The organism is Bacteroidota bacterium, assembly GCA_038746285.1.
Classification (GTDB): domain Bacteria; phylum Bacteroidota; class Rhodothermia; order Rhodothermales; family JANQRZ01; genus JANQRZ01.
Map to the genome: position 1 here is coordinate 1 of JBCDKT010000035.1, position 41,166 is coordinate 41,166.

36 protein-coding genes and 1 pseudogene are annotated in these 41,166 nt (G+C 68.1%); 21 read left to right on the plus strand and 16 right to left on the minus strand.

Annotated elements, in window-relative coordinates; all coding sequences use genetic code 11:
• Positions 1 to 172 precede the first annotated feature (172 nt).
• Complete coding sequence (locus tag AAGI91_11790) at positions 173 to 1,453, minus strand: beta-propeller fold lactonase family protein (GenBank protein ID MEM1043297.1); 1,281 nt, start codon at positions 1,451 to 1,453, stop codon at positions 173 to 175.
• Positions 1,454 to 1,659: 206 nt separating this feature from the next.
• Between AAGI91_11790 and AAGI91_11795 the strand changes: the two genes are divergently transcribed.
• The 7 genes from AAGI91_11795 to AAGI91_11825 all read left to right on the plus strand — a co-directional run bounded on the left by AAGI91_11795 (position 1,660) and on the right by AAGI91_11825 (position 10,392).
• A complete protein-coding gene (locus tag AAGI91_11795; protein MEM1043298.1) occupies positions 1,660 to 5,133 on the plus strand; it encodes a methylmalonyl-CoA mutase family protein in 3,474 nt (1,157 codons plus the stop codon).
• Positions 5,133 to 5,456, plus strand: a complete 324-nt coding sequence (locus AAGI91_11800; GenBank protein MEM1043299.1) for a DUF4258 domain-containing protein — start codon at positions 5,133 to 5,135, stop codon at positions 5,454 to 5,456. Before AAGI91_11795 ends, AAGI91_11800 begins: the two co-directional genes overlap by 1 nt.
• Positions 5,457 to 5,715: 259 nt before the next feature.
• Entirely contained in the window at positions 5,716 to 6,276 is a 561-nt protein-coding gene (locus AAGI91_11805; GenBank protein ID MEM1043300.1) for a Uma2 family endonuclease, read from the plus strand.
• A gap of 175 nt (positions 6,277 to 6,451) precedes the next feature.
• Complete coding sequence (locus AAGI91_11810; GenBank protein ID MEM1043301.1) at positions 6,452 to 6,928, plus strand: hypothetical protein; 477 nt, start codon at positions 6,452 to 6,454, stop codon at positions 6,926 to 6,928.
• Positions 6,929 to 6,988: 60 nt separating this feature from the next.
• Positions 6,989 to 8,761 carry an aminodeoxychorismate synthase component I gene (pabB, locus tag AAGI91_11815; protein ID MEM1043302.1) on the plus strand — a complete coding sequence of 591 codons (1,773 nt, stop codon included), beginning with the start codon at positions 6,989 to 6,991 and terminating at the stop codon, positions 8,759 to 8,761.
• An 82-nt stretch (positions 8,762 to 8,843) separates the two neighbouring features.
• Complete coding sequence (locus tag AAGI91_11820) at positions 8,844 to 9,467, plus strand: DUF937 domain-containing protein (protein ID MEM1043303.1); 624 nt, start codon at positions 8,844 to 8,846, stop codon at positions 9,465 to 9,467.
• Between the two features lie 94 nt (positions 9,468 to 9,561).
• Positions 9,562 to 10,392 (plus strand): polyphosphate kinase 2 family protein, encoded by an 831-nt coding sequence (locus AAGI91_11825; protein MEM1043304.1) that lies wholly within the window; start codon positions 9,562 to 9,564, stop codon positions 10,390 to 10,392.
• A 51-nt stretch (positions 10,393 to 10,443) separates the two neighbouring features.
• Here the strand turns inward: AAGI91_11825 and AAGI91_11830 are convergent, their stop codons facing one another.
• A complete protein-coding gene (locus AAGI91_11830; GenBank protein ID MEM1043305.1) occupies positions 10,444 to 12,180 on the minus strand; it encodes a sulfatase-like hydrolase/transferase in 1,737 nt (578 codons plus the stop codon).
• A gap of 686 nt (positions 12,181 to 12,866) precedes the next feature.
• On the opposite strand from AAGI91_11830, the gene AAGI91_11835 reads away from it, so the two are divergent.
• The 4 genes from AAGI91_11835 (at position 12,867) to AAGI91_11850 (ending at position 15,154) form a co-directional block, all read left to right on the plus strand.
• Positions 12,867 to 13,703 carry a glycosyl hydrolase family 17 protein gene (locus AAGI91_11835; GenBank protein ID MEM1043306.1) on the plus strand — a complete coding sequence of 279 codons (837 nt, stop codon included), beginning with the start codon at positions 12,867 to 12,869 and terminating at the stop codon, positions 13,701 to 13,703.
• Between the two features lie 43 nt (positions 13,704 to 13,746).
• Positions 13,747 to 14,658 carry a glycosyl hydrolase family 17 protein gene (locus AAGI91_11840; GenBank protein ID MEM1043307.1) on the plus strand — a complete coding sequence of 304 codons (912 nt, stop codon included), beginning with the start codon at positions 13,747 to 13,749 and terminating at the stop codon, positions 14,656 to 14,658.
• Positions 14,659 to 14,741: 83 nt separating this feature from the next.
• On the plus strand, positions 14,742 to 14,942 hold the full coding sequence (locus tag AAGI91_11845; GenBank protein ID MEM1043308.1) for a type II toxin-antitoxin system HicB family antitoxin: 201 nt from the start codon (positions 14,742 to 14,744) through the stop codon (positions 14,940 to 14,942).
• Positions 14,939 to 15,154: a type II toxin-antitoxin system HicA family toxin gene (locus AAGI91_11850; GenBank protein ID MEM1043309.1), complete on the plus strand. Its 216-nt coding sequence runs from the start codon at positions 14,939 to 14,941 to the stop codon at positions 15,152 to 15,154. The genes AAGI91_11845 and AAGI91_11850 overlap by 4 nt, the downstream gene beginning before the upstream one ends.
• Positions 15,155 to 15,321: 167 nt before the next feature.
• Here AAGI91_11850 and AAGI91_11855 read toward each other — a convergent pair.
• From AAGI91_11855 to AAGI91_11900, 10 genes and pseudogenes are all read right to left on the minus strand, one after another.
• Positions 15,322 to 15,695: pseudogene (locus AAGI91_11855) on the minus strand (PH domain-containing protein).
• Between the two features lie 135 nt (positions 15,696 to 15,830).
• Positions 15,831 to 16,073, minus strand: coding sequence for a hypothetical protein (locus AAGI91_11860; protein ID MEM1043310.1), 243 nt, complete (start codon positions 16,071 to 16,073; stop codon positions 15,831 to 15,833).
• Between the two features lie 88 nt (positions 16,074 to 16,161).
• Positions 16,162 to 16,974, minus strand: coding sequence for a hypothetical protein (locus tag AAGI91_11865; GenBank protein MEM1043311.1), 813 nt, complete (start codon positions 16,972 to 16,974; stop codon positions 16,162 to 16,164).
• A gap of 81 nt (positions 16,975 to 17,055) precedes the next feature.
• Complete coding sequence (locus AAGI91_11870; GenBank protein MEM1043312.1) at positions 17,056 to 18,180, minus strand: serine hydrolase domain-containing protein; 1,125 nt, start codon at positions 18,178 to 18,180, stop codon at positions 17,056 to 17,058.
• Between the two features lie 50 nt (positions 18,181 to 18,230).
• Positions 18,231 to 18,587, minus strand: coding sequence for a hypothetical protein (locus tag AAGI91_11875; GenBank protein MEM1043313.1), 357 nt, complete (start codon positions 18,585 to 18,587; stop codon positions 18,231 to 18,233).
• A 549-nt stretch (positions 18,588 to 19,136) separates the two neighbouring features.
• Positions 19,137 to 19,751 (minus strand): hypothetical protein, encoded by a 615-nt coding sequence (locus tag AAGI91_11880; GenBank protein MEM1043314.1) that lies wholly within the window; start codon positions 19,749 to 19,751, stop codon positions 19,137 to 19,139.
• Complete coding sequence (locus AAGI91_11885; protein ID MEM1043315.1) at positions 19,748 to 20,599, minus strand: hypothetical protein; 852 nt, start codon at positions 20,597 to 20,599, stop codon at positions 19,748 to 19,750. The genes AAGI91_11880 and AAGI91_11885 overlap by 4 nt, the downstream gene beginning before the upstream one ends.
• A 210-nt stretch (positions 20,600 to 20,809) precedes the next feature.
• Positions 20,810 to 21,709 carry a BadF/BadG/BcrA/BcrD ATPase family protein gene (locus tag AAGI91_11890; GenBank protein MEM1043316.1) on the minus strand — a complete coding sequence of 300 codons (900 nt, stop codon included), beginning with the start codon at positions 21,707 to 21,709 and terminating at the stop codon, positions 20,810 to 20,812.
• Between the two features lie 188 nt (positions 21,710 to 21,897).
• The gene (locus tag AAGI91_11895; GenBank protein MEM1043317.1) at positions 21,898 to 23,967 is read right to left on the minus strand and encodes a penicillin acylase family protein; all 2,070 of its coding nucleotides are present in this window, start codon (positions 23,965 to 23,967) and stop codon (positions 21,898 to 21,900) included.
• Between the two features lie 182 nt (positions 23,968 to 24,149).
• Positions 24,150 to 25,820, minus strand: a complete 1,671-nt coding sequence (locus AAGI91_11900; protein MEM1043318.1) for a PHP domain-containing protein — start codon at positions 25,818 to 25,820, stop codon at positions 24,150 to 24,152.
• Positions 25,821 to 25,881: 61 nt separating this feature from the next.
• Between AAGI91_11900 and AAGI91_11905 the strand changes: the two genes are divergently transcribed.
• Positions 25,882 to 26,682, plus strand: coding sequence for a glycosyltransferase (locus AAGI91_11905; protein MEM1043319.1), 801 nt, complete (start codon positions 25,882 to 25,884; stop codon positions 26,680 to 26,682).
• Between the two features lie 15 nt (positions 26,683 to 26,697).
• On the opposite strand, the gene AAGI91_11910 is transcribed toward AAGI91_11905, so the two are convergent.
• A complete protein-coding gene (locus tag AAGI91_11910; GenBank protein MEM1043320.1) occupies positions 26,698 to 27,150 on the minus strand; it encodes a hypothetical protein in 453 nt (150 codons plus the stop codon).
• A 416-nt stretch (positions 27,151 to 27,566) separates the two neighbouring features.
• On the opposite strand from AAGI91_11910, the gene AAGI91_11915 reads away from it, so the two are divergent.
• The 8 genes from AAGI91_11915 to AAGI91_11950 all read left to right on the plus strand — a co-directional run bounded on the left by AAGI91_11915 (position 27,567) and on the right by AAGI91_11950 (position 34,414).
• Positions 27,567 to 29,264 (plus strand): S41 family peptidase, encoded by a 1,698-nt coding sequence (locus AAGI91_11915; protein ID MEM1043321.1) that lies wholly within the window; start codon positions 27,567 to 27,569, stop codon positions 29,262 to 29,264.
• A 315-nt stretch (positions 29,265 to 29,579) separates the two neighbouring features.
• On the plus strand, positions 29,580 to 30,341 hold the full coding sequence (locus tag AAGI91_11920; protein MEM1043322.1) for a MotA/TolQ/ExbB proton channel family protein: 762 nt from the start codon (positions 29,580 to 29,582) through the stop codon (positions 30,339 to 30,341).
• A 70-nt stretch (positions 30,342 to 30,411) separates the two neighbouring features.
• Positions 30,412 to 30,696 carry a hypothetical protein gene (locus AAGI91_11925; GenBank protein ID MEM1043323.1) on the plus strand — a complete coding sequence of 95 codons (285 nt, stop codon included), beginning with the start codon at positions 30,412 to 30,414 and terminating at the stop codon, positions 30,694 to 30,696.
• A 37-nt stretch (positions 30,697 to 30,733) separates the two neighbouring features.
• Complete coding sequence (locus tag AAGI91_11930; protein ID MEM1043324.1) at positions 30,734 to 31,315, plus strand: biopolymer transporter ExbD; 582 nt, start codon at positions 30,734 to 30,736, stop codon at positions 31,313 to 31,315.
• A gap of 34 nt (positions 31,316 to 31,349) precedes the next feature.
• Positions 31,350 to 31,805 (plus strand): biopolymer transporter ExbD, encoded by a 456-nt coding sequence (locus AAGI91_11935; GenBank protein ID MEM1043325.1) that lies wholly within the window; start codon positions 31,350 to 31,352, stop codon positions 31,803 to 31,805.
• A gap of 118 nt (positions 31,806 to 31,923) precedes the next feature.
• A complete protein-coding gene (locus AAGI91_11940; protein ID MEM1043326.1) occupies positions 31,924 to 32,946 on the plus strand; it encodes an isocitrate/isopropylmalate dehydrogenase family protein in 1,023 nt (340 codons plus the stop codon).
• Between the two features lie 73 nt (positions 32,947 to 33,019).
• Positions 33,020 to 33,442: a DUF4293 family protein gene (locus AAGI91_11945; GenBank protein ID MEM1043327.1), complete on the plus strand. Its 423-nt coding sequence runs from the start codon at positions 33,020 to 33,022 to the stop codon at positions 33,440 to 33,442.
• 120 nt (positions 33,443 to 33,562) lie between these two features.
• Positions 33,563 to 34,414 (plus strand): DMT family transporter, encoded by an 852-nt coding sequence (locus AAGI91_11950; protein MEM1043328.1) that lies wholly within the window; start codon positions 33,563 to 33,565, stop codon positions 34,412 to 34,414.
• Here AAGI91_11950 and AAGI91_11955 read toward each other — a convergent pair.
• Positions 34,400 to 35,434: a glycosyltransferase family 2 protein gene (locus AAGI91_11955; protein ID MEM1043329.1), complete on the minus strand. Its 1,035-nt coding sequence runs from the start codon at positions 35,432 to 35,434 to the stop codon at positions 34,400 to 34,402. The two genes, AAGI91_11950 and AAGI91_11955, sit on opposite strands and share 15 nt — an antisense overlap.
• Positions 35,435 to 35,790: 356 nt before the next feature.
• Here AAGI91_11955 and AAGI91_11960 point away from each other — a divergent pair, with 356 nt between their 5' ends.
• Complete coding sequence (locus AAGI91_11960; GenBank protein ID MEM1043330.1) at positions 35,791 to 37,773, plus strand: ATP-dependent DNA helicase RecQ; 1,983 nt, start codon at positions 35,791 to 35,793, stop codon at positions 37,771 to 37,773.
• Here AAGI91_11960 and AAGI91_11965 read toward each other — a convergent pair.
• Positions 37,757 to 39,199 (minus strand): choice-of-anchor B family protein, encoded by a 1,443-nt coding sequence (locus AAGI91_11965; protein ID MEM1043331.1) that lies wholly within the window; start codon positions 39,197 to 39,199, stop codon positions 37,757 to 37,759. The genes AAGI91_11960 and AAGI91_11965 overlap by 17 nt on opposite strands.
• Positions 39,200 to 39,369: 170 nt before the next feature.
• Complete coding sequence (locus tag AAGI91_11970; GenBank protein MEM1043332.1) at positions 39,370 to 40,869, minus strand: choice-of-anchor B family protein; 1,500 nt, start codon at positions 40,867 to 40,869, stop codon at positions 39,370 to 39,372.
• Positions 40,870 to 41,166: the final 297 nt, after the last annotated feature.

Sequence of the window (41,166 nt, forward strand, 5' to 3'; positions counted from 1 at the left end):
AAACGCTGCTCTGCTACTGTTACCTCCTCACATCGAGTCATTCCCGACCCTGATCGGGAATCCAGAAGGCGTACTACAAGCTCTGGATTCCCGCCTGCGCGGGAATGACGGCTGTTTTTGAGGAGAACGCTGAGACCTAAACGCTGAGACCTAACCGAGTCCATAACACGCTCTAGAAAACGGCCACGCCGACAGCCGTGCCCGGAAGCCCACCCACAGTGCCGATGCCGCTGAGCGAGCCGTTGGTGCGTATGCGGTAGGCCGAGACCGTCCCGTCGTTGCGGTTGTGGACGTAGAGGTAGCGCAGCGCGACGCCCATGTCGTGCGGGGCCGCGCCGGTCGCGGCGGTGATGCCGTCCTCGTCGAGCCGCGTCAGCGAGCCGTCGAGCCCGATGCGGAAGCCGGTGACGGTGTTGCTCGCGGTGTTGGTCACGTAGGCGTAGCGGCCGATCACCCGGGTCCAGCAGGCGGCGGTCTCGTTCGTTGGCACGACGCCGTCGAGCACGGCGAGACCGTTGCCGGCGCGCTCGTACGACGAGAGCGAGCTGCCGTCCGGCACCGGGCCGTCCGGCGCGTTAGCCTCGCTGACGAACAGCCGCCCGTACTGGTCGAAGTCGAACCCGAACGGCGTGACGCCTGCCGAGGGGGTGACGCGGGCACCGCTGAGCGTTCCATTGGCCCGGACGTTGTAGGCGACGAGCACGTTGCTCGGGCGGTCGGTCACGAGGAGGGCCCGGCCGCCTGGGGCGAAGCCGAGCTGCGGCGGGGCCATGACGCCTTCGGGGAGCGTGCGGATGCCGCCGGTGACCGGCGTGAGGGTGCCGGCCGGGCTGAGCCGGAAGCCGCTGACGTTGCCCGGCTCGCCCTCGCGCCCTCCGTTGAGCACGTAGAGCAGGTCACCGCTGAGCGTGAGGCTGAGCGGGAGCGGCCCGCCCGAGGGCACAGAGCCGACCAGTTCCAGCGAGCGGGCTTCCTTCAGGATGCGGAAGACCGAGACCTCGTCGCTCCCCGCGTTGACGGCGAGCAGGAACGAGCGGCTCGGCGTGACCAGGACGGGGTTGGTCGATCCGGCGATGGCACCGCCGGAGCCGGTACCGCCGGTGGCGTAGGTGCCGGCGGGCGAGAGCTGGCCGCCCTCGTCCCGGAGGAAGGCGACGACCGCGTTGCCGTTGGCGTCGTCGGTGATCGAGAACGCAGCCCCGACGATCCGGTCAGCGAAGCGGGCAGCGTCGAGTTCGGAGGAAGCGAGAGCGTCGGCGAGCGGCGCGTCGCTGAGGAGCGTGCGCTCGAGCACGTCCGGCGCGAGCATCTCCTCGTCGTTCAGGGTCTGGGCGAGGGTGGGCGGAGCGCCATCGGCGTCGGCCGGGTCGGTCGCGGAGTCGCATCCGTTGAGCACGAGCGCGACGGCGAAGAGCACCGCCATCAGGCGGAAGGGGATGAGGGAGCGGATCATGGTGCGGTTGGGTTGGATGAGTAGAGCAGACGCGTGGGATGGCTCAACCTAGCCCGCCGCTCGGTTGCCGAGATCACAGGCCTGTTCTCTTCCATTCACGGGCATGTAACGTTTCGGTCACGGCACGCCCCGAGGCCGCGAATCTCCGGCCCCGGACAGGCGTTTGCTATCTTGCTCCACCCTCCGCAACTCGCTGCCTTGCACCCATGGAAACAACGCCCTACACGCCGACGCACCCCGTCCGCTTCGTCACCGCCGCCAGCCTCTTCGACGGGCACGACGCCTCGATCAACATCATGCGGCGCATCCTCCAGGCCTCCGGTGCCGAGGTGATCCACCTCGGGCACGACCGCTCCGTCCTCGAAGTCGTGAAGACGGCTGTCGAGGAGGACGCCCACGGGATCGCCATCTCGTCCTACCAGGGCGGCCACGTCGAGTACTTCAAGTACATGGTCGACCTCCTGCGCGAGCAGGGCTGCGCGCACATCCAGGTCTTCGGCGGCGGCGGTGGGGTGATCGTACCCGAGGAGATCGCCGAGCTCGAGGCCTACGGCGTGGCGAAGATCTTCTCGCCCGAGGACGGGATGCGGCTCGGCCTCCAGGGCATGATCAACCACATGCTCCGGGTGTGCGACGTGGACCCAGCGTACAGCGAGCAGAGGGCAGAGGGCAGAGGGATAAGGGGCCAGGGAGGAGAGAGCACAGGCGTGGTCGTGCAGCCTAAGGCGACGGACGCGCGGGCCGTGGCGCGAGCGCTGACGAGTGTGGAGCAGGGCGGCGGCTCGGCGGGCGATGGGGCGCAGGGTGACCCCGCCTTCCGCGACGCGACGGCCACGGACCACCGCGTCCCCGTCCTCGGCATCACCGGCACCGGCGGGGCGGGCAAGTCGACCCTCACCGACGAGATCACACGCCGCTTCCTGAGCGACTTCGCCGACATCGAAGTCGCCGTGCTCTCGGTCGACCCGACGCGGCGGCGGACCGGCGGGGCGCTCCTCGGCGACCGCATCCGCATGAACGCCACCTACGGCGAGCACGCCGACCGGGTCTACATGCGCTCCTTCGCCACGCGCCAGGCCCACCGCGCCACCAGCCAGGCCCTCCGCGACTCCATCGACGTGTGCCGCGCCGCCGGGTTCGACCTCATTATCGTCGAGACCGCCGGCATCGGGCAGAGTGACACCGAGGTCAGCGAGCTCGTCGACGTCTCGCTCTACGTGATGACCCACGACTTCGGCGCGCCGACGCAGCTCGAAAAGATCGGGATGCTCGACCACGCCGACCTCGTGGCGCTCAACAAGTTCGAGAAGCGCGGCAGCCGCGACGCGCTGCGCGACATCAAGAAGCAGGTCCAGCGCAACCGCGCGGCCTTCGACCGACCGCCGGACGCCATGCCCGTCTTCGCGACGATGGCGAGCCACTTCAACGACCCCGGCGTCAGCCGCCTCTACCTCGCCGTCCTCGACCGGCTCCGCCCGCTAGGCTTCGACCGCACGAGCGCGCTCTACGACGCCGACGCGCTCCCCGAGCCGGACCCGTCCGAGCAGGCCGTGATCCCGCCCAAGCGCCAGCGCTACCTCGCCGAGATCGCCGACCGCTGCCGCGACTACCGATCCTGGGCCGAGGGGCAGGTCGCGCTCGCCCGCAAGTGGGGGCAGGCCGTCGGCGCCCGGGCGCAAGTCGGGGACTGGCAGCCCGAGGACCAGGAGATGCTGAAGGCGCGGCTTGACGAGATGGCGACGTACTGGTGGGACAAGCTCGACCCCCGCTGCCGCAACATCATCGGGAACTGGGACGGCCTCGCCGCGAGCTACCGGCAGGACGAGCTCGTCTACGAAGTCCGGGGCCGCGAAATCCGCCAGCCGCTGACCCACGAGACGCTCTCCGGGACGAAGGTGCCGCGCGTCGCCCTCCCCCGGACCGAGGACCCCGGCGAGCGCCTCCGCTACGCGCTTCTCGAAAACCTCCCCGGCTACTTCCCCTTCACCGCGGGCGTCTTCCCGCTCAAGCGCACCGGCGAGGACCCGACCCGGATGTTCGCCGGCGAGGGCACGCCGGAGCGGACCAACAAGCGCTTCCACCTCGTCTCGCTCGGCCTCCCGGCTAAGCGCCTCTCGACCGCCTTCGACTCGGTCACGCTCTACGGCCGCGACCCCGACGAGCGGCCCGACATCTACGGCAAGGTCGGCAACGCGGGCGTCTCGATCTGCACGCTCGACGACATGAAGAAGCTCTACTCCGGCTTCGACCTCGCCGACCCCAAGACGAGCGTCTCGATGACGATCAACGGCCCCGCGCCGACGATCCTCGCCCTGTTCATGAACACCGCCGTCGACCAGCAGGTCGAGCAGTTCCTGCGGGCCGAGGGCCGGTGGGACGAGGCCGAAGCCGTGATCGCCGACAAGCTCGGGGACGACCGGCCGGTCTACACGCCGTACGAGGCCGGCGACCTCCCCGAAGGCCACGACGGCTCCGGCCTTGGTCTTCTCGGCTGCACCGGCCAGGACCTCGCCGACTGGGGCGTGCTCGGCCAGGCCGACTACGACCGCATCCGCGCCGAGACGCTCAAGGTGGTGCGCGGGACCGTGCAGGCGGACATCCTCAAGGAGGACCAGGCCCAGAACACCTGCATCTTCTCGACCGAGTTCTCGCTCCGCTGCATGGGTGACATGCAGCAGCATTTCATCGAGCACGACGTGCGCAACTACTACTCGGTCTCGATCTCCGGCTACCACATCGCTGAGGCGGGCGCGAACCCCATCACCCAACTCGCGCTCACGCTCTCCAACGGGTTCACCTACGTCGAGTACTACCTCAGCCGGGGGATGGACATCGACCGCTTCGCGCCGAACCTGTCGTTCTTCTTCTCGAACGGGATGGACGCCGAGTACTCCGTCCTCGGGCGCGTCGCCCGGCGCATCTGGTCGGTGGCGATGCGCGACCGCTACGGCGCGAACGAGCGGGCGCAGAAGCTGAAGTACCACATCCAGACCTCGGGCCGGAGCCTTCACGCCCAGGAAATCGCCTTCAACGACATCCGCACCACGCTCCAGGCGCTCGTTGCGATCTACGACAACTGCAACAGCCTCCACACCAACGCCTACGACGAGGCCATCACGACCCCGACCGAGGAGAGCGTCCGCCGCGCGATGGCGATCCAGCTCATCATCAACCGCGAACTCGGCCTCGCCAAGAACGAGAACCCGATCCAGGGGGCCTACATCATCGACGAACTGACCGACCTCGTCGAGGAGGCCGTGCTCGCGGAGTTCGAGCGGATCAACGACCGCGGCGGCGTGCTCGGCGCGATGGAGACGATGTACCAGCGCGGCAAAATCCAGGAAGAGTCGCTCTACTACGAGCACAAGAAGCACGCGGGCGATCTTCCGGTGATCGGCGTCAACACGTTCACCTCGGGCGACGGGGTGATGGAGGAGACCGAGACCGTCCCACTCATGCGCTCCACCGACGAGGAGAAGCAGCGCCAGATCGCCAACCTCCGCGCCTTCCAGGCCCGCAACGCCGAGCATGCCGCCGAGGCCCTCGACCGCCTGCAGACCGCCGCGCGCGACGGCGGCAACGTCTTCGCCGAGCTGATGGAGACGGCCCAGGTCTGCTCGCTCGGCCAGATCACGACCGCCCTCTTCGAAGTCGGCGGCCAGTACCGCCGCAACATGTGATGTCTGAGACGCTGGTGCGTATCCAAGCGCTCATCCGCAAACGAAATGTGCGCGTCTCCGCTCACGGATACGACGAGTTGGCTGCCGACGATGTCCTCTTCCGGGACGTGCTGACGGGCATGCCCGATGCCGAAATCGTCGAAGACTATCCTGACTACTACAAGGGACCGTCCGTGTTAGTGCTGGTCTATGACGACGCGCAGCAGCCGATTCATGTCGTGTGGGGCATCCCGAAAGGGGCCAGCGGACCCGCCGTGTTGGTGACGGCGTACCGTCCCGACCCCGCTCGGTGGACGGGCGACTTTAGACAGCGAAAGCCATGAAGCGGACGACGACGAAGCTGATTCATGAAGGGTCCTATGCCGCTGAGGTACAGGTAGAGCTTGACGTGACTGATGGCCCCTGGTCGCCTTACCTCGCTCTCGACGAGGCCGAGCGGCTCGACGCAGTCCGAGTCGCACTGCGAAGCGGGGACGTCCAGACGGCGTCGCAGTATGGACGAGTGTTCCGTCTCAGGCCTGTCGAGGCGTGACCGCCCTCTTCGAGGTTGGCGGCCAGTACCGCCGCAACATGTGAGATTCGGTGGACCGAACGATTCGGATGGTGCGGGGGCAGACGCTGGCGGATTTCCGCCGGCTGCCCGAGGGCACGCTCGTAGAACTGATCGGCGGGCATCTCGTCTTTCGGCCAACGCCGCTCGTGCAGCACCGGCGGGTCGTCGGGCAACTGGTCTGGCTGCTGGGGGACTTCGTCGAGAGCCGAGACCTCGGCGTCGTGGTGAGTTGGATCGATACTCGGCTCTCGGACGCGGATGCTTTTCAGCCAGACCTCGTGTTTGTATCGCACGAGCGGCTCGGCATTCTCGGCGAGCAGGAGATCGAAGGCGCACCGGACCTCGTGGTGGAGGTCCTCTCGCCGAGCACGGGGTACTACGACCTTACGCAGAAGCGCGAGGCCTACGAACGCGCAGGCGTGCGCGAATACTGGATCGTAGACCCCGAACGGCAAACGGTGGAGGTGCTGACGCTGGACGAGGGGGCGTACCGGACGGCAGCGAAAGCAGAGCGAGCGGGGCGCATCGGGTCGGTGCTGCTCGAGGGCTTCGAGACCAGGCTGGAGCGGCTTTTTCTGGCGGTGGGCTGAGCGTGCGGCGTGCCGTCTCAGAATGCGTCATTCTGCAAAAAATGAAGCAATGACGAAGGCCGTTGAAACAGGGGGGCGACAAAGCCGGTGGCTTATTGCCTTCCCCGGCGCTCTGCACGGACTTTGCGGGAGGACCCCTGACCAGCTACTCCTTCCTCCTTCCCGCCAACGACTCATGACCTCTCCCGACCGTAAATCTTCTGCCTACGTCGAAGCCATCGTCCGCGAGGCTGTCGCCCGCGTGCTGCACTCGGTGCGCCGCCCGCTCCGTGCCGCGGGCTACGGCGGGCCGCGCACCCCGCTCGTGCTCTCCGACGTCCAGCACGACTTCTTCGCGGGCTACCTCTACGGTGCCCTCCAGCGCCTGCTCGAACTCGGTGAACTGAGCGAGGAGGAAGACATCGGCCGGGCCACGCACCGGCTCTACTGCGGCCTCTTCGGGTTCGAGGACAACGAGTACGGCCCCTGGCACGTCTGGGTCGTCCGTGAGGGGCTCCATAACCTCCAGCGCCCGCACGTCTTCCTCGGCTACTGCACCGGACGCAACGACGTCGTCAACCAGCTTCGGCACGGCGGCGCGCACAACGCCCTCGCCGATGCCCTCCAGCACCTCGACAACAACGACGGCGAACCCCTGTTCGGCATCGGCTAGACAGCAACGGATCACGCGTACGCGTTGGGCGTAGCGGCATTCCCTTCTGCCGCTGCGCCCTTGCTGTTTCCCCCCGATTCTGTCCTGCTCGACGCCGGCTGGCCCGACGCCTCCGGCCAGGCGTCCGGTGCGCTCCTCTTCACCCGGCCGGAGCGCGTCCTCACGGCGTCCCGCCTGAGCGAGATCCCGGGCCTGCTTGGGGAACTGGACCGCGTGGCGGCAGCAGGACGGGTAGCGGTGGGCTACCTCGCCTACGAGGCGGGCTACGCCTTCGAGACGATTGCGGCGCTCAAACCGCACGCCGGGCTGCTGGCGTGGTTCGGGGTCTACCGAGCACCCGAGCGGCTGAGCGAAGAGGACCTGGAGGCGCTGCTGAGCCAGGCCGGTGCGCACCGCCTCACCGAGACACAGTTCGCCATCGACCGGGCGACCTACCGGGACCGCATCGAGCACATCCGCCATCACATCCGCGAGGGGGACGTCTACCAGATCAATTTCACCGCGCCGTTCCGGTTCGGGGTCGAGGGCGATCCGGTCGGGCTCTACCGGGCGCTGCGCGAGCGGCAGCGCGTCGGCTTCGGGGCGCTCCTCCGCGCGGGCGACGACTGGGTGCTCTCGCGCTCGCCTGAGCTTTTTTTCCGGCGCGAGGGCGAGCGCGTCGCAACGCGGCCGATGAAGGGCACGGTCCGTCGCGGTGCCACCGCGCGCCTGGACGAAGCCCAGGCCGGCTGGCTCACCGCCGACGAGAAAAACCGCGCCGAGAACCTGATGATCGTCGACCTCCTGCGCAACGACCTTGCGGTCGTCGCCGAGCCGGGGTCCGTGACCGTGCCTGCGCTGTTCGAGGCCGAGCGCTACGACACGCTCTGGCAGATGACCTCGACCGTCGAGGCGAAGCTGCGCCCCAGCACCGGGACCGCTGACCTCGTGCGAGCGCTCTTCCCGTGCGGCTCGGTGACGGGCGCGCCGAAGATCCGGGCGATGCAGCTCATCCACGAACTCGAGGCCGCGCCGCGCGGGGTCTACTGCGGAGCCATCGGGCTCGTCGCGCCCGGCCGGGCAGTCTTCAACGTGCCGATCCGCACCCTCGCGCTGCGCGGCGGGCAGGGGACGATGGGCATCGGCAGCGGCGTCGTGTGGGACTCCGACCCCGAGGCGGAGTACGACGAGTGCCTCCTCAAAGCCCGCTTCCTGACCGAGCCGCGGGCGGACTTCGCGCTCCTCGAAACCGTCCGGTGGGAGGGAGGCTACGCGCTCCTGGACCTTCACCTCGGCCGGCTTCGCCGCGCCGCCGCCTACTTCGGCTACCCCTTCGACGAGACCACGCTGCGCGCCCGGCTCGCCAGTCTTGCATTCGAGACCGAGGCCCCGCACCGCGTTCGCCTCACGCTCGACCGGCACGGGTGCACCGAGGCTGAGGCGACGCCGCTCGCCGAGGTGCCGCTCGTGCTCCGCCGCGCCGTCGTCTACCCCGAGCCCGCCGACTCCACCGACCCGTTTCTTCGCCACAAGACAACGCACCGGGGGTTCTACGACCGCGCACTCGCGTGGGCCGAGCCGCGCGGCTTCGACGAGGCGATGCTCGTCAACGAGCGCGGCGAACTGACGGAGGGCACGCGCACCAACCTCTTCGTCCGCGAGGGCGGCCGGCTGTGGACGCCGCCCCTCGCGTCCGGCGGCCTGGACGGCGTCTACCGCGCCCACCGCCTCGCCACCGACCCTGAGGCCGGGGAGCGCGTGCTGCGCCCGGCGGACCTCGTGCGCGCCGACGCCGTATATCTCGCCAACGCACTTCGTGGTATGCAGGCCGTCACGGTTAGCCTCGATGCGTGACAGGGCTGACAGCGCAGCCCTCTCCATTCCCCCCACGCCCTTCCAACTACGAGTGCGGAGCACTCACAACCCCTCTCCCGTCATGGCAGGCATCCTCGACATACTCGGCCCCGCGCTCAGCGGCGGCACCCTCCAGCAACTCAGCAGCGCCGTCGGCACCGACGACCAGACCACGCAGCGCGCCGCGATGGCCGCGCTCCCGGTGATCCTCGGCGCGATGAACCGCAACACGAACGACCCGCAGCAGGCGCAGTCGCTCGCGAGCGCCCTCGAGCGCGACCACGACGGTGGCATCCTCGACAACCTCGGCGGCTTCCTCGGCGGCCTCACTGGGGCGGGGGCCCCCTCCGACGCGGCTGGCGTCAATGCCCGCGCGGCCAACGGAACCGGCATCCTCGGCCACATCTTCGGCAACCAGCTGTCCCAGGTGCAGCAGGGCGTCGGCAAGGCGACCGGGCTCGACAGCGGGCAGGTGATGAAAATGATGGTGGCCCTCGCACCGATGGTGATGGGCTACCTCGGGCGCCAGAAGCGCCAGCAGAACCTGAACGCGGGCGGCCTCTCGGACCTCCTGGGCCGCGAAGCCTCGAACGCCCGCTCCGCCGCGCCGAACGATCTGATGGGCATGCTCGGCGGCCTCCTCGACCGCGACGGCGACGGCAGCCCGATCGACGATGTGCTCGGCGGCCTGCTCGGCAAGCGGTGAGGCCTGGAGAAAAGGAAGAGGACCGAGAGGAGAAAGAAGAGAGAGGTGTTCCCTGCTATCTTCTCTTTCTCCTCTCTCTTTTCCCCTTCGCCTCATGACCATCGACCTCGACCGCTACCGCATCGTCCCCGGCGAGACCCCGCGTCTCGACGAGCGCGACACCGCCGACACGCAGGGGCTCTCCGAAGACCAGGACGAGGACCGCGTCGACGACCAAGTCGAGGACAACCTCGACCGGATCGACGACCTCCAGGAGCGGCTCTACGCCGAGAGCGAGCAGTCGCTCCTGATCGTGCTCCAGGCGATGGATGGGGCAGGCAAGGACTCGACGATCCGCAGCGTCTTCGGGCCGCTCAACCCGCAGGGCGTCCGCGTGGCGAGCTTCAAAGCGCCGACGAAAGAGGAACTCGCCCACGACTTCCTGTGGCGTGTCCACCGGCAGGCTCCCGAGGCCGGGCACATCCGCATCTTCAACCGCTCGCACTACGAGGACGTGCTCGTCGTCCGCGTCCACGAGTGGGCCGACGCCGAGACCATCGAGCGGCGCTACGACCACATCAACCACTTCGAGGCGCTTCTCGCCGACCGGGGCACATGCATCCTCAAACTGATGCTCCACGTCTCGCCGGAGTACCAGCTCGAACGGATGCGCCGCCGCCTCCGCAAGCCCGACAAGCACTGGAAGTTCAACCCCGAGGACCTCGAAGAGCGCAAGCTCTGGGACGACTACCAAGACGCCTTCGAAGTCGCCCTTGCGCGCTGCTCGACCGAGGCTGCGCCGTGGTACGTCATCCCCGCTGAGGAGCGGTGGTTCCGCGACCTCGTGGTGAGCCAACTCGTGCTGGAGACGCTGGAGGACATGGATCCCCAGTACCCCGAGCCGTCGTTCGACCCGGCCGATTTTCCACCCGACGAGATCAGCTAGTTGGCTCCGCTGTGAGGCGGGGAGCACACCGCAGCAGCCGTGCGCAGCGGACTACCGGGCGCGGGTGGCCTTGACGGTGTGCGTGCCGGACGGACTTGCGGCACGGACCACGAACGTGCCTGAAGCCGTCGCGGGAAGCGCGAACCGGTAGGTGCTGGCTTCCAGAGGCCCCTCCCATAGCAGGGCAATGCGCCGGCCCAGCAGGTCGAACACCTCCAGCCGTACGCGCTCCTCCATGCCGAGGGTGAGTTCGACGAACGCATCGCCTGCGCCTGGCCGGGAAGGGTTGGGCGCAACGCGGAGTTCGGTCTCGGGTGCTCGCACCGCACGCTGCACGGCGGTCTTGGCAGGGGAGTCCATGGCTGTAGGCCGTGCGCCAACCGACTTGCCATAAGGAAGGAGGTCGACGAGCATGGCTAGCGTGTCGGGATAGACGGAGGCCAGGTCCGTCACCTCGTTGGCATCGGTAGAGAGGTCGTAGAGCTCCGGCGGGAGGGGCGCGCCCGCCGCGTCGTACGGGCGCACGAGCTTCCACTGCCTAAGCCGGTAGGCGTCGCCGTGGACGGCGTTGACCGTGGCGATGCCGCCGCGCGAAAACACAGGTCCCCCCGCGAGGTGATCGCCGAGATCGATCCCGTCGACGGGGTGGTCGAACGGGATGCCTGCGAGGCTGAGCAGCGTAGGTGCCACGTCGATATTGCCGGCAAGCTGTGCGCTGACGCCGGGAGCGATGTGCCCCGGCCACGATACGAACGAGGGCACCCGGATCCCGCCCTCGTACGGCTCTTTCTTGCCACCGCGAAGCGGCGCGTTAGAAGCGCCGAGTTCGACGAACCCGCCGTTGTCGGAGATGAACCAGATGACGGTACGGTCGGCCAATCCGTTTCGGTCGAGGGCGTCCATGATGCGTCCCACCTCGTCGTCGAGGACGGCAACCATGGCGAGGTACCGCTTCCTCAAAATGGTTCGCATGCGGCTACCGCTTATCTCCACGCCGTCGAAGCGGGAGAGATACTCTTCCTCCTGGCCGATAGGAAGCTGGAGCACACCGGTCCTCGTCATGACGGGGGGCCGTCCAAAATGGGGAGCGGTGAAGGGGAGGTAGAGGAAGAAGGGAGGTGAGGCCGCGCCCGCTTCGGGACGCTCGTCGATGTACGCCACGGCGCGGTCACCGAAGAGCTGGGTTGCATAGCCGAGGGAGTCCTCCGGTGCTGGCCGCCGATTCTCCCACCAGTCGAGATACTCGTCGCCGTGCCAGTGAGTATTGTAGTCGATGCCCATGAACGAGCCGTAGAACGAGTCGAAGCCGTGGTGCAGCGGGTGGAACTGGCTGTCGGTGGTATCGCTCACGAGGACCGAGCCGTGGCCGAGATGCCACTTGCCGATCAGGGCGGTCTGGTAGCCGTTGGCCTGGAAGGCTTCGGCCAGGGTGCTGTCTCGGTCGTCAATGCCGTTCTCGGTATCGTGCCACACGAGGTGGTTGAGTAGCGCAGGGTTGTCGGCGCGGAACGGATAGCGGCCGGTAAGCAGGGCGTAGCGCGACGGCGTGCAGACCGGGCTGCCTGCGTAGAAGTCTGTGAACCGAAGACCCTGCGCCGCGAGCGAGTCGAGGTGCGGGGTGAGCGCGTCCGTGCTGCCGTAAGAGCCGAGGTCGTCGTAGCCCAGGTCGTCGACGAAGATGAGAATGACGTTGAGCGAGTCGTCTGCGGTCGGGCGGGCCAGGGGGGCCGCCGCGCAGAAGACCAAGCAGGCGAGGAGCCGCCACGCGCTGACGAATCGGTAGAACATCAGTAGATTATTGTGGAGCCTAAACGTCGCGGGCCGTCCGCGGAGCCGGGAAGGCCAGTCTGTTCACTAACTGTGCCAACGCGCAGGCCGTCAGAGAGTACGGTGCCTGTTTTGTCCCCTTGCCTCGCAGGTCCTCCAAATATAAATACGAGCAGACCGTGGAGATGCCTCCAGATGCCAGGCATGCTGACGCGTCATGTATTGGACTGCTGAACGTCGCCCCACCACGTTTCGGGGGGCATAGTCGGAAGAGGGCTGCCCGGCGCGATTAGGTCCACGGATTCACGTCGCGGGAGGTAGAGCACGGCACGACTCGCTCGCAGACGGGGGGCTGCCCACGTCTAACACTGGCGACGGTCTGTCGTCTAGGGTCAACAAGCACGACTCGTAGACAGGGCACGGTGTAGACCGAGCACCGGAAGCGCTTTTCTCTTCCTTCGGGCTTCCAGGCCATCGCACATTTCGCGGAGCCTGCGTGGAAAAATCGACTTACCTGGGGTAGCTTGCGCGCCGTTCGCATCCATGCCTGCCCAGCAGGCCCCACCCTCAGCAGGAAGTTCGCTGTGGAACCCCACGATCATCCATCGCTACCCACCGTGCCCAGTTCCAGTGCGCTCGTCGCGGGGCGCACGAGCGAGTACCGGACCCCGCCCTGGGTCGAGCTTCGCGGCAAGGACTTCTCGGGCATGTCCCGTGCCGACAAGCTCAAACTCTTCCGGGATATGCTGGACCGCAAGATTCACGGCATCGCGTTCAGCCCCTACCTCGACGGGCAGCGGCCGGGCGTCGAGATCGGCGAGGCGCAGATCCTCGACCGCCTCGCCATCATCGAGCCGTACGTCCGCTGGGTCCGCACCTTCTCGTGCATCGAGGGCAACCAGGCCGTGCCGCGCATCGCGCACGAGCGGGGCCTCAAGGCGATGGTCGGGATCGACGTGGGGCCGGACCTGGACGACAACGAGGAGCAGGTCGAGAACGGCATCGCCATCGCGCAGGCCGGGCACGCCGACATCCTGGTGGTCGGCAACGAGAACATGCTGCGCCGCGACCTGAGCGAGCAGCAGCTCCTCGACTACATCGGGCGCGTCAAGGCTGCCGTCCCGGACGAGGTACCCGTCAGCTTCGTCGATGCCTACTTTCTCTTCGAGCAGCACCCGGCGATTGCCGAGGCGGTGGACGTGCTCCTCGTCAACTGCTACCCGTTCTGGGAGAGCTGCCCGGCGGAGTACGCGCTCCTCTACATGAAAGAGATGTACCGCCGCGCCGTCAAGGTCGCAAGCGGCAAACGCGTCATCATCAGTGAAACCGGCTGGCCTAGCTCCGGTACGGCGTTTGGAGCGTCGGTCCCGTCCTACGACAACGCGCTGGAGTACGTCATCAACACCTACCGCTGGGCCGAGGAAGACGGCATCGAGATTTTCTACTTCGCCGCCTTCGACGAGGCCTGGAAGGTCAGGGCCGAGGGCGACGTCGGGGCCTACTGGGGCCTGTGGGACAGCAGCGGCAACCTGAAATACGACTGAGACCACGGTGACGAACGACGACGCGCTGAAGCACGTCCTGGGAATCGAGTTCGGTAGCGCGATCTGCTACTCGGGCTACCGCGAGAACCAATCGCCGGTGACCCAGGCCTACCCGTCCTACGACGAGGTCTGCGAGGACCTGCGCCTGCTCGACCCCAACTGGCAGTACCTCCGCCTCTACGACTGCAGCCGCCACGCCGAACTCGTCCTCGACGCCGTCCGCGCCGAGGGGTTCGACTTCAAGGTGATGCTCGGGGCCGACATGCGCGCCGAGGTCAGCAACCCGAAGTGCCCGTGGGGCGCGACCTACCCCGAGGCCCAACTCGCCGCCAACCGGCAGGCCAACAGCGAGGAGATCGACCGGCTGATCGCGCTCGCCAACCGCTACCCCGAGATTGTCTTCTCGGTGTCGATCGGCAACGAGGCATCGGTCGAGTGGACGGACCACCTCGTGCCGGTCGATCGGCTCGTCGCGTACGCGCGCCGGGTCAAGGCCGGGGCCGCGCAGCCGGTGACGTTTTGCGAGAACTACGTCCCGTGGACCGGCACGCTCGAACCGCTCGCCGCCGAGCTCGACTTCCTCTCGCTCCACACCTACCCGGTCTGGGAGTACCAGACGATTGAGCGGGCGCTCGACTACACGAAGCAGAACTACCGCAGCGTCGCCGACCACTACCCGGACACACCCGTCATTATCACCGAAGCGGGCTGGACGACCGGCTCCAACGGGCGCGGCATCGACCCGTGGAATGCCTCGCAGGAGCTCCAGGCGACCTACTGCCGCCAACTCACCGACTGGAGCCGCGAGCACCGGATTCTGACCTTCGTCTTCGAAGCCTTCGACGAGCCCTGGAAAGGCTCCCCCGACCCGATGGAGCCCGAGAAGCACTGGGGCCTCTTCACCGTTGACCGCCGGCCGAAGCGGGCGATGCAGGGGCTTTACGCACGTCAATAATCAGGGCGCGGTGTCCAACAGCGGAACGTGCGGAATGCCCAGACGTGATAGCGCAAACGCGACGAACTAAGCCGGTGCTTGAGATGACGATGGAGATAGAACGAGAGGACGATGGACGGTGGCTTGCCGAGGTGATGGAGTTGCCCGGTGTCATGGCCTACGGCTCGTCCCGCGAGGAGGCGGTCGCTCACGCACAGGCTCTCGCGCTTCGGGTCATTGCCGACCGCCTCGATCACGGCGAGGACGTTCCTGACATTACGCCGCTGTTCGCGGAAGCGGCATGAGCCGCTTTGGCTCTGTCAAAGCTCGAAAGCTCTTGCGTGCCCTCCTCAAGATCGGCTGGCGTATCAAGCGCGAAGGCCGAGGGTCGCATAGGATTCTGGAGCGCGAAGGGTGGCCCGACATCGTCTTCGCGTTCCACGATGGAGACGAGGTCGGGCCGAAGATGCTCTCCCGTGTGGCGAAGCGAACGGGTTTGAAGCCGTCAGATCTCTGAGCAACTTGCCCTAGCGTCACCGTCGACCGCTGGCCCAAGCGGGCGATGCAGAGTCTCTACGCGCAGCGTTAGGGAGGAACAAAGCGAAGGGTACGCCGACGGCCGTAAGAGCCAAGAAAGCCGACGCTTGGGGTCGGCCTACAGCGGCGGATTCTACAGCCCGAGCACTACGTGAGAGTGTAGTAACTCAGGAGCTTGTAGATGTCGTGGACGCTCCGGCACGGAACGTTTTAACGATTGGCTCGGCTCGGCTGCTGACCCAAATCTTCAGTTCGGCGTCGAGGTCGAAGTGCCCCTGGCTCTCCTTCGAGAACCGAACAATGCTCTTGTAGGGCACCGACTGATACTCCGCCTTCTTTCCGGTCATCCCCTGCTTGTCTACGAAGATTAGCCGTTTGCCGGTGAACACGATGAGGTCGCGGATGAGTTTGTATGCCCGCTTGACCTCCTCGCCTTCGATCAGGATTGGGTCGAACTCCTCCGACAGCTCGGTTGAGTCGATTTCGGTAGCGTTGCCGAGGAGGCCGTCAAGGAATCCCATAGGTCAGGAGAGGTGTGGAGAGTGGAGGCCGTAGAACCCGTGATTGAGCGGACTTTCTACCCTACCCCTCTGTGATGCAGAGGGTGACACAGAGCATCGAGTTTACGACACGAGCGCCTGGGCGCGCACGGTCGCTCAGGCGGAACGCTGTGCCAGCGCCAGGGCGCCTTCTACGGGGCGGCGCTCGGGGCGGACGATGCGCCAGCGGGGGAGGTGGCGCAGGAACGCCTCGGCGAGGCATTCGCGGTAGTAGGCCTCCTGCGTCATCCCGCCGGTGAGGACGAGGCGCGGGGTAAGTGCATCGTTGGCCTGGGCTACGAGCCACGCGGCGCGCTGGGCGAGCGCGTTGGCCTGCGTCTTGATGATCCGGGTCCCCACCCAGTCGTGGTTCTCCCCGGCGTCGGCCTCGAAGCGCGGGCTGTACCGCCGTCTTGCAAGGGCTCGCCTTGTCGGGCCGCTCAGCCGACTACCACCCTGGGGGCTCCGTCCACACCGATACGTCGTCGAGGAAGACCTCGTTTGAGGCCTCATTATTTCCGTTGGCCGTGATCCCGACCTGCATCCGGGTGTACACCGCGTCGGCCCTGGGTAGCGTGACGCCTGTGCCGTCCAAGACGAGGTCGTCGTCCTGGTACACCCTCAACCGTCCGCCTGGACCGCTGTCGAGCGTCAGGTCGATCCGGACCCGGAGCCACCGCTCGGTTTCGAGCGTCGCCGCTGGCGCGCGGAAGGTCGCATCGCGGCACCACTTCCCCAGGTCCGACGCGAACGACCTCCCCAGCGGTCCGCTGAGGTACAGCCGACGCCCGGGGGCGGGGCAGACCGCCGCTGTCCCCTCGGCGGGGCACGACGACTCGTCCGTGCACGTCTCCGGTGCCTCGAGGTCCCACAGGAAGACGTCCCGCGTGGCCCCGCTCTCGGCCATCCACACCCAGAACTCGACCCACACCCGGTCGCCGTCTCGGAGGCGCAGGCGCTCGAGAACGAGGTCCGCCTTCGACGCTGTCTCCCCGTCGTACGGTTCGGCCACTAGGCGCACCGACTGACGTCCCGAGCGGCTGCGCGCCGCCGTGAGTTCCACGCGGTTCGAGCCGGAGGTGCGCTGAAGGTTCGTCCACCGGGAGCCGTCGGAGGCAAAAAGGTCTTCGATCCGCTCGGCCGACTCGAAGTCCTCCGTAAACACCCCGTCGATCACGGGGAAGGGCTCCGGCGGGGGCACGGTCGGGTCGCAGCCGAGTGTACCTAGAGCGAGCAGGAGTACGGGGAGGCTGCGGCCCATGGGGAGGCGGGGTCGAGAAGTGTAAAGGATGTCGCCGGTCAGAACTGCAAAGAAACTACCCGGCTCCTACAGGCAAGGTAACTACTGCTCGTGGCCGAACACGAAGTGGTCGAGGAACGCCCGGGCGTACGGGGACCGCTCGGCAGCCGCCCCGTCGAGCGGGTTGTCCCAGTGGACCCCCTCCCCGTTCGCGAGCACGACGAGGGCGAGCCCGCGCGACGGCACACGCAGCAGCAGCGACGACGCGCCGGCCTCGTCGTCCCACCCGGCGTGCCACACGAGCCGCTCGCCCCGGTAGTCCTGAACGTACCAGCCGTACGCGTACGGGAGCGGCCGTCCCTCCCGGTCGAGCGGCGGCGTGGTCAGCTTCTCCATCACGGCGGGCGACGCGAGCGACCCGGCGTCGAGTGCCTCGGCATACCTCGCGAGGTCGAGCGCGGTCGAGACGACGCCCGCGCCGCCCGCCAGCGCCCGCCCCGGTTGGCGGCGCTGGACGTACTCGCCGTCCACGATCCCGTACCCCCGCGCCATGTCGTACACCACGTCCATCTTCGAGCGGTCCCACTGGCTCGCCACCGTCCGCGTCATGCCCGCCGGGCCGAGCACGCGCGCTTGGACTTGGCGCGCGAGTTCGTTCATGCCGCCCTCGATCTCCGTCGAGTCGTTCACGGTCCATTCGAGGTACCGCGAGAGACGAGAGAACATGAGGGGGTTGTAGAAGAAGGCGTGGCCGAGGTCCCCGTTCGACGTGTGGGTGAGGACAGTCCCGACGGTGATCGGGGCGGCGCAGTCAAGGCCGCGCTTGAACACGAGCGGGGACCGCGAGAGCCACTCGCAGAACCCGTCGAAACCGGGCACCTCCGCCATCCGGGCGTCGAGGTCCACGACGCCGTCGGCTTCGAGGCCGAGGAACGTGAGGCCGATGAACGTTTTCGTCACCGACGCGACCCAGAACGGGGTGTCGGGCGTGACGGGGACCTCTTCGTCCGTGTCGGCGACGCCGAACCCGTCGGCCCAGACGGGCTCGCCCCTGCGGACGACGGCCACGGCAAGCCCCGGCGTCGGATGGGCGCGCCAGACCGAGTCGAGGGTTGGTCGGAAGGAGTCGAGCGACGGCGGGCGTTCGAGGCCCTGCGCCTGTGCGACGCGGAGGGCGAGGAGCGACAGCGCGACCAAGCCGAGGCGCCGCACCAGAGGGTTTTGCATGAGCGAGGAGAGAGTGCGGGCTAACGGAGTGGCGCTTCAGCCGCGCGGTGCTAGTGGTGCATTTCTAGTACGACAAGCGAGGCCGCGCCGGACCACCGCCAGCGCGTTGGGTAGTAGAAGTAGCTGTCCGGGAAGTCACCGAGGTGGTGGCCGTCCTCCGAGGGGTCGGCGAGGTGCGGGCGGACCTCCGACTTCCAGAACTCGAATGTCTCCGATCCCGGAACCCACCGGAGCGGAGCGCCCACGTTGGCGACGACAAACTGAACGGAGCCGAGGCGGAGCAACTCGCGCAACGTCGCTTCGCTCAGATCTGCCTCTCGCTCCGTCGCTACGACCTCACCCGCCTCGGTCCACACCTCTGGTAGCGGAGTGCGAGTGACCTGCCGGACGAAGCCAGTCTCAGGCATGGCGAGAGCGCGGTAGAACAGAAGGCCGCTCAACCGCGAAGGGCTGAGGGCACAATGACAGAACGAAGCGAAAGTAGCGCCGACGCTCGGACGAGCCAAGAACGCTGGCGCCCTTCGTCGGCTTGCAGCGGCGGGACGCTTCCAAGAAGGTACGTGCTGCCCTATATTGCTGCTACCCCTGCGTGGCCCGCCGCCGCAAGCCCCACGCATAACTGACGCCACAGCTCACGCTTGGCGTCGCCCATCTCGGGAATGGGAAGCGGCGGTGTGCATCGACGAAACGCGTCTGGGATGCGGGCTACGGCCTCCAGCTGCAGCCCGCCTCACTCGTTGGAGTGAGCGAGCCCGTTGAGGGGTTTGGTCGCCCGTAGGCACCGGGAAGGTGGCCTGCCGGGTACCCTGCATCGACGCAGAGTGAGCGGCCACGAGAGCGGGGGCGGAGTTGAAGGCGTGCGCGAAGTCTATTGACTGGGGCCAGGCCGTATGCCTGCAGCCCCTTCTCCTACTTGTGTCAGCCCTACATCAACTTCTTTGAGGGGTTGTGCCGCGCTAGTGGAAGCGTGAGGATTGATTAGATAATACCTCAATCATGGACTCAAAATCGGCAAGTCTAAGCGCCAGTTCAATTCGGGTAGATTCTTTTATGTCAGAATGCTCAATGCTCTGAGAAACCGATCTTGCTAAATTTATCAGGGGGCCTCTCAGGTTCCTGAATCTGGTTGCTACTGCTTCGGCTGAGGAGTCGGACAGGGCAGGCCGTCTCGGGTCTCCATCTAGGAATCTTGAGAGACGATCTATTCCAGAGGCCATCCACTGAGTGTACTCCTTTAAGAGAGGAATAGCTTGGACTGGGCTGAACACCGATGACTTTCGCTCAATGCGATTCAGAAGGCCCCTAAGTTCAATGAGACGCACGCGAGCTTCTAGCCAAGCAGAACTAGAAGGGCCAACCTCATACCTGTCGAGCACATCAGATGCATAGCGCTGTAGCATATCGTACAGCTCATACATGCTCCTGAATTCCATTCCGTTCTGGAGCAAGTCGGCAGAATCAGAAGCAGCAGACTCGTCTAGGCTAGACCTTAGCTTGTCGTTATACTCCTTCAGTAGAGATGACAAACGGTCAAGCTCTTTTCTGGCAAATACGTTTTCCGGCTCGTTCATGCTTCCCAGTCTTTAAGTGCAATTAGCGTCTCCCAAAAGCGCTGCAGCGAGTGCGCTTGGGCGGCCTGATCGTATCCAGCCACTGTCGGGGCGAGCACTTCACCCTTTCCGGTCGTAAAATTATAGATTACCAGTGACACTGGAGTCATTTCGTGTCTAAACATTTTGCCACCAAGCGCGCTCGATATGTCGACCACTATTTCTCCAATCGGACCTTCCTCGTAGAAATGAACGACCTCCCTCGACCTGTCCGACCAAAGATCTTGCTTGGTGACCAAGCTCAGCAGCCAGATTTTCTTGTCACATGACTTGATGAAAGGAGCCAGTCGCTTATAAACGCTGACCTCGTCGGCCCTACTGCTTTCTAGATACTGGGACATGAATTCAGATTCGTCTCCTGTGTAGAGTCTGTTTTCTTTGTAGCTGTTTCCTAGGCTATGGTAGCCATAAGCAGTCAGCACAACGATACCCCTATACTCGCCACCTGCGATTCCGGCTTCGAGGTCCGACCAAGTGGAGTCACGCCTGTGTCGCTGGCCTGGAGGGATGACAAGCTCTACGTTCTCATCGTCGGCAAGAGGCACTCTTTCAACCCCGAGACTTTCCAGGTACTCAGTTTGAGTATCGAGAAGGGTGTCATGGTCGCCGCTTAGCAGCCTAGCAGTAGTGGATTTTCCGACGCCACCAGGGCCAATAATTAGCACGCCTCGCTCAACTCCTTCTGCATCCTTCTGAGGGCGAGACAACCACTCTCTGATCTTGCCGACCTGCCCAACCAGCCAATCCCTGTTCTTCCAAAGGAAGCTACCAAGCTCAGTCCACACGTTTTTGGCAGGTTCGTCAGTCATGAGGCGCTGCCCCGATCAGTTTGGGAGGTAAATCTACCACCGCTGCTTGACCCAGACCCACACGAACCCGAGGGCGCGGCATAACTACTACTTCACGAGCGCGGGCGGCTCGGTAAGGGTCGGAATCGGCCCATTATACGGCGCGCTCGCTTGCGAAACGTGCCGCTCAGGCGCTTAGCGAGCGCGGAGCTGCATAAGAACCGGTTCGAGCTACTTCGCACGCTGCGCCAGCGCCAGGGCACCCTCGACGGGGCGGCGCTCGGGGCGGACGATGCGCCAGCGGGGGAGGTGGCGCAGGAACGCCTCGGCGAGGCACTCGCGGTAGTACGCCTCCTGCGTCATCCCGCCGGTGAGGACGAGGCGCGGCGCAAGCTCGCCCTCGGCCTGGGTCACGAGCCACGCGGCGCGCTGCGCGAGCGCGTTGGCCTGCGTCTTGATGATCCGGGTCCCCACCCAGTCGTGGTTCTCCCCGGCCGCGACCGCGAGCGGGGCGAGCGTCTGGACCGCGAGGTCGCCGCCGTAGACGAACCGGATGAGGTCCTCCGCCGAGGCGAGGCCGTGCTCGTCGGCGAGGAGGTGGCGGAGCGCGGTCGGCTCGCCCCCGTCGAAGTCGGCGGCGACGGCGGCGAGCACGGCGGTGCCGAGGGCGGTGCCGCTGCCCTCGTCGCCGATGCGCGCGCCCCAGCCCCCGGCCCGGAGCAGCGCTCCGTCTTCGGTGCGCCCCAGCACGAGCGACCCGGTCCCGACGAGCGCCACGAGGCCACTCTCCCCCCCGAACGCGGCTTCGAGCGCGATCACCCCGTCGTGCTCAACCACGAGCGGCACGTCCGCGATCTCGGGAAGCCGAGCGCGAAGCCGAGCGGCGAGGTCGGCCTGCTCGTGCGCGCGCCCGGCTCCGGCCACGCCGAGGCAGACCCCGCCGACGGCCTCGTGGTCGAGCGCGGCGAGGGCCGTGCGGAGCAGACCGGCCAGCGCGTCGCTGCTCTGCGCGGCTCCGTCGCGCTGAAGGTTCACCCCGGCCCCACGCCCCCCGGCCTCGGCCCGACCTGCGCGGGCCAGCCACTCGGTCTTCGTCCCGCCCGCGTCGATGCCGATGTAGAGAGGAGACACGGGTTGCTATCCTCGAGGTGTGACGTTGATGTAACTGCCGCGCTGCGTCTCTGCCATGGCGTTCTTGCACGGACGACCACAGACGGCAGACCGCGGACGACAGGCAGAGACAACGCCCGGCGGTCTACCGTCCGCCGTCCGTCGTCGAGAGGCTGACGCGCGCGGTGAGCTGAGCAGAAATATCATCCCTATTCCTCCGCGGGTAGCAGTCGCAGCGTATGCACCGTCTCGGGGGCTTGCCCGACGGGGCGCGGCTGGAGCGGACGCGCCGACGCGAGCGAGCGGGTGCGGGCGTCGTCGGCGTTCGGGTTGCGGTGGCGGATGCGGAGGTCCGCCGCGCCCGGCACGGTCGCCTGCGCCGACCAGACGGCGCTCGGCTCGGTGCCGGCGAGGGCCGGCGAGGGCCCCCATGCGAGGGCCGGCGAGGGCCCCCATGCGAGGGCCGTCGGGTGGCCGCCGTCGGGAAGGAGGATCGGCGCGAAGCGGCGGCGGCCTGCGTCCGTCGTGTCGGTCGTAAAGAGCGGGTAGAGGCGGACGGCCTGCTGCACGTTCTGCCAGCGCCAGCGCGCCCCGTCCGAGCCGTAGGCCGAGTCTATCGCCGCCACCGCCTGCCGGAGCGACTGCGTGAGCGCCACGGCCGCCGGGTTTGGCATCACCCTGCCCGTCGAGTCGGGCGGCGGCGGGGGTGCCGACACTGCGGCCGGATCGGGGAGGGTACCGGTGCGCGCGCGGTGCGTCGCCATCCAGGTCTCGAACACCGAGGCTCCGATCGAGGCAGGATCGTAGCGGAAGTCCCAGCCCCGGAGGTAGGCCGCCGCGTCGCGGAGATCGGCGTCGATCTCGCCCGGCCCGTCGAGGGCTGCGATGAGCGGCGGGGCGAGAGCCGCCGCCCACGCACTGTAGGCGTCGGCGAGAAGACCGTCCGGCCCGGTGTCGGTGCTGCCGGCGGCGAGGAGCGCGAGGCGGTCGGCGACGTAGCGGGCCTCGTCGCTCGACCCGGCGACCACGCCTCCCGGCAGCGACCGGGCGACGGCCGGGCTGCCCAGCACCCGCGCCTGCCCGTCCTCGGCGATCAGGCCCGTTCCGGGGAAGAGGGCGAACGTCGCGGCCTCGCCTCGCAGCAGCGCGCGCCACGCGCCGAGGTCCGTCGCCGTCCCGAAGCCGCGCCACCGGAGCTGCCACGTCGAAAGCACGGGCGGCGCGGAGGCGGAGTCCTGCACGACGGGGGCCGGCGCAGTCTCGTTCGGGGCGAAGAGGTGGAGCGCGTCCGGCGAGCGGTAGACCGTCACGAGCGTTTCGTCGCCGCTACGGGCCGTGATCCGGTCGTAGCTCGGGACGAGCGCGGCCGAGTCGGTGGGGGCCGAGACGAGGTCGGTGGTTCCGTTCAGGAAGAGGCTCCACGCCGTGCGGTCGCCGTAGCCCGCCGGGAAGACGAGCGTGCCGGGAACCGAGGCCACCACAGTCTGCCGCCCGCCTTGCCGCAGCGCGACCTCCTGGAGCAGGGGCAGCGCCGAGCGGCCGTAGACGTGCCGCTGCACGAACTGCGTCCCGGCCGAGTTCTGGACGGCGAAGGCGAGGCTGTGCTCCAGCCCGCCGACCCGGAGCGTAGCCCGAAACGCCGAGTCCGCCGCGACGAACCGCCCCAGCGATGGGCTCGCCCGGTACGCGTCCTGCGCGAGCGAGTCGGCGAGGGTCGAGGCGGACGCGGCGAGGTAGGCGACGAGGCGCTCGACCGCGAGCGCGTCCCACGGCTCCCACCGGCGGGCGTCGACGTCGAGGAGCACGAACTCGTCGCCTTCGCTGAGGCGGTCCCGCTCGAAGGCCCGGTTGACGCCGCGTGCGTAGGCGCCGAGCACGGTCCGGTCGGCCTCGGGAAGCGCGTCGTAGAGCGTCCGGGCAAGCGCGCCAAACCCGAGCTGCAGCGCGTGTCGGTCGAAGGCGAGCGTCGCCTCGTCGTCGAACCACTGGCTGAGCGAGCCCGTCGCAGCCTGGCGCCGGAGCGCCATCGGCCATGCGTTGTGGAGCGCGTGCGCGTACCCCAGCCCCGCCATCAGGTCCGCCTCGCTCTGCGCCTCGACGGTGGCGAGCCCGTCAGCGTCGTGGGTGACCGTGACGGATGCACCGAGGCCGGGCACGCGCACCTCGCCGTCCAGGCTTGGGCCGGTCTCGTAGGCGAGGTACCACGCCGTCAGCGCCAGCCCGGTCACCGCCAGCAGGACGACGAGGAGGGTGGTGAGAAGGCGACCGAGCAGGGGCATGGAGGGTGGGGAGGGTCAAGAAAAGACGGCCAAGTTACGAAGGCCCTCGCGCTCCGGGCCGACCTGTAGGGGCGAGGCGCGCCTCGCCCGAGGACTGATGCTTCCCCCTCGTGCCCGGCGCCAACGGTTCTTCCCTCCAGGCCCTCCGCGCCGGACCGACTCTCCGCGCCGTAGAGAGCGCCTCACCCCCTCGCCGCGAGCCAGGCCGCGAAGTCGTCCGCCGACTTCGCGTTGAGGCACTGGTCGGCGGTCAGCCAGCCCTTGCGCGCCGCGGCGACCCCCCACCGCACGTCGTCGAGCCCGTCGATGGCGTGGGCGTCGGGGTTGATCGAGATCAGGACGCCCTGCGAGGTGGCGGTGCGGACCCAGCGCCAGTCGAGGTCGAGGCGGTAGGGGTTGGCGTTGAGTTCGATGGCGACGCCGTGCGCGGCGCAGGCCTCGATCACGCGGGCGTGGTCGAGGGGGTAGCCTTCGCGGGCGAGCAGGAGCCGCCCGGTCGGGTGGCCGAGGACGTCGACGTGCGGGTTCGAGACAGCACGGATGATGCGCTCGGTCGCCTCGGCCTCGGTCATGTTGAAGTGAATGTGGACGCTCGCCACGACGAAGTCGAGGTCGGCCAGCACGTCGTCGGGGTAGTCGAGGGTGCCGTCGCGGAGGACGTCGCACTCGGAGCCGTGGAAGAGGCGGAAGGCCGAGCCGCTGTCGCCCGCAAACTCGGCGTTGAGTGCGCGGACCTCGGCGCCCTGCTCGCGCAGCCGCTCGACCGAGAGCCCGCTGGCGATTTGCAGCGAGCGGCTGTGGTCGCAGATGCCGAAGTACTCCAGGCCCATCGCTCGCGCGGCCTCGGCCATCTGCCGGAGCGTGTGCGCGCCGTCGCTGTAGGTCGAGTGGTTGTGAAGCGAGCCGCGGAGGTCGGCGACGGTGACGAGGTCCGGGAGGCTGCCTTCGGCGGCGGCCTCGAGTCCGCCTTCGCCTTCGCGGAGCTCGGGTGTGATGAAAGCGAGGCCGGCCGATGCGTAGATCGCCTCTTCGGTCTCCTCTGCAGGCTCGCCGTGTGCCTCAGTGAAGGCAGCGACGTGCGCCGCCGACCCCGTCTCGCGCCACCAGATCGCCGCGAACGTCTCGGCGTCGGCGAGGACGACGCGGAGCCGCAGCCCATCGCCTACCGTGCCGGCGAAGAACGGCCCCGACGCATCGCCTGGCACCGCGTGCTCGGCGAGGACAGCGCGGATGGCCTCGTCGTCGCCGGAGACCACGAGCGCGGCTTCGCCGACGGTGTCCATCTTCCGGCGAACCTCGCCCGCGACCTCGGCCCGCTCGACCCCCCCCGCGCTGCGGAGCGCGTCGAGGAGCGGGGCGACGGTGCCGACAGCGTCGCGGTAGCGGCGGCGGGCGCGGTACTGCTTCAGCCGCTCGATGCTGCCCAGGATCGAGGTTTGCGTCTTGGTCCCGAAGCCGCTGAGGCTAGCGATCTGCCCCGAGGCCGCCGCGGCCTCGAGGGCGTCGAGCGAGGTCACGCCGAGGTCGGTCCAGAGCGTCCGCACCTTCTTCGGGCCGAGACCCTTGACCCGGAGCACGTCGAGCAGCCCCGGCGGCAGGCTCTCCACGATCCGGTCGAGCGACGGGAGCGACCCCGTCTCGACGAGCACGTCGATCTCCGCCGCGATGCCTTTCCCGATGCCCTGTACGCCGTTCAGGTCGCCCTGCTCGACAAGTTGGAGCACGGCTTCGTCCATCCGGTCCACGGCCCGGGCGGCCCCGGCGTAGGCCCGCGCCCGGAATGCGTTGCCGCCGGTCAGTTCGATCAAGTCGGCGGTCTGCTTGAGGCGGCGGGCGATGTGCTTGTTGGTCATCGGGGGAGGAGCGGAAGAAAGGAAGAGCGGAAGCGGGGATGTGAGGTGTAGCTTTGCACCTATGCACGAAGCTCCCGCCTCCGCCGAAGTTCCAGCCGCCGCCACCCGGACGGCCGTCGCCGCGCCGAGGGTCAGCGTCGTCATCCCGACCCTCAACGAGGTGGCCCGGCTCGGCCCACTTCTGGAGACGTTCACGCCTGCCCGCCGCCGCCGGTTCGGGCTGGAGGTCGTCGTCACCGACGGCGGGTCGACCGACGGTACGGTCGAGGTGGCCGAGCGCCTGGCAGACCGCGTCGCCGTCCACACCGGAACCGAGCGCCAAACCATCGCTGCCGGCCGCAACGCTGGGGCCGCTGCCGCCGAAGGCCAGACGCTCCTCTTCTTCAACGCTGACGTCCAGTTTCCCGAGGACACCGACGCCTTCTTCGCTGACCTCATCGCGGCGGCCCAAGACGGAGCCGCGACCTGCCGCGTCGCCGTCCACCCGTCCGAGGCGACGTGGCCCGACCGGCTCGTGCTCGGGACGTGCAACGTGCTCTTCTACGGGCTCAACCTCCTCGGTGGCGGGATGGGACGCGGCGAGTGCCACGCGGTCCGCCGCGACGTGTTCGAGGCGCACGAGGGCTACAACGAGGCCTACGTAGCGGGCGAGGACTTCGACCTCTTCCGCCGCATCGCCCGGGCGCGGCGGCGCGGGGCGGCACCGCACATCACGTTCCTGTGGCGGTGGACGCTCTACGAGGACCCGCGCCGCTACCGGCAGACGGGCTACCTCCGTACGATGTGGCAGTGGTTCTGCAACTCGGCGTCGGTCACGTTCCTGGGACGCTCACACTCGGAGACCTGGGAGCCCGTGCGCTAGCGCGCGGCTGGTACCTCATGCGCCATCGGCGGGGCTCGGCTCCGGCGAGGCGAGCGACCTGCACGGGGAGGCCACCCGCTCCGCAGCGGCTTCGGCCTCGCGCTTGACTGCGGCAGCCTCCCGACCCGCGCCGAGGCCAGCGCGCACGCTGCGCTCGATAAACATGTCGACACCCATCGCTGCGAGTTCGTACGACTCTTTCGCCACGGTGTACATGCGGGCCTTCTCCTCGACCTGGCCCGAGAGCAGCCACAGACGGCTCTGCTCCAGCCCTAAGTCCCAGCCTCGTTCCTGGTTCTTCCTAATCCTCTCGCGCAGCCACTGGTGCATCTGGTCGAGGTCGTCGTCCCAGATGGTGTGGGCTTCCCCGAAGCCTCCACGGGGTTCGGGCGCGGCGGCGCTGCGCGCGCGGATCGCCTCGGCGATCTGCTCCAGCGTGCGCCGCTCGGACGGTTGGTGCGTAGTCATCGGGTAGCCTGAAGAGTAGGGGATGCTCGGCCTAATTTTGGTCTGCGTGTGCAATCGGCGCTCCTCTCGTGCTGGCACATGCAGGGCACACTAACAGTTGGTTAAGGTGGCTTGACAACGAGGTGCCGAGAAGCCCAGGCCGGCCGGGCTTGGCAGGGTGTTCGGGCCGCCGGGGGTTTCGGAACGATACCCCGCGATGGCGTCCGAGCGCGTGCCGGATATCGGCTTGGGTGCAGCCGGTTCACACAATTCACCTTCGCTTCGCTCGTTCTAGGTCAGCGCGGCCTGGCCGGCCCCCTGCTCGCGCCTCGCCGCGTGCCGGACGAGGCCGGGCAGAACCCCTGCGCGCGCGGCGGCTTAAAGCCTCTGCTCCGGGCGATGCCGCCTCCTCTTTCTCCACGCTACCTCCAGCCTCGATGAAGCTCAGCAAATCTCTCCTCGTCCTCCTCGCCGTCGTGCTCGGCGTCGCTATCGGCATGCAGGCCCGCGACGTGGCCTCCAGCAACGCCGAGGCCGACAACCTCCGCAAGATCGAGGAGGCGTTCAACTTCATCGGCCGCAACTACGTCGAGCGCGTCGACTCGGCCAGCCTCTCCGAGGACGCCATCGAGGGCATGCTCAAGGGGCTCGACCCGCACTCGATCTACATCGACGTCTCCGACATGCGCCGCGTGCGCGAGAACTTCGAGGCCTCGTTCGAGGGCATCGGCATCTACTACGAGTTCCTCGACGGCCCCGACGACCGCGACACGCTCGCCGTCCTGATGCCGATCGCCGGGGGGCCGAGCGAGGAGGCCGGGCTGCTCGCCGGCGACCGCATCCTCACCGTCGGCGACACGACGGCCGTCGGGTGGGAGACGCCCGAGGTGGAGAAGTACCTCAAGGGCCCGAAGGGGACCGAGGTCGAGGTGACCGTGCGCCGCCAGGGCTTCGAGCGGCCCATCGCCTTCACCATCACGCGCGACAAGATCCCGCTCCACACCGTCATCGCGAGCCACATGATCGACGAGACGACGGGCTACATCAAGCTCCAGCGCTTCGCCCGGACGACCTACGACGAGTTCATGACCGCGCTGCGCGGCCTCGAAGCGCAGGGCATGGAGCGCCTCGTCTTCGACCTCCGCGGCAACGCCGGTGGCCTGATGGAGATGGCCATCCGCATCTCGGACGAGTTCCTCCCGGCCGGCGACCTGGTGGTCTACACCCAGAGCCGCCGCGCCGACTTCAACCGCGAGTACCGCGCCCGCGCCGGCGGGGCCTTCGAGGACCGCCCGGTGATCGTCCTGGTCGACGAGAACTCGGCGAGCGCCTCCGAGATCGTCGCCGGGGCCCTCCAGGACCACGACCGCGGGCTCGTCGTCGGGCGGCGGACCTTCGGCAAGGGCCTCGTGCAGCAGCAGTTCCAGCTCACCGACGGCAGCGTGCTCCAGATGACGATCTCGCGGTACTACACGCCGGCCGGCCGCCTCATCCAGACCCCCTACGAGCAGGGCGAGACCGACGAGGACTACTACGCCTCGAAGGTGGACCTCGTCGAGGCCGACCGCAAGCTGCTGAGCGGCGAAGACGGGGCCGTGCTCGCGTCGGCGCTCGTCGGCGAGGTGGCTGACTCGCTGCGCTTCACCACCGACGGGGGCCGCACGGTCTACGGCGGCGGCGGGATCCTGCCGGACTACCTCGTCCCGCTCGACACCGTTTCGGCCGCGCTCCGCACGGTCATCGCCCGCAGCCTCGACAGCGAGTTTGCCCGGGCCTACATCGACGAGAACGCCTCCCTCCGCGACGCGTGGGAGGACCGCGAGACCGAGTTCGTCCGCACCTACGAGGTCAGCGACGAGACCTTCCGCGCCTTCGAGGACTACGTCCGCGACCGCGACGTCGAGATCGCCAGCCGCCCGCCCGAAGACGACGCCGACCGGGACAACGTGCTCGTCCGCTCCGAACTCGACGCCGCCCGGCCCGACATCGAGGTGCGCGTCAAGGCCTACCTCGCCCGCCGTCTCTTCGGCATCGCCGCCTTCCACCCGGTCGTGCATGACATCGACCCGACGTTCCTGGAAGCGATGGAGCTGTGGTCGCAGGCCTCGGACCTGGCGGTCATGACCGAGAGGTAGTGGGGCAACAAGGGCCTGACGAGTGAAACGTGATGCGTGGGATCGGGGGCCGACTGGCGGCGTCCGGTCTCACGCATCACACGTTAACGCTTCGCGCGCGGGCAACTTTGCCGCGCGCGTCGTGTCTCGGGGAAGGGCGCGCGTGCCCGGTAGGGTAAAAACGCAGGGCCGTTCACGGTGCGTTGACAATATCGTCGGGTTTCCTGATATTAGAGGCTGGCCCGCGCGCCTCCCCTCGGGGCGCGTCCGACGTCCGCGGCCCCCGTACCCCCACCCTTCTTCTCTCACCCGCATTCTCCTTCCGGAGGTGATTCTATGAAGCTCTACTCCCTCGTCCTCTTGCTCCAAGAAACGGCTGCGGAGACCTCGTTCACGAATGAGCTAGTCCAACGCTTTAACGAAGGCGGTGGCTTCATGTGGCCGGTCCTCATCTGCCTCGTCATCGGCCTCGCGATCGGCATCGAGCGCATCATCACGCTCAACCTGGCCGACACCAACACGCGCAAGTTCCTGGCCCGCGTCAAGGGCGCGCTCGACGAGGGCGGCGTCAGCCGCGCGCTCGAGGTGTGCGAGAACACGCGCGGCCCCGTGGCGAGCGTCTTCCACGCCGGCCTCCTGCGCGCCGACGAAGGGATCAACGCCGTCGAGAAGGCGGTCGTCTCCTACGGCTCGATCGAGATGAGCTTCCTGGAGCGCGGCCTGGTCTGGCTGAGCCTCTTCATCTCGATCGCCCCGATGCTCGGGTTCCTCGGGACGGTGTGGGGCATGGTCGAGGCCTTCGACGCCATCGAGCAGGCGGGCGACATCTCGCCGAGCCTCGTCGCCGGCGGCATCAAGGTGGCGCTGCTGACGACGGTCGGTGGCCTCGTCGTCGCCATCATCCTGCAGTTCTTCTACAACTACGCCGTCTCGAAGATCGACCGGATCGTGGTCGAGATGGAGGAGGCCTCGGTCGAGCTGATCGACTCGCTCGTGCTGATGCAGGGGAGCCGTCCGCTGGCCGAGCCGGTGGCCGCCAAGGCGATCCCGCGCCCGCCCGTCGACCCCGGGGCCAACCCCGCGCAGACCGACATCTAGCCGCCGCCGTTCTCACCCGTAGGGGCACACCCGCGGTGTGCCCCTACGCCACCCAACCTTCACTTCTGCCATGGAAGGACTCGTCCCCATCGCCATCTGGCTGTCGCTGGCCCTCGTCGCGCTCGGCTTCCTCGTCATCGCCGTCTTCGGCATCAAGAGCCTGATCGACGGCAAGCACCGCGTCTGGTCGATTGGCGCGATGGTGCTCCCGCTCGCCATCTTCGGCGTCTGCTACGCGCTCAGCCTGGGCACGGCTGAGCCGGCCACGACCGCGATGATCCTGACGGCGCTCGTGCTCCTCGCCGGCGGCATCGTCGCGATCGTCCTGACCGGCATCAAGGGCGTCTTCAACTGACCCCAGCCGCTCTTCCCGCTTCTAACCACTCCCTCCTATGGGTCTGCTCAAGCGCCGCGCCAGCCGCGAGGCCGAAATCCCGACCTCGTCGCTCGCCGACATCGCGTTCCTGCTCCTGATCTTCTTCCTCGTCACGACCACGATCGACGTGGATACGGGGATCTACATGGAGCTCCCGCCACCGCTCGACGAGGAGACCCCACCGCCGGAGATCCCGGACCGGAACATCCTCACGGTCCTCGTCAACGCCTCGGGCAACGTGCTCCTCGAAGGCGAGTTCACCGAGATCCCCCAGATCCGCCCGGCCGTCAAGCGCTTCATCAACAACCGGGGTGCCGACCCGACGCTCTCGGACAGCCCGGACAAGGGAATCGTCTCGTTCAAGACTGAGCGGCAGTCGAAGTACGAGCAGTACGTCAAGGTGCTCGACGAGATCAAGATGGGCTTCAACGAACTGCGCGCCGAAGAGGCCCGCCGCCTCGGCTTCCGCGACTACGAGGACTACCAGACGCGGCTTCCCCAGGGCGAGGAAGACGCCGTCGCCCAGACCTACCCCTTCCGCATCTCGATTGCCGAGCCGGACGCGACCAACCCGTCGGCCACTGGCTCTGGAAGCTAGAGGAACCAGCCGCTAACAGCTAAAAGCTAACCCCATGTCCGTCCGCTTTCAGAAGAAGTCCGCCCGCACCAAGCAAGACATCCCGACGGCGAGCCTGCCCGACATCGTCTTCATGCTGCTCATCTTCTTCATGGTCTCGACCGTGCTCCGCGAGGTCGACCTCCAGGTGCGCGTCATCCTGCCGGACGCCGAGGCGATCCAGAAGATCGAGCAGAAGCGGCTCGTCTCCTACGTCTACATCGGCCCCGAGAAGCTCGAGGGCACCAGCGTCGGCGACAACCGGGTGCAGATCGACGACGCGCTCGTGCCGGAGATCACCGAGATCCGCCAGCTCATGTTCCGCCGCCTCCAGGACGAGCCGCGCACGATCATCTCGCTCCGCGTGGACCAGGAGTCGGAGACGGGCATCCTCTACGACGTGCAGCAGGAGCTCCGCGAGGCGGGGACGCTGCGTATCAATTATTCGACAAAGCGGCTCACGCCGTCGTGAGCGCCGCCGCGGCGATTCTATCTTTGAAGCGAAGAAGCCCTGCCGAGTGCGGGGCTTTTTCGTTGGCCCCCGTCCCGCTTTGGCCCCCATTCCGTTTCCGAGAGCTCTCCACCCCGCCATGTCCTACACCATCACCCTCCTTCCCGGCGACGGCATCGGCCCCGAGGTCACCGACGCCACGCTCCAGGTACTCGGCGCCACCGGCATCGACTTCGACTGGGACGAGCAGACCGCCGGCATGGCCGCCTACGAGTCCGGCGGCGACCCGCTCCCCGAGACCGTCGTCGAGTCGGTCCGCCACAACAAGGTGGCGCTCAAAGGCCCCCTCACGACGCCCGTCGGGACCGGCTTCCGCAGCGCCAACGTCCAGCTCCGGCAGGCGCTCGACCTCTACGCCAACGTCCGCCCGTGCGTCTCGCTGCCCAACACGAAGGCGCGCTACGAGGGCGTGGACCTCATCATCTTCCGCGAGAACACCGAGGGCCTCTACGCCGGGATCGAGTACTTCGACACCCGCAACCAGATCGCCGACTCGATTGCCCGCGTGACGCGCCGGGGGTCCGAGAAGATCATCCGCTTCGCCTTCGAGCAGGCTCAGCGGCAGGACCGCGAGCGGCTCACGCTCGTCCACAAGGCCAATATCCTCAAGAAGACCGGCGGTATGTTCCTCGACATTGGCCGCGAGACCGCCCGCGACTTCCCCGGCCTCACCTTCGACGACCGGATTGTGGACAACATGGCGATGCAGCTCGTCGTCTACCCCGAGCGCTACGACTGCATCGTGACGACGAACCTGTTCGGGGACATCCTCTCGGACCTCGCCGCCGGCCTCGTCGGCGGCCTCGGCGTGACGGGCGGGGCCAACATCGGCGACGAGCACGCCGTCTTCGAGGCCGTCCACGGCTCGGCCCCGGACATCGCGGGCCAGGGCAAGGCCAACCCGACGGCCATGATCCGCTCGGCGGAGATGATGCTCCGCTACCTCGGCGAGAAGGACGCCGCCAACGCCGTCCGCTCGGCTATCTTCGAGGTCTACGCCGAGGGCACCCACCTCACGCCCGACCTCGGCGGCTCGGCCTCGACGTCTGAGTTCGCCGCGCGCCTCGCCGACGCCGTGCAGCAGGTGACGAGCGTCGGATGACGAGCACCGGGCGGGCACTGCGCTAGACGGAACGCCCCGCCCGGGACTCCTCGCTCGCAACTAAACATCCGACATGATTCAGCGCCTTCAGTCGCTCTACCTCCTGTTCGCGGCGCTCCTCGTGGCGCTGTTCTTCGTGCTCGGCGTGGACTGGCGAGCGTACGTCGGCACGGTCTACCCGTGGCTGACGCTGACGACACTCGTGCTCGGCGGGCTGGTGATGCTGCTCGCGCTCGTGAGCATCTTCTTCTACAAGAACCGGTCGAGCCAGGCGAAGGTCGTCCGGGTGGCGCAGGGGCTGGACCTCGCGCTCGTCGCCGTCCTCGTCGGCTGCCTGGTCGCGCTGAGCCTGAACGAAGAGGCGGCCGGGCTCGTCCCGACCTCGCTCTACCTGACGCTGATGTGCCCGGTGGCGGCCTACCTCTTCCTGCTGCTCGCCAAGCGAGGCATCGACAAGGACATCGCGCTCGTCCGCTCGGTGGACCGGCTGCGGTAAGCGCTGCGCGCGGGTTTCTGGTTTTTCGTTTCTAGTTTTTGGTTGATGAGAACGACCGAGCGCGCTCAACCAGAAACTAGGAACCAGAAACCCCGAACGCCTCGCCGGGTCTGGCTCGCGTTGGCCTGTGGCATCATCTCGATCAGCTTCAGCGCGATCCTGGTGCGCTACGGCGCGGCGGCACCCGGCCTCGCCCTCGCTGCGTGGCGGACGACGTTCGCGGTGCTGCTCCTCGCGCCCGTCGCGCTGCCCCGCATCGGCCCCGAGGTGCGGCGCTTCGCCCGGCGGGACTGGACGCTGATCCTCGCGGGCGGCGTCTTCCTCGGGTTCCACTTCATCGCGTGGATCGAGTCGCTCTACCACACGAGCGTGGCGAGCGCCTCGGTCCTCGTCACGACGAGCCCGCTGTTCATCGCGGTCCTCGGCTACGCCTTCCTGCGCGAGCGCCTGACGCTGCGCACGACCGGGGCGATCCTGGTCGCGGTGGCCGGGGCGGTGCTGATCGGCGTGGGCGACGCGGGGGACGAGACGTTTTCGAACGCGTCGTGGGGCAACGCCCTTGCGCTGCTCGCGTCGCTCCTGATCTCGGGCTACCTCCTGATCGGGCGGGCGGTGCGGCAGCGGGTCTCGCTCCTGGCCTACCTCTTCCCGCTCTACACCGTCGCCGCACTCACCATCCTCCTCGTCGCCCTCGCGGCCGAGACCGACCTCGTGCAGCCGTGGCCGATCCTCGGGCTCTGCCTCGCTATGGCGGTCTTCCCTCAACTCGTCGGACACGGGGCGTTCAACTACGCCGTCAAGTTTCTCCCGGCCGCGCTCCTCGGGCTGCTCTCGCTCTTGGAGCCGATCATCGGCGCGGGGCTAGCTTACATCCTGTTCGACGAGGTGCCGGGGCCGCTCGCGTTCGTCGGCATGGTGGTCGTGCTCGCGTCCGTCGCCGTCGTCTTCGCGCCGCGCTCACGCTGGACCTAGCTGTCTAAACGCGGCCTCGGGCAAGTCGGCGAAGGTTTTCTGGCCGCGCAGGTGGTAGGCCGGGACGATGCTGCCGTCGTAGGGAGGGAGTACGAGGGGCTCGTCGTCGGATGGCGGCGTGTAGTGGCGGCGGAGCTTCCGAAAGTCGAAATGAGCGCGGCGGATGGCGCCTACCTCGCCGAAGCGGCCGGCCGCAGCGAAGCGGGCGGCGGCGGCGGTGTCGAGGGCGTAGCGTCCAGCGACGACGCGGCGGAAGTGGCGCGGCGGGAGGTGCTTCCAGAGGAGCAGGAAGCTGTTGCGAAAGTTGTAGTATGCCTTGCGCGGGCTTCCCTGCGGCAGCGACCCGCCGCCGATGTGGTAGACCGCGCTCCGGGGCTCGACGCGGACGCGCCACCCGGCGCGCCACAGCCGCCAGCACAGGTCCACTTCCTCCTGGTGCATCACGAAGCGCTCGTCCAGCAGACCGACTTCGTCGAGCGCGGCACGGCGGAGGAGGAGGGCGGCCCCCGTTGCCCAGAAGATGTCGCGGGCGTCGTCGTACTGCCCGGCATCCTGCTCCAGCGTCGTGAAGAGGCGGCCCCGGGCGAAGGGGTAGGCGTAGCGGTCGAGGAAGCCGCCGCTGCCTCCGGCGTACTCGAACCGCGTGCGGTCGTGGTACTGGAGCAGCTTGGGCTGCACGGCGGCGACCCCGCTGTCGCTTTCCATCGCCTCGACGAGTGGCGTGAGCCAGCCCGGTGGGACCTCGACGTCGTTGTTGAGCAGGCACACGTAGCGGCCAGTCGTATGCGGGACCGCCTCGTTGTTGCCCCGGCAGAAAAACCAGTTCTCCGGGTGCCGCACGACCCGGACCGACGGAAACGCCTCGGCTACCCAGTCCGCCGACCCGTCCGTCGAGGCGTTGTCGGCCAGGACGATCTCGAGGTCGGGGTAGTTCGTGGCGATGACCGACGGGAGGCACTGCCGGAGCAGCGGCAGCGCGTTCCAGGTGACGACGACGACGGAGACGCGGGGGAGGGGCATACGCGGGAGTGTGGGAGTGTGGGAGTGTGGGAGTGTGGGAGTGTGGGAGGCAAGAAAAACCACGAAAACTACCGAGGCCGCCGCGCTCTGCGCCAACGATCTTCCGCCCTTCCGCCCTTCCGCCCTTCCGCCCTTCCGCCCTTCCGCCCTTCCGCCCATCCGCCCATCCACTCCTGATCCCCGACCCGAGACACTCGACCTAAAAAACGCCGGCGCGGTTGGAAGGACCCCCCACCAAGGAAGCCTTCGCCGCGCCGGCTCGTCCCCAGAACAGTTGGGGACGTCGCTGTCATCTATCCTCAGGTACTAGACACGCAAGCGCCGGTGGCGTAACCTCTGCCCTCAACTTTTTTCCGATGCCGCGCCCTGAATCGCCTCCTGCTCAGCCTTCGCCTTCCGTCTCGCGGGACGACGCCGAGGCTGTGCTCCGCGCGCATTGGGGACACCCCAGCTTCCGCCCTGGCCAGGGCGAGGTCGTCGAGGCTGTGCTCGCCGGCTCCGACGTGCTCGCCGTGCTGCCGACGGGCGGTGGGAAGTCGGTCTGCTACCAGGTGCCGGCGGTGGCGACGGGGGGGCTGGCGCTCGTCGTCTCGCCGCTCGTGGCGCTGATGCACGACCAGGTGGCCGGGCTGCGCGCGCGCGGCATCGCGGCGACGTTCATCGACGGGTCGGTGCCCTACCACGAGGCCGAGCAGCGCTGGACCGACGCCGAGTTCGGTCGCTACCGGCTGCTCTACCTCGCCCCGGAGCGCCTGGAGACGGACACGTTCCAGGCCCGCGCCGAGCGCCTGCCGGTCACGCTTCTCGCCGTCGACGAGGCCCACTGCATCTCCGAGTGGGGCCACGATTTCCGTCCCTCCTACCTCCGCATCGCTGCCGCCGCCGACCTCCTCGGCCGGCCCCCCACGATCGCCGTCACCGCGACGGCGACGCCCCCCGTCCGCCGCGACATCGCCGAGCATCTCGGGTTACGCGAGCCTGCGGTTATCGTCCGGGGGTTCGACCGGCCGAACGTGGTGCCGAGCATCTTCCGCACCGAGCGTAAGCGGGCGAAGGCGCTGGAGATCATGGAGGCCGTGCCGGGCAGCGGAATCGTCTACGCCGGGACGCGGCGCGGGGCCGAGCGCTGGGCCGACGCCTTCGCGCAGGCGGGCGTCGGTGCCGAAGCCTACCACGCCGGGATGACCTTCGCCGAGCGCGCCGCCGTGCAGGAGCGCTGGCAGCAGGGCGCGACTCGCGTCATCGCCGCCACGAGCGCCTTCGGGATGGGGATCGACAAGCCGGACGTGCGCTTCGTGCTCCACGTCGAACTGCCGCCGACGGTCGAGGCGTACTACCAGGAGGCAGGCCGCGCCGGGCGCGACGGCCAGCAGGCCTACGCCGTCCTCCTCTTCGCCGAGCGCGACGTAGCCGCAGCGCGCTCGTTCGCCGCCGAGGGCCACCCCGATGCGGCGAGCGTGAGGTCGGTTTACGACGCCGTATGCAGCCTCGCCCAGATCGCGGTCGGGTCGGAGCCGGACGGGCCGGTCGGGATCGACGTGGAGGCGGTGTCAGAAGCGACAGGGCAGCCGGGACTTCGGGTGCGGGCCTCGGTCGCGGCGCTGGCGCGCGCCGGGGTGTGGGAGGTGCTCGCGCCGCAGGGGCACCGGGGCCTCGTCCGGTTTCCTCAGCCCGCCGAAGCCGTCCGGGCGTACGCCGACGGGCTGGGTAACGAAGCCCTGGCCGGGTTCGTCCGGGTGCTCCTGCGGAGTGTCCACGCCGAAGCGTTCAGCGCGTGGTCCGACCTCGACCTCCGCGCCCTCGAGCGCCGCACGGGGCTGGACCGCGCCCGCCTCCTGCGCGGACTCGACTTTCTCGGCGAGCACGGCCTCGTCGCCTACCACGCGCCGGGCGACGGGCTCCGCGTCGTCTTCGCCGGGCCGCGTGCGGAGCGGGTGCTGCTCGACGCGGACGCGCTCGGGGCGTCGCGCCACCGGGCGGCGTCGCGGCTGAACGACGTGGTACGCTACGCCCGCTCCGTCACCTGCCGCCGCCACTTTCTGCTCGGCTATTTCGGCGAACGGACTGGGACGCGCTGCGGCGCGTGCGACGTATGTCTCGGCCGCCACCGCCCCGCCGCCGTCACGCCCGAGGACGAACCGGTCCTCCGCCGGCTCCTCGCCCACGCCGCACGCGGCGACGACCGCGCCGGCTGGCTGTCCGGGGAGGGACTTCCGCCGCACCGCATCGACGGCCTCGCCGACTGGCTCGTCCACGAAGGCTACCTCCGCATCGACGACGTGCTGCAAGGCACCTTCGCACTGACCAAACGGGGCGAGAAGTTCAGCGCACGAGGGTGAGCGCTTGCGTGGCCCGGAACGTCTCGCCGGTGGCGCGGACCAGGTAGGCACCCGTCGGCAGTCCGGCTCCGTCGAGCGAAAAGGCCCGCTCCTCGCCGGCTCCCACCAGCCCGTCGTAGAGCACGGCGACCTCGCGCCCGAGCACGTCGTAGACCGCGACCGTCACCTGCTGCGCCGCGCCCACCGTGAGCGCCACCGTCGCGCGCGACGCGAACGGGTTCGGGTACGCCGCGAGCGCGATGCCGCTCTGCGGGGCCGCCTCCGTGTCCAGCGTCTGGCCGACCGTCGGCTGGAAGACGAAGAGGCCCCGGCTCCTGTCTGAGGCGATCACGATACCGCTCTCGAAGAACGGGTAGACGCCCCAGAGCGCGCCGTTGACGCCCTCCGGACTCGTGTCGAAGAAGGCGACTTCGGTGAGCGTGCCGCTGTCGATCTCGGACAGGTCGAGCATGCGGAAGCCCGCTCCGTAGTTGGCCTGGTAGGCGTAGTCGCCCTTGACGAAGAGATTGTGGTCGGTCGCTGCTGTCTCGGCCTCGTAGGCGAAGGCGAACTCGGGCTCGTCGAGGTCCGACACGTCGAAGACGAGCGTGCGGGTGTTGAAGCCGAACGTGCCCTCGTCGAACTCGTCGTTCATCAGGAAGTAGCGGCTGTCTTCGGTGAGCCACCCCTGGTGGGTGTAGGCCGCGTTGGGGTAGGGGGCAGAGGAGAGCGACTGCGGGTTCGCCTTGTCGGTCACGTCGACGATCTCGATCACGCCGTCGGTTCCCGCAGAGCCGAAGCAGAGTTCGCGCCCGGCGTATTCCGTGTCGGGGCCGTCGTAGGTGATGCAGTGGGCGTCGTGGAAGGCGTCGAACCTCGGCCGGTCGTAGCACCCGGCAAAAGTCGGGTTGACCGGGTCGCGGACATCGACGATGTGGAGCTCGCTGGAGCAGAGGCCGCCTCCAGGGAGCACGGGGAAGGCAAACCCGCTCTCGGTATCGAGCGTCAGGTTGTGGGCGCGGGATATCCCGTCGTACACCGCGTCGACCTCAAAGACCACCGGCGGATTCGCCACGTCGCGGAGCCTCGTCAGGTCGAAGACTAGCATGCCGGGCAGGCCCCCATCGTCCACTACGAACAGGTGGTTGGCGTAGACGCGCGCGTCTTTCCCCGCGTTGTTGGAGAGGCTGCCGATCTCGACTGGCGCCGTCGGGTCGCTGAGGTCGAAGAACGTCGTGCGGCTGCTCAGGAAAATGATGGCGTACTCGGTGCCAGTGTCCGGGTCGGTCCAGCCCCAGATGTCGGTGGCGCCCCGGTCGGTCGGCTGCGCGAGGAGGTCTACGTTCTGGCAGGGGTAGGCCCCCGCGAACCCGTCGACGCAGGGCGTGGGCTGCGCGAGCGCGAGCGCGGGGACGAGCAGCGCGAGGAAGAGGAGACCACGTTCCATGACGGCGGGGGCTGGGTGGAGGTGTCTGGATTTGCAAAGTAAACACAGCCCGCCTGCTAAAAGCAAGGGCACCGTGCGGTGCCCCGGTCCGGGACGTACCGGGCGGCACAGAAAAGCGGCGGCCCGGCACCTTCGCCGAACCGCCGCAAGGTGTTACGGGGAGGTGCAGGTTACTCGCCCGCGGTCCCGGCTGGCGAGCCCGAGGCCATGCCGCTGACAACGGGCTCGCTGAAGACGGTCATGCCGTCGGCGGTAACGGCGCGGAGGCGGAACGTCTGTTCCCCGTCGGCCACGTCCGCGGCGCGGAAGCGGTAGGTGTCGCGGTCCGGCGACCCTTGGACCATGCCGACCGTCGCCCAGGACGCGCCGCGCTGGTGCTCGATCATGAAGCGCTCGATCTCGGGCGCGCCGTCTGTCTTCCAGCTCAGGTCCACGGCGCGCTCGGCCGGGAAGGTCGTGAACGACGCGAGCGCGAGCGGCTCGGCGTGCTCCGGCCGCACGATGAAGAGGCCGCGCTGCATGTCGCTGATGAGCACCGTCCCGCTGTCGAAGTAGGGGAACGTGCTCCACGCACCGCCGAACTGCCCGCTGTCGTCCGTCGGGAAGGTGTCGAAGTAGGCCACCTCGTCGAGTTCAGCCTCGGCCACGTTCGTCGCATCCAGAACGCGGAGGCCGGAGCGGTAATTGGCCTCGTAGACCATCTCGCCGCGGATGTAGAGGTTGTGGTCGATCGCCGCCAGCTCGCTCATGTGGGTACCGATGAACTCCGGGGCGTCGAGGTCCGACACGTCGAAGATCAGCGAGCGCGTGTTGTGGCTGAAGCGCTGCTCGTCGAGTTCGTCGTTGGCGATGAAGTAGCGGTAGTCTTCCGTGAGCCAGCCCTGGTGCGTGTAGGCCGGGTTCGGATAGACCGCCTGCGAGAGCTCGACCGGGTTCTTGCGGTCGGTCACGTCGACGATCGTAACGGTGTCCTCGTTCGAGGCGAGGCAGATTTCGTGGCCGTCGTAGGGCGCGTCCGGGCCGTGGTAGACGACGCACTGCACATCGTGGGTGTAACCGTCGTCGCCGAAGCAGCCGGCGAAGGTGGGGCTCAGCGGCTCGGTCACGTCCACGAGGTGGAGGCCGCCGGAGCAGCCCTCGCTCTCCCGGTTGCCGACGATGATGGCGAGGCCGGTCAACTCGTTGAGCGCGATGTTGTGCACCTGCCCGACGCGGTCGTAGTGCGCGTCGGCGTCGAACTCGACCGGACCCTGGGTCGGGGCCACGTCGCGGAGGCGGGCCAGGTCGAAGACCTGCATGCCGTGCCCGTCGGCCTCGCTGACGATAAACGCGTAGTCGCCGTAAACCTTCATGTCGCGCCAGACAGTCGCCACCGTGTGAGTCGGTAGCTTGCCGAGGTAGACCGGCGTAGTCGGGTCGGAGATGTCCACGAAGGCCGTGCCGTCGGAGAGGCCCATGAGGGCGTACTCCTTGCCGGTGACCGAGTCGGTCCAGCCCCAGACGTCGTTGCCGGCCTGGGCGTTCATCGTCTCCAGCCCTACGTGAGACAGGAGCGTGACATTGCTGCACGGGTAGTCGCCCGCCATGCCCGTATCGTCGCAGGCGGTGAGCTGGGCCGAGGCCGGCAGGGCAGCGGCGCAGACGGCCGCGAGAAGAAAGAGGTAGCGCATGGGATCGGCGATTGGAGAAACCTGAGAGAAGGGCAGAAGCCGGCGCGTACGAGACGCGGCGCCGAGACGCGAGGCTTGCACGCGATGGCGCTTGAGGCGCACGCGCGCTTCCCCCTGTCAACGCAGCAGATCGGAAAACGTTGCGGCGGTGCCGAGCTAGCGGGCGATGACGATGCGCTGGGTCTCGGAGAACGTCTCGCCCACGGCGCGCACTACGTAGAGCCCCGCCGGGCGGCCCGACCCGTCGAAGACCAGCGAGCGCGCCGCCTCCGCCCCGAGCGCGCCCTCGAAGAGCGT

Coding starts and splice junctions, on each gene's coding strand:
- AAGI91_11905 (MEM1043319.1), top strand. CDS start 25,882: ATGCACGAAGCTCCCGCCTCCGCCGAAGTTCCAGCCGCCGCCACCCGG.
- AAGI91_11970 (MEM1043332.1), bottom strand. CDS start 40,869: ATGCGCTACCTCTTTCTTCTCGCGGCCGTCTGCGCCGCTGCCCTGCCG.
- AAGI91_11885 (MEM1043315.1), bottom strand. CDS start 20,599: ATGACTGACGAACCTGCCAAAAACGTGTGGACTGAGCTTGGTAGCTTC.
- AAGI91_11910 (MEM1043320.1), bottom strand. CDS start 27,150: ATGACTACGCACCAACCGTCCGAGCGGCGCACGCTGGAGCAGATCGCC.
- AAGI91_11825 (MEM1043304.1), top strand. CDS start 9,562: ATGACCATCGACCTCGACCGCTACCGCATCGTCCCCGGCGAGACCCCG.
- AAGI91_11940 (MEM1043326.1), top strand. CDS start 31,924: ATGTCCTACACCATCACCCTCCTTCCCGGCGACGGCATCGGCCCCGAG.
- AAGI91_11900 (MEM1043318.1), bottom strand. CDS start 25,820: ATGACCAACAAGCACATCGCCCGCCGCCTCAAGCAGACCGCCGACTTG.
- AAGI91_11835 (MEM1043306.1), top strand. CDS start 12,867: ATGTCCCGTGCCGACAAGCTCAAACTCTTCCGGGATATGCTGGACCGC.
- AAGI91_11850 (MEM1043309.1), top strand. CDS start 14,939: ATGAGCCGCTTTGGCTCTGTCAAAGCTCGAAAGCTCTTGCGTGCCCTC.
- AAGI91_11830 (MEM1043305.1), bottom strand. CDS start 12,180: ATGTTCTACCGATTCGTCAGCGCGTGGCGGCTCCTCGCCTGCTTGGTC.
- AAGI91_11895 (MEM1043317.1), bottom strand. CDS start 23,967: ATGCCCCTGCTCGGTCGCCTTCTCACCACCCTCCTCGTCGTCCTGCTG.
- AAGI91_11880 (MEM1043314.1), bottom strand. CDS start 19,751: ATGAACGAGCCGGAAAACGTATTTGCCAGAAAAGAGCTTGACCGTTTG.
- AAGI91_11875 (MEM1043313.1), bottom strand. CDS start 18,587: ATGCCTGAGACTGGCTTCGTCCGGCAGGTCACTCGCACTCCGCTACCA.
- AAGI91_11925 (MEM1043323.1), top strand. CDS start 30,412: ATGGAAGGACTCGTCCCCATCGCCATCTGGCTGTCGCTGGCCCTCGTC.
- AAGI91_11810 (MEM1043301.1), top strand. CDS start 6,452: ATGACCTCTCCCGACCGTAAATCTTCTGCCTACGTCGAAGCCATCGTC.
- AAGI91_11915 (MEM1043321.1), top strand. CDS start 27,567: ATGAAGCTCAGCAAATCTCTCCTCGTCCTCCTCGCCGTCGTGCTCGGC.
- AAGI91_11930 (MEM1043324.1), top strand. CDS start 30,734: ATGGGTCTGCTCAAGCGCCGCGCCAGCCGCGAGGCCGAAATCCCGACC.
- AAGI91_11935 (MEM1043325.1), top strand. CDS start 31,350: ATGTCCGTCCGCTTTCAGAAGAAGTCCGCCCGCACCAAGCAAGACATC.
- AAGI91_11870 (MEM1043312.1), bottom strand. CDS start 18,180: ATGCAAAACCCTCTGGTGCGGCGCCTCGGCTTGGTCGCGCTGTCGCTC.
- AAGI91_11960 (MEM1043330.1), top strand. CDS start 35,791: ATGCCGCGCCCTGAATCGCCTCCTGCTCAGCCTTCGCCTTCCGTCTCG.
- AAGI91_11965 (MEM1043331.1), bottom strand. CDS start 39,199: ATGGAACGTGGTCTCCTCTTCCTCGCGCTGCTCGTCCCCGCGCTCGCG.
- AAGI91_11800 (MEM1043299.1), top strand. CDS start 5,133: ATGTCTGAGACGCTGGTGCGTATCCAAGCGCTCATCCGCAAACGAAAT.
- AAGI91_11945 (MEM1043327.1), top strand. CDS start 33,020: ATGATTCAGCGCCTTCAGTCGCTCTACCTCCTGTTCGCGGCGCTCCTC.
- AAGI91_11790 (MEM1043297.1), bottom strand. CDS start 1,453: ATGATCCGCTCCCTCATCCCCTTCCGCCTGATGGCGGTGCTCTTCGCC.
- AAGI91_11955 (MEM1043329.1), bottom strand. CDS start 35,434: ATGCCCCTCCCCCGCGTCTCCGTCGTCGTCGTCACCTGGAACGCGCTG.
- AAGI91_11795 (MEM1043298.1), top strand. CDS start 1,660: ATGGAAACAACGCCCTACACGCCGACGCACCCCGTCCGCTTCGTCACC.
- AAGI91_11820 (MEM1043303.1), top strand. CDS start 8,844: ATGGCAGGCATCCTCGACATACTCGGCCCCGCGCTCAGCGGCGGCACC.
- AAGI91_11865 (MEM1043311.1), bottom strand. CDS start 16,974: ATGGGCCGCAGCCTCCCCGTACTCCTGCTCGCTCTAGGTACACTCGGC.
- AAGI91_11920 (MEM1043322.1), top strand. CDS start 29,580: ATGAAGCTCTACTCCCTCGTCCTCTTGCTCCAAGAAACGGCTGCGGAG.
- AAGI91_11845 (MEM1043308.1), top strand. CDS start 14,742: ATGACGATGGAGATAGAACGAGAGGACGATGGACGGTGGCTTGCCGAG.